The 57671-nt window shown below is 36.6% G+C and carries 48 protein-coding genes and 1 pseudogene (1 of these 49 only partly in view); 11 read left to right on the forward strand and 38 right to left on the reverse strand.

What is annotated here, in order from left to right; translation table 11 throughout:
* The 3 genes from egtD to ACK2WI_RS04090 form a co-directional block, all read left to right on the forward strand.
* Window positions 1-614, forward strand: partial view of an L-histidine N(alpha)-methyltransferase gene (gene egtD, locus ACK2WI_RS04080; protein WP_409149878.1) — the 3' portion only. It extends 382 nt beyond the left edge of the window; only the last 614 of its 996 coding nucleotides appear in the window; the start codon falls outside the window, past its left edge; it ends in the stop codon at window positions 612-614.
* A 17-nt stretch (window positions 615-631) separates the two neighbouring features.
* Complete coding sequence (egtB, locus tag ACK2WI_RS04085) at window positions 632-1810, forward strand: ergothioneine biosynthesis protein EgtB (RefSeq protein ID WP_409149879.1); 1179 nt, start codon at window positions 632-634, stop codon at window positions 1808-1810.
* A gap of 290 nt (window positions 1811-2100) precedes the next feature.
* Window positions 2101-2322, forward strand: coding sequence for a hypothetical protein (locus ACK2WI_RS04090; protein WP_409149880.1), 222 nt, complete (start codon window positions 2101-2103; stop codon window positions 2320-2322).
* Window positions 2323-2404: 82 nt separating this feature from the next.
* On the opposite strand, the gene ACK2WI_RS04095 is transcribed toward ACK2WI_RS04090, so the two are convergent.
* The gene (locus tag ACK2WI_RS04095) at window positions 2405-2659 is read right to left on the reverse strand and encodes a hypothetical protein (RefSeq protein WP_409149881.1); all 255 of its coding nucleotides are present in this window, start codon (window positions 2657-2659) and stop codon (window positions 2405-2407) included.
* A 394-nt stretch (window positions 2660-3053) separates the two neighbouring features.
* Between ACK2WI_RS04095 and ACK2WI_RS04100 the strand changes: the two genes are divergently transcribed.
* Together ACK2WI_RS04100 and ACK2WI_RS04105 are read left to right on the forward strand one after the other, a co-directional pair.
* Window positions 3054-3572, forward strand: a complete 519-nt coding sequence (locus ACK2WI_RS04100) for an RNA polymerase sigma factor (protein WP_236736445.1) — start codon at window positions 3054-3056, stop codon at window positions 3570-3572.
* Window positions 3573-3577: 5 nt separating this feature from the next.
* Window positions 3578-4408 (forward strand): anti-sigma factor domain-containing protein, encoded by an 831-nt coding sequence (locus ACK2WI_RS04105; RefSeq protein WP_409149882.1) that lies wholly within the window; start codon window positions 3578-3580, stop codon window positions 4406-4408.
* A 548-nt stretch (window positions 4409-4956) separates the two neighbouring features.
* Here ACK2WI_RS04105 and ACK2WI_RS04110 read toward each other — a convergent pair.
* The 8 genes from ACK2WI_RS04110 to ACK2WI_RS04145 form a co-directional block, all read right to left on the reverse strand.
* A complete protein-coding gene (locus ACK2WI_RS04110) occupies window positions 4957-5658 on the reverse strand; it encodes a ferritin-like domain-containing protein (RefSeq protein ID WP_409149883.1) in 702 nt (233 codons plus the stop codon).
* A gap of 147 nt (window positions 5659-5805) precedes the next feature.
* Window positions 5806-6525: a ferritin-like domain-containing protein gene (locus ACK2WI_RS04115; protein WP_409149884.1), complete on the reverse strand. Its 720-nt coding sequence runs from the start codon at window positions 6523-6525 to the stop codon at window positions 5806-5808.
* A gap of 536 nt (window positions 6526-7061) precedes the next feature.
* On the reverse strand, window positions 7062-7337 hold the full coding sequence (locus ACK2WI_RS04120) for a hypothetical protein (protein WP_409149932.1): 276 nt from the start codon (window positions 7335-7337) through the stop codon (window positions 7062-7064).
* Complete coding sequence (locus ACK2WI_RS04125; protein WP_185217277.1) at window positions 7300-7746, reverse strand: GNAT family N-acetyltransferase; 447 nt, start codon at window positions 7744-7746, stop codon at window positions 7300-7302. Before ACK2WI_RS04125 ends, ACK2WI_RS04120 begins: the two co-directional genes overlap by 38 nt.
* Before the next feature lie 122 nt (window positions 7747-7868).
* On the reverse strand, window positions 7869-8195 hold the full coding sequence (locus tag ACK2WI_RS04130) for a 2Fe-2S iron-sulfur cluster-binding protein (protein WP_409149885.1): 327 nt from the start codon (window positions 8193-8195) through the stop codon (window positions 7869-7871).
* Between the two features lie 73 nt (window positions 8196-8268).
* Entirely contained in the window at window positions 8269-8391 is a 123-nt protein-coding gene (locus tag ACK2WI_RS04135) for a hypothetical protein (protein ID WP_261771996.1), read from the reverse strand.
* A gap of 129 nt (window positions 8392-8520) precedes the next feature.
* Window positions 8521-9420, reverse strand: a complete 900-nt coding sequence (locus ACK2WI_RS04140) for a dihydrodipicolinate synthase family protein (protein ID WP_313368260.1) — start codon at window positions 9418-9420, stop codon at window positions 8521-8523.
* Window positions 9421-9439: 19 nt separating this feature from the next.
* Complete coding sequence (locus tag ACK2WI_RS04145) at window positions 9440-9940, reverse strand: cupin domain-containing protein (RefSeq protein WP_185211800.1); 501 nt, start codon at window positions 9938-9940, stop codon at window positions 9440-9442.
* Between the two features lie 99 nt (window positions 9941-10039).
* Between ACK2WI_RS04145 and ACK2WI_RS04150 the strand changes: the two genes are divergently transcribed.
* Entirely contained in the window at window positions 10040-11461 is a 1422-nt protein-coding gene (locus tag ACK2WI_RS04150; protein ID WP_185211799.1) for a PLP-dependent aminotransferase family protein, read from the forward strand.
* 215 nt (window positions 11462-11676) lie between these two features.
* On the opposite strand, the pseudogene ACK2WI_RS04155 reads toward ACK2WI_RS04150, so the two are convergent.
* Window positions 11677-11778, reverse strand: a pseudogene (locus ACK2WI_RS04155) (DUF4130 domain-containing protein); the annotation flags it as partial.
* A 194-nt stretch (window positions 11779-11972) separates the two neighbouring features.
* Between ACK2WI_RS04155 and ACK2WI_RS04160 the strand changes: the two are divergent.
* On the forward strand, window positions 11973-12335 hold the full coding sequence (locus tag ACK2WI_RS04160) for a hypothetical protein (RefSeq protein WP_409149886.1): 363 nt from the start codon (window positions 11973-11975) through the stop codon (window positions 12333-12335).
* Window positions 12336-12765: 430 nt separating this feature from the next.
* On the opposite strand, the gene ACK2WI_RS04165 is transcribed toward ACK2WI_RS04160, so the two are convergent.
* Genes ACK2WI_RS04165 through ACK2WI_RS04200 form a run of 8 tightly spaced genes read right to left on the reverse strand, consistent with a single transcriptional unit; the run spans window position 12766 to window position 18327 of the window.
* Window positions 12766-13290 (reverse strand): lipocalin family protein, encoded by a 525-nt coding sequence (locus tag ACK2WI_RS04165; protein WP_409149887.1) that lies wholly within the window; start codon window positions 13288-13290, stop codon window positions 12766-12768.
* On the reverse strand, window positions 13271-13972 hold the full coding sequence (locus tag ACK2WI_RS04170) for a lycopene cyclase domain-containing protein (RefSeq protein ID WP_093095708.1): 702 nt from the start codon (window positions 13970-13972) through the stop codon (window positions 13271-13273). The genes ACK2WI_RS04165 and ACK2WI_RS04170 overlap by 20 nt, the downstream gene beginning before the upstream one ends.
* Window positions 13969-14427 carry a sterol desaturase family protein gene (locus ACK2WI_RS04175; protein WP_185211797.1) on the reverse strand — a complete coding sequence of 153 codons (459 nt, stop codon included), beginning with the start codon at window positions 14425-14427 and terminating at the stop codon, window positions 13969-13971. Before ACK2WI_RS04175 ends, ACK2WI_RS04170 begins: the two co-directional genes overlap by 4 nt.
* 1 nt (window position 14428) lies before the next feature.
* Window positions 14429-14896 (reverse strand): SRPBCC family protein, encoded by a 468-nt coding sequence (locus ACK2WI_RS04180; protein ID WP_409149888.1) that lies wholly within the window; start codon window positions 14894-14896, stop codon window positions 14429-14431.
* Between the two features lie 3 nt (window positions 14897-14899).
* The gene (locus ACK2WI_RS04185; RefSeq protein WP_409149889.1) at window positions 14900-15358 is read right to left on the reverse strand and encodes a hypothetical protein; all 459 of its coding nucleotides are present in this window, start codon (window positions 15356-15358) and stop codon (window positions 14900-14902) included.
* Window positions 15355-16191 carry a phytoene/squalene synthase family protein gene (locus ACK2WI_RS04190; protein ID WP_409149890.1) on the reverse strand — a complete coding sequence of 279 codons (837 nt, stop codon included), beginning with the start codon at window positions 16189-16191 and terminating at the stop codon, window positions 15355-15357. Before ACK2WI_RS04190 ends, ACK2WI_RS04185 begins: the two co-directional genes overlap by 4 nt.
* A 4-nt stretch (window positions 16192-16195) precedes the next feature.
* Window positions 16196-17668: a phytoene desaturase family protein gene (locus ACK2WI_RS04195; RefSeq protein ID WP_409149891.1), complete on the reverse strand. Its 1473-nt coding sequence runs from the start codon at window positions 17666-17668 to the stop codon at window positions 16196-16198.
* Window positions 17665-18327: a MarR family winged helix-turn-helix transcriptional regulator gene (locus tag ACK2WI_RS04200; protein WP_409149892.1), complete on the reverse strand. Its 663-nt coding sequence runs from the start codon at window positions 18325-18327 to the stop codon at window positions 17665-17667. Before ACK2WI_RS04200 ends, ACK2WI_RS04195 begins: the two co-directional genes overlap by 4 nt.
* 426 nt (window positions 18328-18753) lie before the next feature.
* Here ACK2WI_RS04200 and ACK2WI_RS04205 point away from each other — a divergent pair, with 426 nt between their 5' ends.
* Together ACK2WI_RS04205 and ACK2WI_RS04210 are read left to right on the forward strand one after the other, a co-directional pair.
* Entirely contained in the window at window positions 18754-18951 is a 198-nt protein-coding gene (locus ACK2WI_RS04205; protein WP_093095696.1) for a CsbD family protein, read from the forward strand.
* 432 nt (window positions 18952-19383) lie between these two features.
* Window positions 19384-19701, forward strand: coding sequence for a hypothetical protein (locus ACK2WI_RS04210; RefSeq protein WP_093095694.1), 318 nt, complete (start codon window positions 19384-19386; stop codon window positions 19699-19701).
* Window positions 19702-19743: 42 nt separating this feature from the next.
* On the opposite strand, the gene ACK2WI_RS04215 is transcribed toward ACK2WI_RS04210, so the two are convergent.
* From ACK2WI_RS04215 to ACK2WI_RS04275, 13 genes are all read right to left on the reverse strand, one after another.
* Window positions 19744-21759 carry a BCCT family transporter gene (locus tag ACK2WI_RS04215; protein WP_409149893.1) on the reverse strand — a complete coding sequence of 672 codons (2016 nt, stop codon included), beginning with the start codon at window positions 21757-21759 and terminating at the stop codon, window positions 19744-19746.
* Between the two features lie 234 nt (window positions 21760-21993).
* Window positions 21994-24270: a glucosylglycerol-phosphate synthase gene (ggpS, locus tag ACK2WI_RS04220; protein WP_409149894.1), complete on the reverse strand. Its 2277-nt coding sequence runs from the start codon at window positions 24268-24270 to the stop codon at window positions 21994-21996.
* A complete protein-coding gene (locus ACK2WI_RS04225) occupies window positions 24267-25256 on the reverse strand; it encodes an NAD(P)H-dependent glycerol-3-phosphate dehydrogenase (RefSeq protein ID WP_093095691.1) in 990 nt (329 codons plus the stop codon). The genes ggpS and ACK2WI_RS04225 overlap by 4 nt, the downstream gene beginning before the upstream one ends.
* Before the next feature lie 299 nt (window positions 25257-25555).
* Complete coding sequence (locus ACK2WI_RS04230; protein WP_185216965.1) at window positions 25556-25711, reverse strand: hypothetical protein; 156 nt, start codon at window positions 25709-25711, stop codon at window positions 25556-25558.
* 1366 nt (window positions 25712-27077) lie between these two features.
* Window positions 27078-27617, reverse strand: coding sequence for a ferritin-like domain-containing protein (locus tag ACK2WI_RS04235; RefSeq protein WP_185211787.1), 540 nt, complete (start codon window positions 27615-27617; stop codon window positions 27078-27080).
* A gap of 1352 nt (window positions 27618-28969) precedes the next feature.
* On the reverse strand, window positions 28970-29161 hold the full coding sequence (locus ACK2WI_RS04240) for a cold-shock protein (protein ID WP_185211786.1): 192 nt from the start codon (window positions 29159-29161) through the stop codon (window positions 28970-28972).
* 274 nt (window positions 29162-29435) lie between these two features.
* Window positions 29436-30497 carry a fatty acid desaturase family protein gene (locus tag ACK2WI_RS04245; protein WP_409149895.1) on the reverse strand — a complete coding sequence of 354 codons (1062 nt, stop codon included), beginning with the start codon at window positions 30495-30497 and terminating at the stop codon, window positions 29436-29438.
* A 429-nt stretch (window positions 30498-30926) separates the two neighbouring features.
* Window positions 30927-31082, reverse strand: a complete 156-nt coding sequence (locus ACK2WI_RS04250) for a hypothetical protein (protein ID WP_409149896.1) — start codon at window positions 31080-31082, stop codon at window positions 30927-30929.
* 836 nt (window positions 31083-31918) lie between these two features.
* Entirely contained in the window at window positions 31919-33676 is a 1758-nt protein-coding gene (locus tag ACK2WI_RS04255; protein ID WP_185211784.1) for a RagB/SusD family nutrient uptake outer membrane protein, read from the reverse strand.
* 10 nt (window positions 33677-33686) lie between these two features.
* The gene (locus ACK2WI_RS04260) at window positions 33687-36857 is read right to left on the reverse strand and encodes a SusC/RagA family TonB-linked outer membrane protein (RefSeq protein WP_409149897.1); all 3171 of its coding nucleotides are present in this window, start codon (window positions 36855-36857) and stop codon (window positions 33687-33689) included.
* Window positions 36858-36965: 108 nt separating this feature from the next.
* Window positions 36966-38114 (reverse strand): Sb-PDE family phosphodiesterase, encoded by a 1149-nt coding sequence (locus ACK2WI_RS04265; protein ID WP_409149898.1) that lies wholly within the window; start codon window positions 38112-38114, stop codon window positions 36966-36968.
* Between the two features lie 1969 nt (window positions 38115-40083).
* Complete coding sequence (locus ACK2WI_RS04270) at window positions 40084-40278, reverse strand: hypothetical protein (protein ID WP_313258357.1); 195 nt, start codon at window positions 40276-40278, stop codon at window positions 40084-40086.
* Window positions 40279-40357: 79 nt separating this feature from the next.
* Window positions 40358-41257 carry an AraC family transcriptional regulator gene (locus ACK2WI_RS04275; protein ID WP_409149899.1) on the reverse strand — a complete coding sequence of 300 codons (900 nt, stop codon included), beginning with the start codon at window positions 41255-41257 and terminating at the stop codon, window positions 40358-40360.
* A gap of 184 nt (window positions 41258-41441) precedes the next feature.
* Between ACK2WI_RS04275 and ACK2WI_RS04280 the strand changes: the two genes are divergently transcribed.
* Window positions 41442-42506 (forward strand): flavin monoamine oxidase family protein, encoded by a 1065-nt coding sequence (locus tag ACK2WI_RS04280; protein WP_409149900.1) that lies wholly within the window; start codon window positions 41442-41444, stop codon window positions 42504-42506.
* A gap of 453 nt (window positions 42507-42959) precedes the next feature.
* Entirely contained in the window at window positions 42960-43556 is a 597-nt protein-coding gene (locus ACK2WI_RS04285) for a hypothetical protein (RefSeq protein ID WP_093095673.1), read from the forward strand.
* 5153 nt (window positions 43557-48709) lie between these two features.
* Here the strand turns inward: ACK2WI_RS04285 and ACK2WI_RS04290 are convergent.
* From ACK2WI_RS04290 to ACK2WI_RS04320, 7 genes are all read right to left on the reverse strand, one after another.
* Window positions 48710-50080 carry a glycoside hydrolase family 140 protein gene (locus ACK2WI_RS04290; RefSeq protein WP_409149901.1) on the reverse strand — a complete coding sequence of 457 codons (1371 nt, stop codon included), beginning with the start codon at window positions 50078-50080 and terminating at the stop codon, window positions 48710-48712.
* A gap of 277 nt (window positions 50081-50357) precedes the next feature.
* Complete coding sequence (locus ACK2WI_RS04295; protein WP_409149902.1) at window positions 50358-51608, reverse strand: hypothetical protein; 1251 nt, start codon at window positions 51606-51608, stop codon at window positions 50358-50360.
* Between the two features lie 827 nt (window positions 51609-52435).
* Window positions 52436-52930 carry a hypothetical protein gene (locus ACK2WI_RS04300; protein ID WP_409149903.1) on the reverse strand — a complete coding sequence of 165 codons (495 nt, stop codon included), beginning with the start codon at window positions 52928-52930 and terminating at the stop codon, window positions 52436-52438.
* A gap of 760 nt (window positions 52931-53690) precedes the next feature.
* Window positions 53691-54071 carry a response regulator gene (locus tag ACK2WI_RS04305; protein WP_409149904.1) on the reverse strand — a complete coding sequence of 127 codons (381 nt, stop codon included), beginning with the start codon at window positions 54069-54071 and terminating at the stop codon, window positions 53691-53693.
* A complete protein-coding gene (locus ACK2WI_RS04310) occupies window positions 54064-55002 on the reverse strand; it encodes a histidine kinase dimerization/phospho-acceptor domain-containing protein (RefSeq protein WP_409149905.1) in 939 nt (312 codons plus the stop codon). Before ACK2WI_RS04310 ends, ACK2WI_RS04305 begins: the two co-directional genes overlap by 8 nt.
* 233 nt (window positions 55003-55235) lie before the next feature.
* A complete protein-coding gene (locus ACK2WI_RS04315; RefSeq protein WP_409149906.1) occupies window positions 55236-55586 on the reverse strand; it encodes a response regulator in 351 nt (116 codons plus the stop codon).
* A 662-nt stretch (window positions 55587-56248) separates the two neighbouring features.
* The gene (locus ACK2WI_RS04320) at window positions 56249-57070 is read right to left on the reverse strand and encodes a helix-turn-helix domain-containing protein (RefSeq protein ID WP_409149907.1); all 822 of its coding nucleotides are present in this window, start codon (window positions 57068-57070) and stop codon (window positions 56249-56251) included.
* Between the last annotated feature and the right edge of the window lie 601 nt (window positions 57071-57671).

The raw sequence follows: 57671 nt of genomic DNA on the forward strand, positions 1-57671 counted from the left end.
TTTCAGTACTCGATAAAAATCTAAGAACCGAAATACCCAGCATAGATATCTTACCAATGGAAGGTGAATATTTTGAGATGCTGGACAGAGCAAGCTCACTCTCAGCAAGGAAAAAGATAGTGCTGTTTCTGGGAAGTAATATTGGAAATATGGAGCTCGCCGAAGCCCATGTGTTTTGTAAGCGGCTCAATACGACACTGAACAAGGGCGATGTAGTGGTCATCGGATTCGATCTAAGGAAAAACCCTGCAACCATACTAGGTGCATATAACGACAAATCCGGCATCACAGCTGCCTTCAACCTCAACCTACTGGCCCGCATCAACAACGAATTGGGGGCGGATTTCGACATGAGTCAGTTCCAGCATTATCAGCACTATGATCCAATAAGTGGAGCGTGCAGGAGTTACCTGGTCAGTCTGGTCGATCAAGAGGTCACTCTTGCGGACCAAACTATACATTTCTCTGAAAATGAACTTACCTATATGGAGGTATCACAGAAATTCTCTCAAACGGAAATTGAGCAACTAGCCAAGTCCGCCGGGTTTAATTCTTTAGGGATTTTAAAAGACGGGAAAAACTGGTTCGTTGATGCAGTTTGGCAAGTAAAGTGATTATTAAGAAAGAAACTATGACTACATTAAAAAAAAACAGCCCCCAGGAGCAACAGGCTAAATTTATGGATATCCGGATGTATACTGTACAATTATGCGCTCCTCTGGAAATCGAGGATTATGTCGTTCAGCCTATAGATGATGTGAGCCCCCCAAAATGGCACTTGGGACATACCACGTGGTTTTTCGAGACTTTTATTCTTGCAGCAAGTTCCCCCTCCTACCAACTCTTTGACCCGCAGTATAATTTTGTGTTCAATAGCTATTACGAAACCTTGGGAGCAAGGGTCATCCGCACCGATAGAGGAAACCTGAGCCGACCATCTGTTGCAGATATATATCGTTACCGTGAATATGTGGATGGAAAGATGCTCGCTTTAATGGGAATTGGCGATTTGAGCCAAGACATATTGGATATGATTGAACTCGGACTCAACCACGAACAGCAGCATCAGGAGTTATTGCTGACAGACATTAAGTATATTTTGGGTCACAATCCCCTGTTCCCTTCCTATTCCGATGAAGCAATCTCAGTAAAGGGCAACAATGGACCCCCATCCATGATCAGTATAAAAGAAGGGATCTATGAGTTAGGGTTTAATGAAACAGGGTTCTGTTTTGATAATGAGCTGGGACGAAATCGGATCTATCTAAATCAATATGAAATTTCAAACAGACTTGTTACCAATGGGGAATATTTACAATTTATGACGAGTGGTGGGTATACCGATTTCCAGTACTGGCACTCAGAGGGTTGGGATTGGGTAAAAAAAACAGGGGCCAGAGCACCATTATATTGGCACCTAATAGATGGTAGATGGATGAATTACGGATGGTCAGGAATCCGTGAGGTTGACCTGGATGGCCCAGTATGCCATATCAATTTTTTTGAAGCATCCGCCTATTCCTCATGGAAAGGGATGAGGCTTCCGACCGAGGCGGAATGGGAAATAGCTTCTGAAAACCTTCAATGGGGGGAATGTTGGGAATGGACCGCAAGTGCGTATCTACCGTATCCCGGATTTAAGAAACAGACAGGTGCCGTGGGTGAATACAATGGCAAATTCATGGTCAATCAGATGGTACTGCGTGGGGCCTCGGTAGCCACCCCAAAAGGCCATAGCCGAAATACGTACCGCAATTTTTTTCATTCAGACAAGCGCTGGCAGTTTACAGGGATCAGGCTAGCTAGATAAAGTTTACCATGTATGCTGATGATTGAAGCGACCTGCAAAAATTTTGATGGTCCATAAGTTCAAAATTCCCATAAAAGGTCCTTGAGAAAAATTGGTCATTTCTAAAAATATGAAAACCTATATATATAAACTTAATTTATATTTTAGTATTCTTTTTTTCACGCTAAATAGCTGCTATGAAAGCAACAGGTATTTAAAAAGAATAAAAGTAACATACCTTCCACCTATTTAAAAGGACATTATTTTTATACGGCTAACTAAATCAATTCTGGATTGTTCTATTATTCGAAATGAGACAGACCATTACAGCCAGCTTTAGGCTTTCCAAAGAATTAATGGATAAAGGCCAGAACTCAGGCTGCATCAGACGAATGATACGTAATATCCAGGAGGAACTAAGGGAGCAACAAGGATATATCTACATTGAGTATCATGACCACAGGATTGATGAAAACTCGACCCATCCGGATGCAGAGCATTATGAATATACTATTTATTTTCAGGTTGAATGATGCAAACGCTTTTTGACATGACAATAGCCACTTGGCGCTTTGCAGTTCCTGTGCCCAAAAAATGACGTTGGTTATTTCCTAACTATTTTGTGTGTATTTTTTCCTTACTATAATAACTGTCCGCTGTGCCCCTATCTCCGAAAATAGCCGTAGCTATCCTTATGATCATAGCTCCCTCTTCTATAGCAATTTCCCGGACTCCACTCATTCCCATAGCCAGCTCCTGGATGTCAACATTGGGAATGTTTGAAAAGATAATATGAAGCTGAAGATCTTTGAGCAACCAGATGCATTTTCTAAATTTCCACTTTTCCGCACTTAACAGGCTTTTCTTCATTAACTCTATAATTTTCAGCTATTCCAATGGTGAAACCTGCTTTACCAATTCTACGGCTTAATCGGGACTTACCCACCTAGTTATCTCAAGTTACCAATCCTCTCCATTGGTGGATAATGAGCTATCCCATATTCAACATTCCTGAGGTAAAGCTTGTTGTATGCAATAATTTTATTGAGGTTCATTCTAAATTAAACACAATCTATTCACTGCTGCCGGGGTAGTGTTTTTTTTTCTCCGGGGCTCAAATCCTGTGCCCATTGAACAATCCATTATTAACCTCTATTGGAAAAAGGATCACATTCAATTATATTTTTGTATATTCGATTTCGCGTATAGAATATACCACTTGAGTCCAATACAGCACTTATCTGAAGATACACTAATCGATTTATTGAAGAAAAGAGATCGGCGTGCGTTTAATTATCTATACGATAATTATGCAGGCGCATTATACGGTATCATAATCCGCATTGTAATACATAAAGAATATGCAGAGGAGGTAATACAGGATGTGTTTGTCAAAATATGGAAGCACGTCGACTTATTTAATCAGGACAAAGGCAGGCTGTATACCTGGATGATAAACATTGCACGCAATGCTTCCCTGGACTACCTTAGATCAAAGGGTGTTCAGAACGAACAAAAAAACCAATCATTTCCAGATATCGTAAATAATAAAGAAAGTCATATTTTTGCGAGTACTGACCAAGCTGATAAGTCTGATTATATTGGTTTTGGTACCGTGCTGGATAAATTAAAACCTGAGTGGAGAAAGCTCATTGAAATGGCATATTATCACGGTTATTCGCAGCAAGAAATCGCCGACCAACTTCATATCCCGCTAGGTACGGTGAAAACAAGGGTAAGGTCGGCTTTAATTCAGTTACGTGAGATTTTGAAAGAACAATAATAGATTTGAACATTAAGGAATACATATCGTCTGGGATTATTGAATCATACGTTTTGGGGCTCGCCACCGAGGAGGAAGTGGGCATCCTGGAATGCATACGTAAAAATTCACCAGAAGTCCAACAGGCGATTCTTGATGTGCAATTACTCCTGGAAGATCTGGCTAGCAATGAAGCCATTGCTCCCCATGAAGATATTAAACCATCGATATGGGATCGATTGTCCACATTAACAGTGGAGGAGCAAGCCACTCTCTCTGATACCGTCAACGGCAATACTCAGATTGAAGGCAAAGAAATGGAAAAGAGAAATACTCTTCCGAATTTGGGAACAAAAAGATGGATGCCATTGACCATAGCAGCTTCAGTCCTATTAATCCTAAGTTTAGCCTCGAACATTCTACTCTTGAACTATAGGGAAAGAGATCTAGAAAAAATGCAACAAGCAATTTCTTCAAATCAAGAATCCCTAGACAAGTTGAAAGATGTAAACGAACGTTGGCAAATAATACAACGCCCTTCGGTTGAGACCATCACCTTGCATGGTATTGAAAAGTATCCTGAGGCCAAAGCGGTTCTCTTTTGGGACACTAAAACTTCCGATGTTTTTTTATCTGTATCAAACCTCCCCCTGGTACCTTCAGGAAAACAGTACCAACTTTGGGCTATTGTTGATGGTCAGCCAGTTGATGCAGGACTACTCCCTCTTTCCAATGATCATTCCATGGTGAAAATGCACCATATTGACAAGGCAGAGGCTTTTGCAATAACATTGGAAAATGAAGGAGGCAGTTTAGTACCGACCCTTACAGAAATGTATGTGATGGGAAATATTTAGTCAGCAAAAATTACCGGGTAAATGATAACCAGTTCACAGAAAAAATTAATTTAAACATTATGGTCAATTTAGAAAATTGTAAAACGTTTAGGTCTATAGAAAAATCCATAAGCTTTTTTAATTTATGAGGATTTATTTGGTCCTAGAAGATATTGATGTTTATGGAATATTCTCGAAAAACTCAACAGAACTGAAGGACATCTACTTACTAATGGTAGATAAAAAGAAAACCAATTCTATTTGAGAGGAAATTATAAAGTTTAAGTTTACCACAAACTATTGATAATCCAAAAAGTTTATTATCATAGGAATAAGCGGTGAGTTATATTTTCTTTATGCTATTGCAACTAACAAATTAAAGTGCAAAAATATTATGCAGATCCCCAACAACTTTTCCATGGTAGCTAAAATGATAGAAAATTAGCATATTGAATGTTTTAGTACATGTTATTACGTATTTAATCCCAAAGAATAACACAATCTATTATGTTACCAATTAAAGCCCGCACCTTCCGATACGGGCTTACCGTTACATCAAATCAACCCTACTATTTTATGAAAAGTTTCGCGATATCTAGAACAGCTGAAGCAGACAACGGTTCGTCAAACGATTGTGTCGCAGTGGCAGTGGAAATTTTACCACCTATTCCTGGCAACATTGTTATATCCACATCAGCCTGAACTTTGTTATCTTCCCCCGCATAAACTGGATCTACGGCAGCGCCTATGCCTGAATCGTTTGCTCCTGTTATCCACGGTTTCTGATCGGCTGCAGCTCCTCCTCTGGCCTTGCGCATCTGTCGGATATGGGAGGCATGCCTAGCCTCTGCCGAATGGATCTGCAATGCTGCCGTTAACACAACTTGATTACCCTTTAATAGGCCGGCCTGTCCTTTGTATGCACGTACACCGGTGTCCTCAAAGGCTTGGGCAAGCGCCAGAAAGGTGTCATAATTACTGAAAACATTGGGAAAAGCACCTCCAGCTGTAAAATCGAATATTGGTTTGGAAACCGCTTTCTCTCCAAGTACCTGTTTTAAAAATGCCACATGGGCAACTTCATGGTTGCGAATGGTTGCAATAGCCCCCGCGGGTTTGCCTGAGGGCACTAAATTTGATGCTGCTGCACCTTTAGTATAATACTCCGCTTCAAGGTATTCAAGCGTTAGCGCATAGTTCAGAACACCGTTCACATCGGTAGGTGCCTGGCCATAGGCACGTTTAAAAAGATCGCTAAGTACAAAGGGCATCGCGGCAATGCTCACCTTTTTGCCAAAGGACATCATATTTCGGATCGCCCGGCGACGAGGGCTCACTCGCTCGTCGAACTCTGGATCGACTTGCATAATCTGGTCAAAGATGTTAAATAAATTCATTTTAATAAATTTTAAAGTGGATTAATAGGTTGGTAAATCTCTTACATCTATCTTAGATTTAATAAATGGGGCTGCGATTTCCAATACTTTCGTCGGACTATAGGCAAGGTCCAAACCCTGATTATCAATTACCTCGCTGTTGGCAAAAGTACCGTTGTCAATTAAATCGCGAACTAAAGCTGCATGTCTAGCTTCCACCGAGACAATTTTGCCTGCCAAAACCAGATAGGCTTCATTCTTGATTAACCATCCTGCTCCGTTATATGCCGACACGCCCAAATCTTCAAAAGCCTTGGCCGTAGCCAACACGTTTGCACGATTGGAGAAATTGATGCCCGAAAAATTGAATTCCAAATTCGCAATAGCGCTCTTTCCTAATGCGGTTTTGAAAAACTCCCGATGGGCAATTTCATGGTCACGGATGTCACTAAATAACATCGTCTCCCAATCGCTGATTCCGATATAGGGTTTATTCATGACCTCTATATAAAATGCTGCCTCTAATTGCTCCAGGGCATATGCATAGTTCAATATAGCAATATCGCCGCTACCGAAATACAATCCATTACCGCTCATATCCGGTCCGTGGTCGTCTTTCTGGCACCCGACCAATCCAAATGCTGCTATCCCAACAGCACCGGCTCCGGCAATCTTCAGAAAATTCCTTCTGCCTAATCGCTCGCTTATTTGTCGATCATTCTCTTCAATAAAGCCTTCTTGTTTAGTGGTTGTTTCTTTCATAACCTATTTGTTTTTTGTTTATAATGTATCGTTAGGTTATATACGAGAACTCCTAGGTTTCGGATTTATTTTTTCTATTTTTAATCACCCCCCTTGTATCATGACTAAATCTTCTGTTTGTAACTCAGTAATTGCTTGGTTTATGTTACTACATTGAATGTGGATAATATCATCATAAATAAAAGGTATAATGTAAAAAAGGCAAGCATTCTCTTTCCCTCTAAATCATTTTACAGAATGGGGCATACTGTTGAACGTAAACCTTCGGGTACGTATTTCAATCCTGTTTAAAAAATTGATCTGATTGATCGCGATGATGAGGTGTACTACCTGATTTCTGTATCAAACCCATTCAAATTATGAAAGGTTTCATCTCTCCAACCATGGACAGCGATATGGTTAACTTCTTCCACCATCACCAATACGGCTTTCTCTGCTACGGTAAAAAGTTAACTCACTTGCCATGCTGACAGTGCATAGATTGGCTGTTCCGTTTCCCTTGTTATTCGTGCCTCTTGGGTATGGACTTTAATGCACTAGGGACATTTATTTATTTGGGATGCACGAATTTTTTCAACCCCTTTGTTTGTTATATTCAGATCGAAATTTGAAAGGTATTTTTCCATTTCAAATAAGATCTGGTTGCTTGAGGTTCTAGTTCTCTGATGTTGATCCGTTGTTTCCATTTCAATTTTTGTATTTTTTGGAATTTTGCTGCTCGAACCGCAATAGCATTTTTTGTATAGGGCAAACCGCTCAAGTTTGCCCCTTTTCTTATTTCCACCAATAGTAATAGTTGTGGTTGGCATCATATTCAAATCCGCAACGTGGATATAATCTGTTGCCTATTTCATTTGTCTTTTCGGTTTCAAGCATCAATCCGCAAGCACCGGTTTCATCGCACCATTGCTTAGCTTTATCTATCAGCGCTACCGAAAAGCCCTTGCCTCTGTAGTCGGGATGAACAAACAAATCGCTCAATAGCCATTGCTTGGCCAATTTGATGTAATGGTAAAGTTTGTACAACTGGACAAACCCAACTGCAGTGCCATCGGCATAAACCACAAAAATGTGGGATTGATCGTTTTCCATCCGGTCTTGAATGAACTTTTTGCACTTTTCATAATCGTCTTGCTGTCGGTAGAAGACCCGATAGCGATTGAATAACTCTGCTGTAGCGTCCAAATCTTCCAGACCTACTTTCCTGATGTTGATCTCCATTTTATTAAGATTAAATATTTGCTCAAAAGTATCCGATCTCCGTTTTATCATGGCGGTACAGTTTATGGATAATTAGGTAGTCCAGGCCAAAAAGTGGTAACCGTACAGTTGTTTTAGTACGATTAGAACTCGTCATAATTTATCTTTATCCTCGTACTTATGGGCATTGCTACACAGGCCAAGATCAGGCCTTGCTGTATGTGGGTTTCAGACAGAACAGAATTGCTCATTAAACGTACCTCCCCTTTCTCCAATTTACAAGTACAGCTGCCACATCTTCCGCTGCCACAAGAATACGGTGCGTCAATCCCAGCATGCAGCATGGCAGACAGCAAAGGCATCTGCTTATTCCATGGGATTTGGTATGTGGTGCCATTGATGGTCACGGTTACTTTAACCTTGTCCGATGTCTTAGCATCTGGATGGTTGTTTTTTGAATGTGGATTCATATGGTATATCATTTAGCTGTGGACAATGAACTATAGGCCCGAAAAATTCACATCTTCGGGCTATAGATAGTTATTACCTTAGCTCTTCTATGGAAGCCCCAAAGTTAATATGTAATACATTCCCATTGGGGAGAACTAAGGCTGGAACAGATTTTACACCTGATGCCGCCGCTTCGTCTACTTTAGATCTTTCCATACCCAAATGGATTACCATAATCTGACCTTCGGGTATGAGGGTCAAAATGTCCTGTTCCGCGCTTATGCATACAGGGCAACCTGCGTGATAAAAAATTGCTTTTTCCATTTTACTTTGATTATATGACATTTAATATTGGTATACTTCATTGTCTATTGTTGAAAGTATCCTGTCCAGTTCTGCTACTTCATCTGTATCAAGGGGTTGCAATGGGCTTTTGAATCCCCCTCCGCCAACTCCCAATAGATCTAGGCCTGCCTGGATGGAACGGGGCAAACCTTTGGCAACAATGAATTTCAACAGGTCAACCTGTTTGTAGAATACCTGCTGTGCTTTTTCAAGATCATTTTCCTGTATGGCATCATAAAGAGCTAGATTGAGTTCTGGTATCAGATTCGGCGCAGCCGTACACCATCCTCTTGCACCTGCTGCAAAAGCGGATAATGCCAAGGGATTGGAACCGTTGAAAAAAGCCACTCCATCGCCTAATTCTTTTCTTAAAGAATGCATACGTAGAATATCGCCTGAACTTTCCTTAATCATCGTAACATTTGGGATTTCTAACAAACGCTTCAAAAGTGCTGGGGACATATCCACGCCACTGGTGGCAGGGTTATTATAGGCCATAATCGGAATGGAAATCTTAGACGCAACAGTGTCATAGTGTTTTGCAATTTCATCATCGCTCAATTTCCAATAACTCATAGGGATAACCATTACGGCCGTGGCACCGGCTTTTTCGGCAAATTGCGCATGGTAAACAGTTTTCTCCGTGGTAAGGTTTGAAACACCGACCAATGTTGGTACTCTGCCGGCTACCTGTCGTAAGCAGGTTTCGGTCAAAGACTCTTTTTCATCATCGCTGAGGTAAGGCATGACACCCGTACTTCCCAATGGCGCAATGCCGTGAGAACCTACCCTAATCAAGCGTTCCACTTGTTTTCTGAATAGTGGGATATCAATATTCTCGTTGTTGTCGAATGGTGTAACCGGATATGCAATTACACCTTTAAATGGTACTTCATTCATTTCTTATCTCAATTTAAGGTTAAAAATCTCTTCCCTCTTCTTCACGTAATGCCACACCTAGGTTTTGAAGTTGCGGGGCATTCTCACAAGCGATGTATTTTGCAGCCTCGACTTCGCTTAGGTTGTGGTGCTGGTGCCAAGCCCAAGATGGAATGTAAACTGCATCCCCTGCTTGCCATTCTACGATTTCATCTTCTACAAGCGTTGATCCTTTTCCCTCAAGCACATACAAAATGGTTTCGTATGTATGGCGGTGTTTGTGAGTTTTTTGTCCTGGCAACAGGCCACCTATGGTCATGCTTACGTTTTTGCTTGGCAGGTCCACAAAGAAAACTGGGTGCTTTCTTTCTTCCGAAAACTGATTGTGGATACCTGCATTTTCAACATTTTTGTGGATGACGTGTGAGGTTCTAACAAAGGATGGTCTTGCAAAGGTCTGATGGAAATCCTTTGAGCTGAACTGTTTCTGTTCTGCGTGGATCGATTTTTTTACTTCTGTGGCAGTTTCTAATTTTGACATAATTAAATTATTTATTGTTTATTGCAATATTGCTATACAAAAGTATCGTACATTTGGACCATTAAAATGATACAGTTTTTATATAATTAGATAGTCCAGATGCTGAGAGGTTGGAAATTTGAAATACTATTAGATGGGAAATCAGATAAAGCCATCTATCTGCAGATAGCCGATGCCATTATAAATGATATCCAATCCGGCAGGTTAATGCCAAGCGAGGCGCTGCCCGGAAGCAGAAAACTTGCACAGCTCTTGAAGGTCAATAGGAATACCGTTGTAGAAGCATTGGACGTACTGATCATGGAAGGCTGGTTAACTCCCAAAGAGAGACAGGGTACCTTTGTGGCCGATACCTTGCCCGATTTTATGGGAGGCAAAAAAAGCAAACGTGGTACTCTTAATGCAAAAAATGCCATAAACAAACATTATCATTTGCAGTTTGATGATGGAAGCCCAGACAGTAAAATTGCTCCCATCACAGAATTGGCAAGGGCTTACCGCCAGATCTTCAACCAAAAAGCACGTTGGCAAATGATGGGATATGGCAATGAATTAGGTGATCTGGAATTTCGAAAATCCATAGTGCAAATGCTCAATCACCAGAGAGGCATGCAGGTCGATCATCATAATATCTGTATCACCCGAGGCAGTCAAATGGCGATGTATCTGACAGCTCAATATCTGTTTACAGAAAATGATTATGTAATCGTTGAAAACCCAGGATATAAGCCTGCTTGGTCCGCCTTTGAGAATGCAGGTGCAACATTGTTGCCGGTAGGCGTAGACAAGGACGGCTTGCTGATCGAAGAGGTTATTGCCTATCTGAAATCGGGTAAAAAGGTAAGGGCAATTTACGTTACCCCGCACCATCAATATCCGACCACTGTGACATTGAGTCTGAAGAGAAGGTTGGAATTGATACAGCTTTCCAACGCATACGGTTTTACGATTATCGAGGATGATTATGATAACGAGTTCCATTTTGGTTACCGCCCTGTATTGCCTTTGTCAAGTTTCGGCGAACTGAAAAATTATGTATATATAGGCAGCATGAGCAAGGTGGTTGCGCCTGCCCTTCGCATAGGTTATTTAGTAACCCATGACGAAGCCCTGATGGAGAGGGTAAGTAGTTTGCGAAAGATTATTGATGTTCAAGGAGACAGTATTATGGAACAGGCAATTCTGCAACTTATCAAGGATGGCACCATAAAACGCCATATCAAAAAAGCGTCTCACCACTACAAAGCCAAAAGGGATTTTATGGCCGGTTTGCTCACAAAATACATGCAGGACAGAGCAACTTATTCAGTTCCCGAAGGTGGTTTGGCTTTCTGGATTGTACCCAATAAGCCCGTGGATTGGTCCCAAATTCCCAAAAAACTTAATAGCAAGGGAATCAAGATCATCAGTCCCGATACCTATAGCTTCAATGAGACCATATATGGTATCAGGTTGGGCTATGGTTCACTTTCTGAAAAAGAGCTGGAAGAGGGCATAATTGCCCTACAAGAAATCCTATAACAAGTGGAAGCTGTCGACATACAAAACTCCAATTCACGGTACTTCTTGATATGCGCCCGGGCTTGATTTCAAAAAATGTTTTAACCTTTACATATTTGAAAAATGAACCAATACAAGCCACAAATCTAGGTTTTGTTCATTACAAGCTTTTGGTGGCAAATTATCGATAAGTAACCTGAAAAGAAGTTGAAATACCTAGGCATGGAAATGCGCAATTATTGCTTTTCCACTAAATATTTCCAATATCTTTTGGGTACATGTCTCAGGTGTAATTTGATGTTTTTCCTTTCTTCAATATTCGTACTCTTAAAGTAGGTTTTCCATAAACGTTAAAATTCCGTTCTATTGGGTCAAGATCCAATTCAATAGGTGATAAATTAGGAATTGATATTACCATTAAAAGTAGAATTGGAACCGGAAATTGTGTAAAACTGATGCTCCCTCCCAAATAACTATTGAATTCCAACCTTATTTTGATTAAAGACAAGTCATATATTATTAAATTTATTAAATGAAAATTTCCGATTATTTAAAGCAAGAAACTAAAAAATTCAATCAAATTTCCGAAGCATTGGTTATTAATTATATCCGAAATATGAATTCTGAAAAAGATTACACGGAACTATTAAAAAACTTCTATGTGTTTAACAAAGAGATACATCGCTTTACGAATTCACATGTACAACAATTTACGGAGCACTATCCTTTCTTCTTAGGTTTAAAACAAATTGAGAATGATTTTGTCGCCTTAAAATTGGATTTACCTGAGTTGAAGGAAATGAAAATCCTCCCGAATCTACATTCTGAACAACAGGCATTATGTGTAACATTATGTTCTCCAAGGATCATCATTGGGAAGACCATATATTGCTAAAATCCTTAACAAACTTGATTTCGTTTCAACCGATCATTATTTTAACGAGACATCAGATATTGCCCCTAAGGATTGGGACCGATTTAAATCAATATTAGATTCCAATATCCCAATAACAAATAGCTTTGAAGCTATTTACTGGACAAATTTGACGTTTAAATTTTTGATAGACTTATTTAGGAACAACTAAATATCATGGTCACTATTAATTACATGAAAATGATTAAACTTTAGATCTTTGTACAAGAACTATTATTTTTATATAATTTTTGCAATTGAAACATTTTTTTTTAAAAAATGTAAATTTTTATATTTTGAATTGAATTTTAAATAAGTGCTTAAGGTTCAAAAGATTTAGACCTACAGAAATATAGCCATCCCTATAAAATTTATTTCTCATTTAGGAATGAGTTATCGGTCCTATCGTGCTTTACCAAATCAGTTTAGAGGTTTCATAACCAATCCTTTGCGCACTGTCTAGAAAGCTTTTTTTAATCCCATCGGGTATATCTTTTGTCCTTGATAAAATCCATAAATATTTCAAACTTTTTCCAGCAACCAGCGCATATCGATAATTTTCGTCCAATGCAATGACGTTGTATCCCGAATAAAAAGGGCCGAAGAAACTTACTTTTAATTCAGCAATATGCATATTATCGCTAAATTTTGCTAAACCAATGGCTTTTTTCCATTTCCCCTTCTTGTAGTTGTAACCGCTGTTCAATACCTTAACAGAGCCATCATCGTTCAAGCTGTATTGAGCGGAAACATTGTCCAGATCCTTTTCAAAACTGAAATCAAACCGGGCAATTTCATACCAAGTTCCCAGGTATCGACCCATTTCAAAGTTTTTTACCGCTTCAGCGCCTTTGGGAATGGATGAACACGAATTTAGAAACGTAAACAGAACCACAGAAAATGCGATTACCAAAATCCTATTTTTTATGACCATCATTTCTTTTTTTAAATAATTTAAAAAAATAGAGAACCAAAAGGAATTGCGTATATCCATAGACGGCATCCTCAATTGGTATCGTTAATATGCGTACCCCAAGAAAGTCCCGGGGGTTGTAGTTCACTATGGGCGATTCCAATCCGGTTCCTGTCAGTACGCCGTTTACTGGAAGGAAACCCAACATCAAAACCGTAAATACAAGCGATGCTTTTCCAATCCATTCTGCCCGAACAATAAAATGCAGGTAGATTAAGGTTGTTAGGGTAGCGATTGCCGTGATAAGTGTGTATATTTTATCATAATGCAACAATGCCATAACCGAACAGATTACCACACTGATAAAAACAATCAGGTTATTAAACCCAGATAGCCATCCCAACCTAAAGAACTTCTCGAAACAGAAATAGGTAAATATACATGAAAACGGAATACAGATAAAAAAAAGCCATTCCTCGATCGGTAACCCAGCCAGTACTATTCCGAGCGTATAATCGGTATTGAACCACCAAACACCTTTTGCAGTAAACCATATATCCCAAGCGATGAAAGGAATGGCAACTATAATTGCAGATTTTAAAAACTCCCCAAAATGACGATTAAAATAAATTCGTTTATCGTATGAGGCAATGAAACAGATGATGACCGTAAAGAACAATATTGCGGAATAGGTATAAGCCATCATTTTTTTCCAGAGTTAAAGTACATTTTAAAATATTTGAATGGAACGAAAAGAAATCCAAAACATTCACCGTCTTCTTTCCCGATATGCCTGTGATGTTGCTTGTGTGCCCTGCGGAGTGCCAAAAAATAGGGATTTTGGGTCTGGGACAGAAATTTTACCCTTTGATGGATAAAAATATCGTGCACAAAAAAATAAGCCATTCCGTACAGCAAAATGCCTAAACCGATATGGAACAGGTAATTGAAATTTTCTACCGACCCGAAATACATCAAAGCAATCGTTGGTATGGAAAATATTACGAAAAAGTAGTCGTTCTTTTCAAAAGCGCCCTCACTGCTGTGGTCGTGATGGTCTCTGTGCAGGAACCAAAGGAAACCGTGCATGACATATTTGTGGATAATCCAGGTTGCCCCTTCCATCAATGTAAATGTGATCATTACGATTAAAAAAGCCATATCAGTTGTTAATTGGGTTAAAGAGTTTTTCTATGGTGTCGCGCCGGAAATCGAAAATATCCGTCAATTTCCTTTTCACTAACAGCAAATGTGCAATCTGTCCTACCAGGCCGAAAGGCAGTTCGTAATCTACCGTATCCTTCATCAAGACCCCATCTTTATTGGGGAAGAATTCATGAAGATGCCTCCAGTACTTATAAGGTCCTTTCTCCTGTAAATCAATAAAACATTTATTGTGTTCAACATGGGTGATTTTTGTCCTCCACTTCAAAGGGATTGTAAGTAACGGAGAAACGATATAATCGATGATCGTACCCTCAGCAATCTCCTCAGCGACATATTCCGACAGCACTGTAAAACCAATACCTTTAGGCGTAATCTTGGAAAGGTTCTTGGGAGAAGAGAAAAAACGCCAGGCTTCTTCGACGTCACAATTCAATTGTTGCTCTCTGTATAGCCGATTTCTCATAAATTAATCTTTTAAAAGTGTCCCTATCATCTTAAGAAGAATCTCCGACCTAATTTGGATACTATTTTCCTTAATAAAAGCGGAATCCTCATTTATGTTTGATTTGTACCCTAAAAAGGATGGAGCATTTTTTTGGACAGAAAGCCTGATAAACCTCAATTCAACATTCTCAGGTTCTTTTTTGATCGCTTTCTCGATGTTTTTCTTTCCTTCTCTGAATGTTTTGAGTTTGCTAATCGGACTAAAAACATGATTGGCCCAAATAGTTTGCAATCCACCTAAATATCCCAGATGAGTAGCCGAATTGTTTTTAGATTCCATCAATTCTCCAATCATTCTTTCGCACAATGCCCGGTTTGATACCAACTTGCTGTAATTAGACCTCACTTCTTCTACAGCAATTGGACTAAAAATCCTTAAAAAGAATACTGAACTAATGAGCAAACCAGTTATATTCATCATAAAAAAGCCGTTTTATATCGTACATAACTTTTGAACGCCACGTATGCCTTTTCGGCATTGGGAACCCGAATCCTATTATTCAATATCTCTTTGGAGGATCTTCTTTTTATTTTTTGGAACAATGACAAATAGTACCTATAAGCTAAATATACACCGAACCTAGCGGAGCTGGGCAGTTTCTTAATTCCAACAAAAGCAATTCTAAACTCTTCTTCTATTTCCTTTTCAATCCGACATTTCACGCAATTATCAAATATGCGCATATCGATATCTGGAAAATAGGTCCTTCCCAAAACCTGATAATCATTCCTCAAATCCCTTAAAAAATTAACTTTTTGAAAAGCGGAGCCTAATTTCATTGCATAAGGTTCCAGTTCTTTATACCTTTCGGCGTCGCCATCCGTAAAAACTTGCAGGCACATCAACCCGACTACTTCCGCGGAACCAAAAATATATTCTTCATATAGCGCTGAATTGTAGTCTATTTTCCGCAGATCCATTTCCATACTATGCAAAAACTTTTCAATTAGTATTATGTCTATTTTAAAAAGATTTACCGTTTCTTGAAAGGATTGAAGGATCGGATTAAGGGATATCCCCTCGTGAAGTGCAACATAGGTTTCTGTTTTTAACCGGCTCAAGAGCTTCTCTTTATCATATCCATGAAAACTATCCACGATTTCATCGGCTAATCTCACGTACCCATATATGGCATATATTGCAGATCGAATTGAGGGTTTCAGCGACAGGATTCCCAAGGAAAAACTAGTGCTATATTTCTGGGTTGTTATCTTGCTAACCGAGTATGAAAGTTCGTCAAACAGCTGTTTCATGGTTTTATTTTTTTAGTTTGATTATTTCGTTTGCAACAATTCTACCTGAAATTATGGACGGAGGGATCCCAGGTCCGGGAACCGTCAATTGACCTGTGTAGAATAAATTTTTCAATCTTTTGTTTCTTATTTTGGGCTTTAGGACTGCAGTCTGACCTAGCGTATTAGCCAATCCATAGGCATTCCCACCATAGGCATTATAATCCGAAATAAAATCGCTGACACAGTAGCTTCTTTTGTATTCGATCTTTGACCGTAGATCTTGTATCCCTGTATGCCTTTCTATCCTTGAAAGCATGTTGTTCAAATATAGTTCACGTGTAGTTTCTCCATCGTCAATCCCGATTGCCAACGGCATTAGAAGGAATAAGTTCTCTTTGCCCGGGGGAGCTAAAGTACTGTCTGTTTTGGAAGGGCAACAGGAATAAAAGAGAGGCCTCTGTGGCCATTTTTTTTCTTCATATATAGAATCGATATGTTCATCAAGATCATTCTCAAAAAAAAGCGTATGATGTTCGAGGTTGGGAATGCTTTGATCGATCCCTAAATAATAAATCAGACTGGAGGGTGCAAAGGTTCTGTTTTGCCAGAATTCTTCTGAATAATTTCTGTTCTCTTTACTTAATAGGGTTTCTGTATGATGATAATCCGAAGAAGCAATGACAGCATCAAATTCATGGATCTTGCCATTTATGGTTAACGAGCTAACCTTTCCGCTACATGTGTTTATACTTTCAACGGTTTTGTTGAAATGGAAATTAGCACCTTGACTTTCGGCTACTTTTTTCATCGCCAAAACCAATTGATAAAAGCCGCCCATCGGATAATAGGTCCCCAAAGCATAACCACCGTAATTCATCAAACTATACAATGCAGGGATATCCTTTGGAGAAGCACCCAGGAAAATTACGGGAAATTCCATCAAGGTCCTTAGCTTTTCACTTCTAAAATATTTAGCAACGTAAGGCCTGAAACCCGTCAACAAATCCAATTTAATCGCACTTTTGACTATCTTGAGAGAGAGGAATTCACTCCAATTGTGACAGGGTTTATTAATAAAATCCTGCATTCCTACTTCATACTTAAACTTTGCCGCTTGCATGAATTTATCCACTTGCATTCCAGCTCCTTTTTCGATTCCTTCAAACAGGACTTTAAGCTCCTCCAGACATTCGGGAATACTAATTTTTCCTTCTGAAAAAACCACTTCAAACTGTGGGTTTAACGATATCAACTCAAAGAAATCAGAAGTTTGACAACCGAAATCAGCAAAAAAACTATCCATAATATCAGGCATCCAGTACCAGCTGGGACCCATATCGAAAACATATCCATCATCGGTTGAAAACTGCCGCGCTCTACCTCCCGGCCGATCATGTTTTTCAAACACGTGAACATCATTACCTGCCTTTGCCAGGTAGGCACTTGCAGATAGTCCCGAGAATCCTGACCCTATAATGGCTATTTTCTTCTTCATCGCCTTTTATCCTTTAAAGCTTCATTCAATAAATATTCTGTTTCAATATTCTTGTAATATATCCGTTGATGGAACTTATTGAGTTTATTGAGCAATTTGATCAGCTCCATTTTTTCGGGATGGTTTAAGTCTCCTGTAACTATTTCGGTCGCTTTCCTGATTCTGTCCATTTGGTTTTCTAAAACATTCAATCCTTTGAAGCTGATTTTTAAAACTTTACTTCTTTTGTCAATTTCAGAATCAGTTTGATTGACCCAACCTTGAGAAATCAGACGATTGATAATTTGCATTCCGGCAGGTTTCTCGTGAACGTTCTTTTTTATCAAATCCATTTTGGTCATTTCACCAAATGCCTTTAGGTTAATCAGGTAAATAAAGTCTTCCTGCGAAGAGAAATCAGAACCGTATATGGCTGATTTGGAATAACTTTTAGCATATCTGTTCATATGGATAATTAAGGTACTAATTACACTTTCTGCACTGCGCCCACTTTCTTTTCCTTCCCAATAAGGCTCGGTCTCCATCTCCTGGCTGTTATATTTGACGTTTATCCATCTTTTAAAACCTTCGATATCATCAGGATATATGTTTTCTAACGAATTTTCTATCTCAAATTCTTCAACTAGATCGATAACACTTTTTAAAATATCGTACTTCATTTTTGTTTTGTTATACAATTATACTAATTTTTATTTACAATAGTATTTTCTTATACTTTTTTTAAATTTTGATTTTAAATTTGAAAATAACAATATTGCATATCCTTGTTCACCAAACTTACTTAATCCCATCCCAATCAAACCTCTTCGCCTTTCACATCCAAATACGGCTTTGCACCTTAACATTGGGCACTGTTACCGAATCATGCGTCGTTTTTTGTCCTTAAATAATATTCTTGATTTTGCAGTGCTTATAAAAATTATGATAAGGGCCCTCATCTTTCAAAATGGAATAAACGTAAACTGAAAAAATTATTATTATTCGTAATCCAAAGTGGAATAAACATTATTTTTTATCTAATTTAATATTTTCGAAAACCTTATTTAATTGGCTGTGTTATTTAGTTTATACTAAATTAAATATATATGGATTCTTTAGATTTAAAAGGAAAATGGAACATCCTCAAAGGTAAGGTTAAACAGAAGTATGCAGATTTAACGGATGACGATCTTCTTTATGTTGAAGGAAAAGAAGATGAACTCTATGGAAGGCTGCAGGAAAAAACGGGCAAGACCCGTGAAGAGGTAAGATCATGGTTAAACGATTTGGATAAGGAAGCATAGATAACAGTTTAGAATCTGGGAGCCTAACCTTATCAGTTAGGCTCTCTTCATTAACACTACTTGATTTGGTTCAAGATTTAATAATATTCCTAGATTTCTTAAATCGATATCCTGCCACTAATGACAGATGCTCGATGGATACATTTTTTCTATAGAATTGGATTTCTTGAAAATTTCAAGAGTAAAATAGATTCTATACTCAAACCCAAAGGGTAACTACATCAAGGAAAATTATTTGAGAGCATTCCTAACGTATTTTTTCGATTAAAATATTTTGTGGTATTAGAGACAGGATATAATGGTACATCTAATAGACTAATTACTGGCACCCTTGTTAATTATAGAAATTTGATGTAAAATTTCATCAATTATCCTGATCAAGATCATTTTTCAATCAGGCCCAGTGCTTTAGCTTTGGGTTTGTTTTTTAAAATGCCCAGTGAACCAATTCAGTTTATGATGAGAAATCAATTTATCTTAGTTTGCCTAAAGTCAATGCTGGATGGTATTTTTGACTATTATGACATCAGCCTAACTAAAGTAGATACTAGACTCCATGCTGAAGAGAGCTGGCCAATAGGAACTGATGTTTATGTACTTTGCGGAATTTATGCCTCGCAGATCTATGTTCAAAGACTCTACATTGTCAGAGAAGCAACCGAAAACATGATCAAATTGCAGATTGAAAAACTAGCTGTTCGATTGAAAACAGAAATATCTAAGTCAAATAATCAACTCTCCCAAGGATAATTGGGAAAAGTTTGCCTTTTGCGGTCAAAGAAAAGGAAATTCCTACCTGATCCTTCTATTGGCATTGCTGCTGATGAACATTTCATTTTTTCCCTCAGAGATTATGGCCACAAATCTTTCATAATGCTTAAGGATATCAGCGATCAGTTCTTCCCTTGTGAAAAATCTCACATCATATCCCTGCCGGGCGTCCCCAAAATATGCCAAAGGAAAGTAGGCCTCCCCTTCCCCACTATCCGTAAGGTTTTCTTCACTCTGGAAATATTCAGGGACTTCCCTGGATTCACGCCTGATGCCGTAGAGGAAATTGTTGACAAGGTCATACTGAATCTCGATCTCTACGAACTTTGGTTCTGAACCCTGGGTAACCTTAGCTTCGACACCATTCTTCATGAATTCTTGCTGTAGCTCATGGATAGCTTCAGCAGCTATTTGGTTGATAAATTCATCTACATCGCTCCGGGCGTCAGCATTTACGATTTGCTTTAGCCGTTCTTTCCAGAATTTCCCCGACCACGGAACAGTCGATACCGAGAACTCTTGTTCGTAATACTTCTTATCGATCGACAGGGCCTTAACAAGGCAAACTATCATCATCAGTATGATTAACGAAAAGGGAAGTGCTGTGATCAGGGTCATGCTCTGCAGTGCCTCCAACCCTCCGGCATTCAATAAGAATAGTGCCAAAACGGCCAACAGCCCGCCCCATCCTGCAATCTGCCATTTAGGGGAAATCTTTGCATTCTTGGTTGCGATGCTGTTCATCACGAACATTCCTGAATCTGCCGAGGTTACAAAAAAAATCATGATGATCCCTATCACCATAAAGATGATCAATTTGGTTAATGGCAGGTATTCCAAAAACCTGAACATAAGGGAATCTGGATCAGTTGCCAGTGCGCTCAATGCACCTTCCGCAACATGGCTGTCCAGCCATATGGCACTATTGCCGAACACTGACATCCACATAAAATTGAAGATAGAAGGAAGGATAAGCACCGCAGCGATAAATTCGCGAATGGTTCTTCCTTTTGATATCTTGGCGATGAATAGGCCGACAAAAGGGGACCATGAGATCCACCAAGCCCAGTACAGGATTGTCCAATTGTAGAACCATGGCAAGGATTCTTCTTCATAAACATGGGTATTGAACGTTAGGCTGAAGAAATTATTGATGTAATTTCCAATCCCTTCCGTGAAGCTCCCTATCAGATAGACGGTCGGACCAAGAAAGAGCACGAAAACCATCAGCAAAATAACCACCCCTATATTGATGTTACTCAAGATCCTTACCCCTTTATCAACTCCTGTAGTAGCTGAAAAAACTGAAATCGATACCAGGATAACGACAATGAAAACCTGGTAGATGAAATCGGTACTAGGAACGATACCAAGGATCTCCAATCCTGAATTTACCTGGACCACCCCAAAGCCTAGGGTTGTCGTTATGCCAAAGAAAGTACTGCATAGGGCAAAAACATCGATTGCATTGCCCCAATTACCCTGGATCCTATCCTTCAATAATGGATACAGACAACTTCTTAGCGATAGGGGGAGTTTATACCTATAGGCAAAATAGGACAGTGCTAGACCGACAAGCCCATATATTGCCCAGGCGTGGATACCCCAATGGAAAAATGTATACAGTTGGGCATTTTTAGCCGCATTGACATAACTCTTCTTGGCAAAAATCTCATTGGTATAATGTTGCATGGGTTCTGAAACACTAAAATACATCAAGCCTATTCCCATGCCTGCAGCAAAGAGCATAGATATCCATGAAAAAAATGAATAATCCGGAGAGCTGTCGTTCCTGCCCAGTTTGATGTCGCCAAATTTACTGACCATCAAAAATAAAAGGAAAAGTACAAAAATGGTTACCGACCAGACGTATACCCAATTCAGGTTTACAAAAATAAAGGCCTTAATATCATTTAGGATCTTGTTCACTGCCTCAGGGAAAATAGCTGATGCCAAACATACCCCTACAATAAATATCAAGCTTGGAATGGTGACTCCCATGCTGAGCGATGATCTGAAATTTTTCGTTTTTGACATAGACTGGTTCTATTTTTTAATCAAATTAAATTTATGCCTTTTCAGGCAATATTATCTGTTTTTTTACTAGATCACACCATTGGTATTTTGACAAGGTTTTGAAACATGCAAATCAACCATTTTTCAAAAAACAGTACCTATTCTTCTTACACCAATGAAAAGTTAACAATAGGAGCATTCGCAATTGCACCATCATTAATTGCTCGATTTCCCTTATTACATTTTCAAATTGATCTACATTCTTTTGTTTTGATCCTTTACTTGGTTAGTGTAATTGCTCGTTTCAAGTTCCCTGACAAAATCCTCTCCCCAGTAATGAACATCATAATGTTTAATTTGTTGTAAGGACCTCTTGATCCGCAAAAGGGCTTCCTCTTCCGGCATGGTAAGGGCTTGGTGTAAGGACTCGATCATGCTTCGGCGATCATAGGGATTTGTTGGGACACAATATGGGAGTTCGACAGACGCACCAGCAAATTCAGAAAGTACCAGAACTCCCGATTGGTTCAAGATCCCCTGCGTTGCGACAAATTCCTTGGAAACAAGGTTTAGACCATCTCGCAAAGGTGTTATCCAAGCCACATCTGCCAGAGCATATTGGACAAGGACTTCTTCGAATGGAAGCGCTTGGAAGAAATATTGAATTGGAGTCCAGTCCAGAGTAGCGTACCTACCATTGATTTCTCCCACAGCCTGATTGACCTGATCCCTGATCTTGTCATAGATGCGCATGCCTTTCGATGGTGGGGTACAGACGTTTATCAGTTCGACCTTTCCCCGAAATTCGGGATATTCCTTCAGAAACTCCCCGAATGCCAATATCTTTTCCAAAGGTCCCTTCACATAATCCATCCGCTCAATTGACACAATTCGTTTCATATCTTTATTTTCTGCCTCCGCTCTGTATTTTTCGATCCGCTGCGCAATCCCTTCCTTAGTTATCAAGCGCTCAATCAACTCATAATTAACTCCAACCGGTTGTGCACCTAATCGAATAGTTCGTCCATCAACAGAGATTATTTTGGTCATCTCTTCAACACCCAACGCCATACTATAGGTAAGAAACTGCTTGGAAACATTCACCGATCTCATCCGCTTAAAAGGAGTGTGACTGCGCAGGACATCAATAAAATTCTCCACATACCTGGGGATATGGAAACTGATAAAATCACACATTAACAAGCTCCCTATGATCTCCCTTCGCCATGGAATTGTATTGAAAATATCTGCTGCGGGGAAAGCAGTGTGGTGAAAAAAACCAATTTTAAGATCTGGACGCATCATTTTTAGGAATGAAGGGACCATCCAAAGATTATACTCGTGAATCCATACCAATGCTTCAGGTTCGGCTTCTTTCGCTATCCGCTGGGCGAAAAGCTTATTTATTTTTAAATAATGAGCCCAGTCCAGGTGATTAAATTTAGCCTTATCGACAAAAGAAAAAATTGTTGGCCAAAATGCTTCCTTGGAAAACACCCTATAGAATTTATCAATGTCTTTCTGGGAAAGTGAGATAGCTGAGACATCAAGGTTAGGGTATTTATCGATATCAACCTTTTGCCTTACATCCTGATTTCCTTCCCCAAGATCCACTTCCTCACCAATCCAAATGCCGGGTCTCCCCTTTTCAAAGAGTCCTAATAAAGAAGGAATTATTCCATTGGGGCTTTGCGGGGGAACATTTTTCATGCTCCCTTCAACCATGATCCTTTCGAAAGGCAGTCGATGGTAAACCATTACCAACTGGCGATCTTTGGAAGATTGCCGAAGCAGGGGTTCTTCAATGAAATTATCAACGAAGGGGGCAAAAGATTCGATTTTTTCCATACATTCAAGAATCCCCCCAGCTCCCGGAAGACGTGCCTGATATACATTCAACAGATCTTCAGTAGCATCAAGAAGTGCGGTTTCAGACTCCCCAACAGCAACACCTAAAAATCCAGTATGGAACATGGAGAGGTCGTTCAATGTATCACCCGCAACCAAAACCTTGTTTTCTGGCACACCCAAATGAGCCACCAATTTTTTCAGTGAACTCCCTTTATTGACGCCTTTAGGAAGAATATCCAAATATTTTCCCAAGGATGTGACCACATCACAATTTCTCCCTTCAGCAATAGCGCGAACCTTAACTAAATCCGTACTTGCATCGTAATAATATGAGCAGCGTCGCTGCTGGGGGACTCTTTGATATACCAAACCGGGAATCTCTGAAAAATCCCCCTGAAGTTCATATACCGAAGGCCAATTACTTTCGATTTCATGTTGAATGGAGTCTATCGTAGTGAGTGTAGCACCCTCGCAAATAGTAGCCCCCACATCGGCAATTATAAAATGTGGTGTTGGGATCGTTGGATCGTTCAACAAAGGGATAACAGATTCCAATCCTCGCCCCGTAACGAAGACCAATTGAATATCCCTATTTCCCTTGATAATCTGATAGAGTTTTAGGCGATCTTCCATTGACCCCCCTAAAAATGTTCCATCCAAGTCAGTCGCTAATAGCATCATTTTAATTTCCCTTCCAATTCCTTAAATTTTGATCTTACGGAATGGTTTCCGTATAATATTTCATAAATAGATTCAAGGATGGGTAAACCCAATCCCTGTTCTTTCGCATAGCAAAAAAGCCCTTTAGTTGCCCAGTAGCCCTCAGCTACCATCCCTAATTTATCCATTGCTCCTTCTGCCGAATGCCCTTGGGCAACAAATTCTCCAAAACGACGATTTCGGCTGTTGTTCGAGTATGCCGTCACCAGCAAATCTCCAGCATATGAAGAATTCAAGATCTCTCTTTGCGCATCCCTTTCAGTCCCTAGGATACATTGCATTTCGAAAAGAGCATTGCTAACGAGAACAGCCAGGAAATTATCGCCATAACCTAAACCTTTGGCCATACCGCTAGCTATACCTAATACGTTTTTATAGATAGAACCATAACCAACTCCAATTGGATCAATGTTGCTGCGCACTTTAACATAAGGTCTTTTAAACAAAACAGCTAACTTATCAGCCGTATCTGGGTTTGAGCAGGATAAGGTCAGGTAAGTTTGTTTGTTTTCTGCAATTTCTTCTGAATGGCAAGGTCCCGCAATGGTCACGATATGGGACTCTGGTAATTTCAAAGTTTGGCTCAGAAAACTGCTGGGGACTTCACAATTAGCTCCAACAGTACCTTTCATTGCGGCTAGTACAATCTTGTTTTCAAAAAGTGAACAATCTAGGTCATAACAGACCTGCTTAAGGGTGGCACTTGGAACGGCAAAAATGATAATCCTTGATTGAGCAACCACATGCCGCAGGTTTCCACTGGGAAAAACAAATATAGGATTGAGTTGAACTTGCGGAAGGTAACTAGGATTGTTTCCATTTTCCTTGACATGGTTTACCTGTTCTTTCCTTCGCAGGTACCAATATGTTGGGATCTTGTTTTCGGTTAATATTTTTACTAAAGCAGTAGCCCAACTTCCACCACCAACAACACTTATTTCAATCAAACTTTGGGGATTAATTTGCAGAATATTGGCTTAGAATTCTGCAGTTAAATAATTAATGAGCAACAAATGTATGAAATAATAAACTAATAAGCAATTTTTTTGGCAAAATACTGGGATTACATAGTTATTTATACCCAATTTAAGTTAATTGGAGGAGTTAAAAATGATACTTACTGCCCTAATTAGTTGAGGCTTCAAAATAAGCGTTTAAAATTCAATCCCAACTGAATTGCTTAAACTTCCTCATAACTTCAACTGGATACCTTTCTAGTTTGGACAAGCTTTTTCCTTGACCGTTCTTACCTGGATAAGATCACCCCCAATTGGAACATCCTTCTGGCATTATGCTTCGCCTTCATGGAATTGATGGACTTTTCAATGAAACTCAAGCTATTCGGTCTGATGCCCTGACCTTTGAGTTCAGCTGAGATTTCCCCCTGATTCATACTTTGCATAAGGAATTCTATTATTTTATATTGGATTTCCATTATTCCATATAGATAGAACAAGTGCTGCTATTATAGATATGATAAAAAAAATCCGGAGTAGACTTACTCCGGATACGCTTAACAAATTTATTGGCCGTGAGGTTGCCACTATAGTATTTTGGAGTTCCTAAATATATAAAAAAACAAACTCTTCCAGCCACTCGAGGCGTTTTTTTTGCCAATTGACCTCACAATGTAGATACGTCTTAATTCAATCAATCGATCATTTTTTACATCCAGGGTTTTCAAATGACTTCATCTTCTCCATCCACGAGAATAACCCACTGAACAAAATTCAGGGAACTAAAGATTCCGTTTGCAATATAGATATCTGTTCATATTGACCAGTTCTGCTCAGAATTAAATTATTTATATAAATATCAGTTTATTGGGATTTTATCAACACTCCCAACTCCTTACTGATGGTACCATCAGCATGGACCTCCCCTTTTAATCTTTACCCGAACAAGGGAGTGAACCGCCTTCGGATATCTTCACAATTCTTAGCGTTGAATTTCTCGATCAGAGAAAGAATATTAAAAACCAAATCGAAACTGGGTAAGAAGGAAAGATTACCAAAAAAAGCCCACGGTTTGAATCTTTTCGATCATAACCATATATAGCATAGTTTAGAGAACCAAATCCGATAGTTCATTTTCTCGCCAACTTACTCCATTGCCCGTAGAGTAGATTATTCGGTTATGTTATTTCTGGGATTTCCGGATCAGTGCAAAAAACATTTGTGAAATTTCAATTTTTTCTCACTTGTTCCTATATTTGACCCTAAAGCGTTTGAACTCTAACTAACGGGCCCAATGGATAGTAGCTATTGGGCTTTTTTGTGAAGAATATTTTCATTAACTTTACTAGTCAATCATAGAGAGTTTATTCAATAATTCCCAATGGATAGGGTGAATCCATTGGGTTTTTATTTAAATCCTTAGATTTAATTCTATAGTAATTGCTCCAATTTGCTTTTCTAGCAAGAAGTCTTTGTCTTAGTCACAGTTGTCCTTATCATTCTCCATAATAACTATGGAAAAATATGAAATGCAATTTTAAAGAATTTTAAAGGATGTAGGGGTAATGATGGTTTTAGCCAAATATTCCTGTGATAATTCATATTTGGATAATTTTAGGTTCCGGAGATGTTTTTACCATTAGATAATTTCAAAGAAGGTTTATCAGTTATTGAAATTAACTAAAGTTTATATAAAGAATAGGAAAAAGCAATCACTTCTTAGTGAATCTAATTTTTTAAGCAGGGATGATAAATAAAAAATGCCAATCTTTCTTGATTGGCATTTTGTTAAGCACTCTAATACTATATTCTTTATTCGGCTTTGGAATTTAAGTTGGTATCGGCAATAGAGGTTAATTTTTCATCACAGGATTTTTCCTCCTTTAGGGTTGCCAAAAGCAGTTTTAACGCATCCTTATGCTGAAGGACCTTTGCGAAAGCTGCCAATGTTCCGTAAGTAGCGATTTCGTAATGCTCAACCTTCTGCGAAGCGGCAATTATTCCTGCATCACGGACAGCACCAGGCTCAGTTTCTTCCATTATGCCTTTTCCCTCTTCTAACAATCCTGCCATCGCATCACATTTCTCTGCTTTAGCTTTAACCCCGATTGACTTAAATACTTCTTCAAGCCTACTAACATGTTCCTTGGTTTCTTCCAAATGTGAAGAAATGGCAGTTTTTAGTTTTTGCGAGGTTGCATTTTTCTCCATTTTAGGTAACGCCTTTACCAATTGCTTTTCGGCCCAGTAAATATCTTTTAGACCGTCTTCAAATAGATCCTTTAAATCTTTAGCAGCATTACTTTTTGCTTTAATTTTAGTTTCTGTACTTGCTGATTTTGTTGTTGCCATAATGAAAATTTTTAGATTGTTTTAAATAAGAACAACCCTTATTTATAATAGTTCAATTTTTTATCAAATCAGATGAAGGTTGATATAATTCTATGCCATCGAGAGCAAAACCAAACCCATTACCCATCAAAAAATTTCATGTTTTATAGAAAGTGCTCTGACGTTGTGAATTATCGCCGGAAATCTTAAGCTAAGAGAAATTTATATTCTAAAATAAGAACTTACCCAGAAAACATTTCGGGGAGTATATTTTTTGGATTAGCCATACCTATTACCTTTTATTTTTCATTGAGCCGCTCATCTGTCCATTTAAGAAAATCCTCTAAAACTATTACTGGGACCTCATCGGCAATAGCTTCACGATATTCATCCAAATTTCACCCTACAAGAATGGGGAACACGTTCAAAAGGATTTGATAACTCTTTAATACCAATAATCATAATAATTTCCTGGTCATAATTTGAATGTTCTTAGTTTTTTACCTAAATCGGTAATAGGGATCAAATAACACTATGTTACCCTAACGTTAAAACCATTAAATTAGACCATGCATGGCTGGTTTTGTTGATCATGGCACGCGTACTTTGTATTAAAAGATCAAATCTGTTATTCTCTTTTGATTGCTTTTTGGATATATTGAAGATCAAGTCCTAAAATTATTGGATCATCTTCAAGTATAACATGCACATATTCTTTAGCTTCTTCTTTGAATCTAGTTTTTACAATCCAAAATGCAGACACTCGCAAACACCCTGACATCTAATTTTGAAAGAATGTACATTATCTATATAAATTGACCTATTTACAAAGGCAGTGTTTAGATTTATTTTGGTTTATTAAATTTTTCTTTTAATGTGTCACAAATAACTTAATTGTTTGTTTATCATACATGAAGAAGGTTTCTATAGAGCCCCTAATTGCAACCGCAAATAGGTTTTTGGAATAGGGCCTTGAATTGAATAAAATACCATAGTTTGGAATAAATTGTCTGATCTAATTGGAGAGATATATATTTTGGGTGCATTTCCAAGTTTGTTAAGGACCCGTTCCTAAAATACCTGCATTTCTAAAGCGGGATTCATTTATTACAAGAATGCAGAAGAGTTGCTGTCAGTCCACCTAAACTCTCACCACTTTATGTATTTAAGAGCGCATACCACCTAATAAAAGTATTTTTTTCACTTTATGAGTGAATCATTTTTGTCACATGATCCTGTCACTACTTAGCCATAATGGAACGCTGGGATATATTTTTTGATAGGGTGACAAATTGGGATCTCTACATAATGAACAAAAAAAAATGGCCTTAACCTAAGTCAAAGCCAAACAATTATTAACAAATGGAGTACTTTTAAATTACGCGAACATTTGTGGCGTTCATTCCTTTCTGTCCGCGTTCAACATCAAAAATAACATCGTCATTTTCTCTAATGTTTTCCCTTAAGCCCGTACTGTGTACGAAAAGGTCCTGTCCGCCATCATTTGGTGAAATAAATCCAAAACCCTTGGTGTTGTTGAAAAACTTTACTTTTCCTTCCTGCATTGTAATAAAAATTAATTAAAAAATCTGTTGGGCCAGTGGCCGTTCCTTTTGAAACCTAACGTTTCAATAATCATTCTGTTGACAAGAAAAGGATGTTTGTTAAAGGAGGTTGAAGGAGTCCAATCTCAAATAGTTTCTGCATCGTTTTAGATGGTAACAAATTAGCAGCTGAAAATGCGAAACTAAAAAAGATAGATTAACTGATCGGTTTCAGAAAGCGTAGGCAGAGCCTGATTATAATCAAAGGTAACAAAAATTAATTATAATCCTAATTTTATTTTCTCATTGATTTAATAACCTTAAAATGCGAGTTAAATGCCGCCCAAAATGTTGGGTATTCATTGTATATCATCCCATACTCCATACATGTTGCTTTGACGATCCTGTTCAGTTCAGGATAATGGATATGGCTTACTTTCGGGAAAAGGTGATGCTCTACCTGGAAATTGAGCCCGCCCAACAACCATGTCAGGAATGTACTGTCTGTTGCAAAGTTCGAAGTCGACTGGAGCTGGTGCACCATCCACTCGTCCTCCACCCTGTGGTTTTCAATGGTCTTGAAATCGGTAATTGACACGACATGGGCAAGTTGGAAGACCGTAGCCAAACATATCCCACATACCATACTTGCAACCAATAATCCTACGAGGGTAGGTATAAAACCCACAAAGATGATAGGTACGATAATAAAAACAACTAGGTGGAGTAACTTGCTGACCCAGAAAATTACCTTTTCCTTCTTGGGGATCAGAATTTTTGAAGAATGGAGACTTAACCTTTGTCTAAGGAACTTTTCATAATCCTGAAAAAAGATCCAAGCAAGATAAGAAATCGAATAGAGCAGAATAAAATAGAGATGCTGAAACCGATGGTGCTTCCTTATGGGCTGGTCATGATGGATGCGCATGAATTTGATCTCGATATCATGGTCCTCGCCATCTATATTGGTATAGGTGTGATGGGCAATGTTGTGCTTCAGCTTCCAAAGGTAAATATTGCCTCCCAAAAGGTTCAGGGTGTAAGACAGTATGGAATTAATATGCTTGTTTTCCGAAAAGGTATTATGTCCTGCATCATGCATGATGTTAAATCCGATTGCGGCCAGATTTACACCCAATAACATGCAAAGAATGATTCCTATCAACCAATGTGGCTGGATAAATATTAATGTTATATATATCACTACTAAAGTGGAAAGGAGCACAATCGCTTTAATCGTCAATTTTCGATTGCCGGTTTTTTTCAATTTATTTTGGATGAAGTAATCGTTGATTTTATACTTAAGTATATTGGAGAAGGAAGTTTTTCCTTTTGAGAATTTTATTTTGGTATTCATACTGTTGCGCTATACTATCTAGCTCCTGATTTTTTAACTAAAATATAAAAGTACCAATAATATAATTTAATTCTATCAAAAATAATTAAAATTTATTTACCAAAATATAAGAAATCAGGAACAAGTTTCAGGCTTGAGATAATTTCATGAACTCATTAAAAAGGATGAATTAGTAAATAGTTTTCCGTGGCAATTGTTTGTCCTAAAAACTTTACTTAAAAAGGATGGAAAAGTTTAAGACGCAGTTACTGAAAAATAATTATGTTTCTTGCGAAAATATGCACACTCGATTGAAATGCATATTCAAGAGAAGTCATTTAGACACACCCATGTTTCCATATTCCCCAGGAACTAATAAATAACAGAAAGAAACTTGGCTGAAACCAAAATTGAGTTATAAGAGTATATTTTGAACGTCACGGAAGTTATCTATAGTTTCTTTATTACATTCTTTAATTGGCTATGGTTATCCTTTAGGACTTCTTCAACATATTTAATGGCCAATTCCAATGACTTATGATCTCTTATCCATTCAGCGTGTGTCAGCACGAATTTTTCAATGTCCAATTTCAAGAGCTTTTCCATAAAATTTGCTTTTTTTTACTGGACAACTGGTAGGATGAATAGGTTCTGTTTAATTTCAAAAAACCTTATCAAGCTGCAGTCCTCCCAATTGGAATTCTAGGGAATTTTTAATCTGTTCTAAGGAGCCCTTTTATTAAAATTAATGGAAAACCAAATAATTGACGGATAAAGGTCTTAAGGTATATTTGATTTTTTAATTCATAATCTATATAATTATAATTCCTGGTCTTTTTTAAAACCATTATTAAAGACATTTGTTACTGACAGAGAGATATAAACATATGAAAATTATGTTTTTGTTTAATTAGGCTCCCCAGATCGTCAAGGTTTTGGGGATTTTTTTGTATATTGGATAATCATCTTTTAGCATGATGATTATCGTTTAGAGCCTCAATTGTATTTCAGCATTCGATTGGGGCTTTTTTTTCCGAAAAAACACCTGATTGGAAGGGTTTAAGGGCTAAATTAATTTATCTTCACCACATGATTCTTGAATTTTTGATTTTGTTAAGGAAACTTTCCCATAGTGCCATGGAATCCCTTTGACAATTAGGGAAACACTGATCCTTTCCCTTATCTCATAATAGTTTTTTTAGGGCTTTGTCCAAAGCAAGTTTCATCCCAATTATTACCAATGCTACCATTAAATCACATAAAAGGTATTATGTTTGACAAAGATTTCAAGTTGTAATGCGTGAAAGTTAAAACTCACTTTATCCTAATGTATATTAACGATATCAAAAATGCACTTCTATGGATTACCATGGCCTTAATTAAATTAAATCGTCCTTAGAAAATCTAAGGACGATTTAATTTCAATTGTACAGTTAGGTGGATTACCATCCGGGATTTTGGCCAAGATCCGGATTTACAACTAAATCCGCATTTGATATTGGCTTCAAATATTTTTTATCATCAAACCTCCGATTCTCGTCTGCTCGCCAGATAATATGCCCTTTGGTTCCTTCAGTCAATTTCGCCGCTTTTCCATCAACAACAAAATAGGACACTCCTTGTTTTGGACTTGATGGTGTTTTGGTCACAAAGGATACATCAGGCGTTCCATTGCCATCTAGATCCATTTCTTGATCCATTCCCGGTACATAAATACCTTTCCATGGCATCTCCAATAAGGTTCCTTTTTTCCAACGCATCAGGTCATCATAACGTAAACCCTCATAAACCAATTCAATCCCTCTTTCTCTACGGACCTCCAACAAGTATTTATCAGAAATTTCCGGAAAATAAACCTGTTGCAAATAACGATCAACATCAGCAGGTGGTTTTGAACTGATTCCCGCACGCGCCCGCAACGCTCCAATGGTCTCATTCCACAGGGCAGCATCACCCGATAATTTACCCAATTCTGCTGATGCTTCCGCATAATTCAGTAAGATCTCCGCATATCGCATCATCGTAATGGAATTGTACCCCTCCGTTACACCATCTAATCGCTTGTCATCCAAACTGAATTTCATAATATGGTAACCCGTAAAGGTATACCCAAAATTCGCCGGTGCTGCAGATCCATCTGAACGTTTATAACCCAATCCGCGAACCGTCTGTGATAATCGTGGATCGCGATTCTTCATCTCATCTACGAATAATAGCTCGTCATATCCTACTTGATCTGTAAAACGGCTTCCATCCACATTCAAATAGGTGTTGACAAATTGTTTGTTCAATCCCCATCTCGCACCAAATGTCGCTGAATTAAATTTCCAGGTAATTTCATGCCATCTCTTTAAAGCATTGTTATAAACATTGGACCACATGACCTCTCCTGAAACGGGATTCTCACTCGTAAATAGGGTTCGGTAATCCTTGCTTGGATTGCCGGTACTGTATAAGGTATATTGCTTTGAATCCACAAGCTCCTTGGAAGCATTCAAGGACTCTGTCAACCATTTTTCTGCCGTATTGGTCAACTTGATCTCTGGATGATATTTGCGATAGGTCCCTTCGAATAAACAAATCCTGGATTTCATCCCCAAGGCTACCCATTTTGTCATCATGGAAGAGGTATTGTCTTTCTTATCACGAATATTGGTTACCGCATAATTCAAATCCGCAAGAACAGAATCCATTACCGCATGTCTGGGATCGCGACCCTTATATAATAACTCTTTATCTTCTGTTGCCAATGGCTTTGAATACCAAGGCACATCCCCATAGTCTTTGACCATATCAAAATAAAACATGGCTCTGAACAACCGGGCAACCCCTGAATAATGCTTCCTTGCTTCTTCTGGAATGGATGGGTTATCGTATTTACTTAAGAAATAATTGATATTCCGAAGTTTCGTCCAACTCCATGCCCCTTGATCAACAGCTGAGAAATTTCCCGAGATAAATTTCGGAGAATTATTCTTGGAGGTATATTCACCCATTTCATCCGCTTGCACAATGGATAAACCAGATGGGATAAATTGTTGATAGAAGGAATTTGCATAAAGCTGTAAATCAGCCTCTGTTGTGAAATAAGTGTTTGGAACTAATTTATCAAATGGCTCACGGTCCAAGAAATCCTTGCTACATGAAGTAAATGCCAGCGCAGCCAATCCTAATATACTATATTTAATTTTTGAGTTCATGATGGTAGAATTAGAATGTTACGTTAAGACCAAAAGTTGTTGTTTTTAATTGTGGATAGGCGTATCCCTCCCCTGAACCATTGGTTAATTCACCAATTGGCTTCTCTATAACTTCTGGGTCAAAATTCTCGGTATGTTTAAACAATCCTGAGAAAGTGAATAAGTTTTGCGCACTTGCAAAGACTTGTACATTGGCTAACTTAGTTTTCTGCAGCCATTTTTGTGGCACATTATAGTCAATGGTCAATGATTTTAATCGTAAATAAGAAGCATCTTGTAAATAACGGGTTTGCGGTGCTCCCAATGAACGGTCAGTACCCAAGGCGGTATAACCTCTATATCTAGGGAAATAAGCATCTGGATTTTCTTCTGACCACATATCCTCCATCATTTTGGTTGGCTGATATCCATAGGGTCTATTGTAAGGACCCCAGAACAATCCAGCTTCTGGTGAGAAATAATAATCACGCTTTGCAATCCCTTGGAAAAATGCCGATAATCCTATCCCATTCCATTTTCCGGATAAGGTAAACCCAAATTGGTAGCGTGCTGAATTATTACCAATAATGCGACGGTCTCCAGGATTATCTACTGTATTATCGCCTGAGTTTATGACACCATCAACTTCTCCGTTTTGATTTGGTAAGTCTGCAAATTTCAAATCTCCAGGTAACCAAACATTGTTGTTCGAGTTACGGATAAAACTTTGATCCGCATGGTTGGCAACATCTTCTTCTGAAGTAAAGAAACCTAAGGTTTCATAACCCCAAATCTCACCAATCTCCTGACCTACATAATAGTTGTTCAATAATTTTTTTGGATTGTTGAAGCGAGTAATATGGGATCTGCTATCCCATAAAGATCCATTGATTCCCCAGTTAAAAGGCTTTCCGGCCAATTCAAATTGATTATTGTAATTCACCGTCAATTCCCATCCTTTTGTCGATAAGTCCGCAAAGTTTCCATAAGGAACAGCGGCACCAAAAACATTTGGCAATGGCTCACCCACGGTAAACATATCGTAGGTCATCCGGTTATACCAATCGAAGGTAAAGTTCAAGGCATTATCGAAGAACCCTAAATCTGCACCCACGTTAAACGTTGTGGATCTCTCCCAGGTTAAACCGGATGGAATAACTCCTGGAATGGAGGTATAACTTGGTTGAACACCTCCTAGGATTACTCCGGTTTTGGCCACCGACATCTGTTCTAGATAACGGTATGGTGCTACGTTTCCATTTCCTAATGAACCATAGGAAGCTCTGAACTTCAAATTACTAACCAATGGTTTTGCATCTTGGAAAAACGATTCATTGGAAACAACCCATCCCGCTGAAACCGAAGGAAAGAATCCAAATCGTTGGTCCTCAGGAAATTTCGAGGATCCATCATAACGACCGTTCAACTCAATCAGGTATTTACTATCGTAAGCGTAATTGAAACGGTAGAATAAACCTAAATATGCCCATTCATTACCACCTCCTGTAATATTAAAATTCAAGCCATCCATTAAGTTGAAATCCGGTTTGTTAGGTAAAATAATACCATCACGTTGTGAATTCAACTTTTTCAAGGTTTGAGTTTCTACGTTGTAACCTAATAAGGCATTGATATCATGCTTATCTGCAAATTTCTTGGTATAGTTTGCCGTTAAGTTCCCCGCAAGGTATTTTTTACGCTCGCCCAATTGTCTCAATAAGCTTCGACCAAAACGATCTATTACTCCCGGTGAATTACTATAGTTGATATAATTATTGGTTCTTTGCTCATCTTCCCAAGTTCTGGAATAGGTGAAATCTCCTTTTAGCGTCAGTCCGCTTACCGGTTTGATAATCACTCCTGCGGTATTTCTCAATACAGTATTATTCAGGTCTGAAGCATTGTTCCCTTCAATAAAGGATGCTATTCCGGTATATGCCGCTGAATGGGTATAGGTTCCATCAGGATTATAAATTACCGCCATGGGATATCCTTGGTGCTCAAACTGCCTCCAGATATTGCCATCACCATCTGCAAACATCGGATAGTGATAATCATAACTGCTGATTTCTGTATTGTTCTGGAAGGTCAACCAATCTGTAACTTTGACATCTCCTTTTCCACGGATATTGTACTTGTTAAACTTGTCTGGATTAAAATTGAACAAACCTCCTTGGTGAAAATATCGGCCAGATAGGAAATATGATGCTTTTTCTCCTCCTCCGGATACGCTCATCGCCTGTTCGGTACTTGGCATATTTTCTCTATACACCATATTGTACCAATCGGTATTTCCAAAATACTCATAACGATTCGTCGCCTTATTGAAAACAACTTCCTCGCCTCCTGGATTCTCGGAATGCTGTTTCAAAGCTTCCAAATACTCCAATGAGAATGGATAAATGTTATTTACGGAAATTGGAGTTGATTTATAATCATACCAGGCATTAAAAGCTTCATTAAAATTCTTGGCCCATTCATAACCATTGGTCACCAATTTTGGTTCTACCACTCGGTTATTCATCGAGAAGTTAGAGTTTAAGGTTACTGTTGCTTTTCCGGCTTTCGGGTTTTTCGTGGTAATCAAGACCACCCCAAAAGCTGCTCTGGATCCATAAATTGCTGCCGATGAAGCATCTTTTAAAACCGTTACACTTTCGATATCATTCGGGTTGATCATATTGGGGTCTCCTTCAACCCCATCAATCAACACCAAAGCACTACCCCCAGCACCAATCGAGGTTGATCCACGCACATTGAAAGTTGCTCCGCGCGTCGGACTTCCATCCACCATCTTTAGGTTTAAGTTGGGAAGTGCTCCTTGCAACATCCTACTTAAACTTGCCGCAGGACGGTTTTCAAGGACCTCTGAGGTTACCTGTGAAACGGCCCCGGTCAAATTGATCTTCTTTTGGGTTCCGTACCCGACAACTACGATCTCTTCAAGATCGTTCTTGTTGTCCAGCTGTATAACCACATTGTTCAAATCACCAGAAACCTGTTGGGTTTTGGTGGTAAACCCGACAAATGAGACAACCAAAGTCACATTGGATTTACTACTTTCCAAGGTAAATTGACCATTCTTATCCGTCGCTGTAGCACGATTGCTGCCTTGAATTGCAACCGTCGCGCTTTCAATTGGATTTCCACTCCCATCAACTACCCTCCCCGAAATAGTTTGCTGAAAATCAACTGAATTCATTAACTCAGTCCTCAATTTTGAAGCCGAGCTTTGGATTGGTAAGGACAAAACAGTCCCCGCCAATAGAAATATTGGTATGTAAGATTTCATAAAATTAGAATTCGCTTTTTACTTTAAATTGATGTCAAATTGTAAATGCTTATCGCTCCGAATAAATGTTGATATTATTTCATAGGTTAAATTCGATTGCCCTGCTTCGGCAGTCAAGATTTGAGTGGATTCTGGATATAAAACCAATCTCTTGGTGCCAGTCCCTCCTTTTAATTCCAACTCAAAATATAGATCACTGTTGTTCTTAACTTCGTAATATTTGGTTCTTACCTTGGTTTTTGCATTGGTTTTCTCATGGTAGGCTGGAGAAACTGAAATCGATGCTTTTACTAGATCTCTAACATTTTCTTCCTTTCCAAACAGGTAATTACTTGACCAGACTACCGTCCTACCAGCTTCCAATGCTTCGCGGATTCCGGCAGCTGTACGATCTTTCGCCATGACCAGTGTCATCGTTCTATGCACCCCCTGTTTCTCGATGTTATAATCATGAGCAATCAGGTTATGGATATCCGTATTTCCAATAATGGTTAAATTACGGTCCAAAGCCCAATCCAATGATTTCTTATGAAAACCTAAGCCATTCACCACCTCAATTCCATGCAGCTTTTTCTCCTGATACATCTTTTCTACAAAATCAATCCATTCATAGGATCCAGGAATTGCTGTAGCTTTCCATCCAGGGTGATTCCAGAAAATAAATGCTTTTTGGGCGTAAGCCTTGTCGATTGCTTCCTGATCTAAATTGGAATTGTTATCTGATACCAAGTCGTCTGCATCTTGAATAAACAAAGCGTTAAAATGTCCTGGAGGCGTTTGTCTTGTCACTTCCGTTCCTTTGACCAAAACAATATTATTCTCCTTAGCCAGTTCAACAGCTAAGTCATGCGAACGATTGTGGTCTACCTTTACATCCGCACTGTGGGGGTTATATTCCATATGCTCGGTATATGAAATAGCATCCAACCCTTCACGCCAGGCTTCTTGAATTCTCACATTTGGCCATACATGACCATCGGTAAATACCGTATGCATGTGAAAATCACATTTCAATACTTGATAGCCATTGACATCGGGAATAGTTAGATTTTGCCGTTTTACTGGATATGCGAATTCTGTTAAACGCATAATGCCATCATCAGTCTGTGCTTGTAATAAGCTAACCGAAAAAAAGAAGATTCCAATTAAGGATAATTTCATTTTCATAGTACACACTATTAGGTTGATTTATAACGGCAAAAGTAATTAAGGTTTATTAATACAATATTAAGAACATGTTTACGATTGATTAATAAAAAAAGATTTTTTAAACAAAAAAGTGAATTTTTAAAGCATTTAATCAATAAATAAAAATAAAACTTAATTGTTTTTTATTTACAATCATAAATTGAATTTAACTATTACCGATAAATCGAAATAATCAGCATTAAGGAAGAAAAAGAATTAGGACATTTTTCCGTACAGATAAATTATATCGGTTAGAATTTTAGGAGGAGTTAAATATGGTTTTTAATAAATACCAATCCATAGGGATTTATTAACCCAAATAAAAGAAAGATACTCTTTCCAATATTTTATATCAATATAGCTTGGTAAAAGCAAGCCAACTCCTTGAAAATATCTATTTAATTATGCTATTTTTTTTTGTAGTATTGAGATAGTTCAAAATAGGTTGAATCCACAACTACCGTTGTGTCATATTCAAGAAAATACTAAACATATTTCCGAGAGTTATGTTCAAGAGTTCATTGGTATCTTCAATATAGTCTGGAGTGGTGATTTTCCTAACGGATTTATGCAGTACATTCAAATTTTCAAATTTATAAGCTTTAAAAAATACTTTAAATAATTATTTAACTGAGCTAAAGCAAATATTATTTCACAACGAGGGGATATTTTTAAAAATTTATTCTAAAAAAAGAGTATTTTATCCGATATTGTTCAGGATTTGTTAAACCGAATAACTTTAAGATATACAGTAATTTAACCAACATCGATTAATTGATACTGTAATAGCTATAATACTTATATAATGGGATGTATTAATGACGTTAAAGTAACTTGGTTTGAAAAATAATTAAATTTTGCGTTAAATATAGATTGTGGAACCATCTTACTGGAAAAAGATAATTGAGGAATTAAAAACTTCCTACAAGAAATTTGAAAGGGTTTATATTGATGAAATTGAAGAGGAGGATTATAAAGATCCGCTCACATCAATCATATTTGATTTTTTCAAAATATCCTTTACGGTTATGTTGATGATTCTAGCATTTTTATTGTCATAGGAAGGAATAAAGCATGAGTACCAAACCAACTATTGATTTCTTAACCAGGGTTAAGGAAATGTTAAAAAAGATTAAGGAAACACTGTTAAAAGAGGGTGCTAATTTAGAGCCAGAAAGTAGGTTTATTAGAAGATTATTTTACCTTTTTGAAATAGTTACCATTTTTGCGATGTTTTCTTGCTTTTTTCTTCTATTTAAATGTAGTATTTAGAGCTGAATATGATTGATTATCATAAATATGATATTTTATCAATGAGTAATTGGAAATCCTAAAATTGCTAACAATTTAAAGCACATTTGATTGCAAATAAAATCCCCCATTATTGAAATGCTAAAAATCACTGTTTGATTCCACCAGTTAACGCCAAATACTTGGTACCTTTCTCTAAAACTTACTGCATACAATGATAGTTCCTTTTACGTTTTAAAAAAGATATTCAAAATTAACTTCAAGATAAAAACACAAAGTCTTCAGGCTTATTGGAAAAAGTGAATTGGTTAACATAAAAAAGTGACAACCTTTATTCAAGATTAAAAATCCGATAGTAAAAAATAACGGTTGGTCCCTGGCCATCCGCCCAGAAACATTTTTATCTACTCCTCGCCTACTTGGATTAATGCCTAGCTCCGTGAAGATAACACATATAGTTTTTTGAAATGGAAAATTTCCCAGCAATTCAGCCTTGTTTGCCGAACTCAAAAATCAACATTTCATTTTAATTGTCTTCATCATTATATACTTTATGAATAATCAACAATCGAAAGGGCCTGAAGGACCATTCCTTCCAGTACTAAATATTAAGATACACTATAAATCTTAATGTTCGGCTTGCCCTTTATGTATGGTTTCAGGGAGGTAACCACATTTTTTTTAAAAAGGTTGCTCATCAGGTATTCCTGTCTTCTACACACTCAAAACCGTGCAACAGCAGCACATCGTCGATATGGTATAATAGTTCTTTCGACAGAGCACCTTTTATTGTCTCTAGAAAGGGATGTTTATACAGGCAATAAACTGCCGCTGCACCCGCTAAATCCATACCGACAATCGTAAGTGTAATCTCTAAATATGCCGTTGCCATAGGTGTAAAATTTTGGTTAACAAAAGTCTTTGATTTACAACTTTTAAACAATGAGCAAATAGAAAAACAAATGGTAATTTTAAGAAATGGACTTTCTAAAATCTTTCGGTGAAACACCTGTATATTTTTTAAAATATTTTACAAAATAAGAGGCATCTTCAAAGCCTAAACGGTAAGCCACCTGATTGACATTGGAGTTGGAATACAATAATAGACGCTGAGCTTCCAAAATAATTCGCTCCTGAACCATTTGGGAAGGAGTTTTATGGAGCTGTTGGTGGGTGAGGTCGGACAGACTCCTCGAAGAGATATGCAATGAACTGGCATACTCGGCAATGGTATATCCTTTTTTATAGTTTTCGTCTATCAGATTGATGAACCTCATAAGCACCAATCTTTTGTCGTTGAAAGTTGGAGACCAGACCTCAGAGCCCTGTTCAAAAATGTTCTTCTTGCGCTGTACCTGAATAAGGAATGATTTGAGGTAGCTGCCCAAAATCAATTCCTTGCCAAATGTTTCTTCATTGTTCAATTCATCCTTTATCTGTGAAACATACCTATCCAAGGTATCGACCATCCCCGTACTGACGTTTAAAGAGGATTGATGGAGGGAATTATTAAATAAATTGAAATGCAGGAAAAAATCTAATGGGCTTTGTTCCTGTAACAGGAATAACCGGTTAAAATGAAATAGCACACCTTCATAATCGTAATTTTCATCAAAGTAATGCACCTGATTGGGTCCAACGAAAAAAATCGAATTATCAAAAACATCGTAGGTCTTGAAATCGACATAATGTTTCCCTTTTCCTTTTTTAAACCATATGACCTGATAAAAGCTGTGAATGTGCGGTCTTACTACTTGGCATTGATTTTCCATTAAATGTGCCTTCAGATCATATAAAGCAAACTGTGGACATTCAGGCTTGTGCCTATTTAGATGATATTCATTGATTATGTTCGACTTTTCTTTTGCCATAGACACTCAACTGAGAACACTGTACCTTTTTGCTAATTTAAAAATTTGGTGTATACTCCAAATCCACCAGTATATAGATTCGCTTTTTTTTCCTATATGTTCCATTATTTTTCCGATTTGTCCACTGATATCAAAGGGATAAAAATGGAAATTTGAAGGTTAAAATCAAAAACGGTTCCATAAGATGAATGAAAAGCAACGTATTGTTATCATAGGAGGTGGATTGAGTGGGTTAACTTTGGCTTACCTGCTAACAAAAAGGAATATAGATTTCATTATTTTGGAAGCATCTTCCAGACTTGGCGGAAGGATACAGACCGTCACAGGAACCTTACGGACTCCTTTGGAATTGGGCGCAACCTGGTTCTCCGACATGCATTCGAATCTTCTGTTTTTAATAAATGAATTGGGACTCCGAAAATACCCACAGTTCTCAAAAGGTTTAACATTGTTTCAGACCAAATCGTTTGAACCACCACAGAAATTCTATATCCCCGAGGCTGAAAAACCATCTTACCGTTTAACCGGGGGCACGCAAATGTTGATCGATACTTTGGAAGCTAAGCTACCCCAAGACCGTATTTTTTTGAATTGTAAGATCAGATCGATAAAACAAACAGAGGAAGGTATGATGCTTGAAAATGATATGGGCAAAGAAATAGAGGCTGACAAAGTCATCCTGTGCATTCCTCCACAGTTAGTATCTAATATAATGTTTTCACCATTGTTACCTGAAGAACTCACGGCCCTTCTTCCCAACGTACAAACCTGGATGGCAGGATCAATAAAGTTCACATTGGAATATGACCAACCTTTTTGGCGGAGCCAGGGTTATTCAGGAATGATGTACAGCCATGCAGGTATCATTACTGAAATGTACGACCATACCAATTTTGAAGAGGATAGATTTGGCTTTACGGGTTTTCTAAACACAGGGGCTTCAGCTTACATGCCCAAAGTGAGAAAAGGGCTTGTTTTACAACAATTAGGCGAATTGATTGGGAAAAAGGCACTCACCCCAACTGCTTATTTTGATAAGGTCTGGTCAGATGAATTTATATTGACTGGTAATCTGACAATCCAACGTCCGCATCAAGATAACGGGCATCCGCTGTTACATCACAGTTATATGAAGGGTAATTTGTACCTCGCAGCAAGTGAAACGGCAACCCAATATCCCGGTTATATGGAGGGGGCGGTTATTGCGGCTCGATCAGTATCCGAAAAACTGATTGAATTTATAACCTAGCGATTTTTGATCATTAATTAAAATATCTATTCAAAGTTTCAGTGGAACGTTTGATAGGGAACTCTTTTCAGTAACCAACCAAATTACACCATTAAATTTAATGTGAATCCGCACAGCAAAGTTTTATAGAAAATAATATCCTTATCAAAAAATGTCTTGGTTCATTAATTGGTGGTTATTTCAAGTATCGTCGTCCGAAAATCATATCGTTTTATTTTTATTTGAAGAAATCTGGTCATGAAAGAAAAAAAATCCTAAATGTTTTATGTATTGAAAGAATTTATCCTAGGGATGAATAATGTTACAGCAGAAATGTTGTTCGCCAGCCAACAAACATTCTGCTATTTTTTGCTTTAAGTAGCAATTAAACAAAAATATAACCAAAGAATTATACAGTCATACTTGCCTTTAACCAAATTACTATATATTTGCGAACCATACTTAAATCATCATATGAAACTTCTATTAGTTCATTTATTTATTCTATATCCCTTTGTGGTTTTGGGCCAATCCGAAACCTCAAACATTATTATGAAAACGGAGTACGGATCAAAGAATAAAGAATTGAGAGAACTCTTGCGTTTTGAAAATATTGACCATTATAATGTGGTATTCTCTGGGAAAGAGCTAAAGGGAAGAAATTTTTCCTTGATTTCAAAAACATATTTGGATGGTGTTAACACAAATATAGATACGATCGTGAACTCTAAGCAGACCGGAGATCCGAGGATCGCCTCTGATAGTCTCAGTTTTTCAGTTACCGGAAAGAAGATGGAGGGAAGGCTTAAGGTATTTTTTAAATTCCAAGGCCAAGGAAATGAAAGGTATTTTGAGGCTATTCAGTCTGATGATTATTCTATGCGTGACATTGGCGTGGATTGGAAAATAAAAGTAGGTGATCCATTCCCTGCTTTTGCATATATTTTACCCTATGAAAGAAATGGCCAAAAGATGTACTGTGAAGTGGATAAACACGGAAAAGATATAAACTCATGGGGAGCAAAATTTGGTATTAAGCATTATATAATCTTTGAGATTAAATTTGATTAAAATTTCTAAAAAGTATAACCTCATTAGCAAGATCTAGCAAGCTACAGAATTCAATAATGTTTATTTCGCAATTCATCAGTATTACCACTGAACTGAATTCTTACTTACATAAGGAATAACATGTGAAATTTAACGATATAAAACATCTCCTCAACCCAAGGTCTTGTTTTCCTGTTCATATGCTTAGATTTTATGAGTAAACCTTTTCAGTTCGATTTTGAACTCTATTTAGACCGTGGTGGCAGTGGTAATTTTACAAATCGCTTCAATCAATACTTTTCTCTTTTAAACCTGATGGACACGCAAAGAATGGTCCTAATCCCTATTCATTTCCAATCTCCTTCAAATGATTGATCTATTAGACCTTAACCAATGATAAGCGATTGTAGAAAGATCAATCAAAGGAAAATAGTATGCCAAACATAATAAAATTTGAACTTTTTTCATACATAGTACAGAAACTTTAGTCTTTAAATTTCTTTAATACAATTTATACATTCGAATATGAATAAAGTTATTGATGGATCATGGCCGTGGATGATTCCAGATTTCAAAAACTTAATAATATTCACATATTATAATAGTTTCACTTTGATAAAAAAATAAGTAAAAACTTATTTATATTTAAATGTTCATAAAGTAACATTGTTCAAATATTAAAAGCCCTGATTTGAATTTTCAGGGCTTTTACTTATATTTAAGTTCTCTTTGTACAACCATTAAAGGAAAATCAAAAAAAACCTGACGGATTAGCCTCATGTTAGGTTTTTTTATTTTCCGATCTAAATTACCAAAAATGATTCCACTGTTTCATTTTAAAACTTATATTAAACGGATGTGGGAATAAATGGTTTTGTATTTTTCAAGGATTTGCTTATCCGACCGCGATCAATACACTGTATTATTAAATATTGGTTTTGAATTGTAATCCTAATAAAATTCCTAAAATATCATCATTTACCTCTTGAATTGATTTGCTGAAAGCGAATTTTTGATATGCACAAATAATTCTATTCCTTACTCTTCAGATTGTTTTAATTTTCTTTCCTTTTTAGGGTAATTTGAAAATGATTTTTTTCGTATCCAATATAAAATATTCCCGATTTTCCTGTTTTTTTAATCTCAAAATTGAAATTTTGAATATTCCCAATACCTTTTTGGGAATAGGTTATCCAATAGATGTTCGCTCGTAATTTTCTTGAATTGAATTGCAGGATTTTATACAATCATTAATTATGAATAAACCATAATATCCCAAAAGACAAGTCATATACAATAAGAATCCTGTGATTATTCCTATTAGTTTTCAAAAATCACAGAATTGTATTTGAGATATATTTACCTGAGAGAAATTATCCTTTATAAACAACTTATCCTAGTATTCAGCTTGTTCAATATATTGGATTGGTATTATTAAGGTTTTCTAATATTATTTTTGATTTTTCAAATGCTTGATCCATCAGAGAGTCTCTCATATCAATTTCCTTTCTCAATTGATCTGTTTTTTTTATCAGAAATACATTTAGTCCAATGGAAATCAGTAGAAAGAGTAAAAGTGCAAAGGCAGCAAAAATGAGGTTTTGTTTCATCCTAATATGCCACCAAATTAATATTTTTTCACTACTTGTCCAAAATAGTTATCGACATAGGCTCTCTTGATCAAAGACAAAAGTTAAAACTTTCCTTTCCATGTCCTCATAAGAATTAAATTTTTTCAACAGAAGCTAGAAAAAACAATAATTATTTTCAAGGCTAATGGTGGTGACTCCACTTTACCACAATTTATTAAGTTTAAATGGATATGGAAACAAACGTCATTCTCATTCATTCACTAATTTGGAAAAATTGTTCAGGAAGGATTTTCCCACATTTGCTAACTTTATAATTTACAGATAACAAAATAAATGCCTTCCTTATCACGAAATTTCATTGCTCGGAATTCTGTATGCCGTGAAATTTCAATGATCATATTTTCAAGAACATTAGGATCCAAAATGCTATTTAGTTCATTTGACCTGAACCTGAAATTTCTTTCTGCATATCTCTTCTCGTAGAATTCTGTAAGGAATTCTATTTTATCTTTTTTTTGTTCCATTGACAAACATTTGGATGAAATTTAATTCAATTTTAAATAATAAAAACGATAATTACGCGCTTAATATTTGCTTAATTGTAAGATTAAATCCATTAGAAGTATCCCCTATATTTTAAAGAAAAATTTTCACTCGAAGATGAAATACGTAAGAAAAGAAATATTGTATTTAACAATAATCATAACGACTAAAAGCCAAAAAATGAACTTCAAGGAATTTCCCAATGGACATTAAAATCAAATCCTATGTTAATCTTCATAATTTGTGACCAATTTTCTTGTAATTTATAAAACCTGTCGCCAAATGGACAGAACTTGGTAAAAATTGATAAAAATTTAGAAATTAACCTCGTCACATTGCATAGAAGGTGTGTATACCGTCTGTTAGTTTCGGGTCTTTCCAAAGCGTCCATAAATAACTGCTCCGTTTGGATTCTATCAGTTTATTTCAATTTTACCTTCGAAATTCTTTTCCTAAAATTTCATTGATATCTATTATTTTTTCTTTTCAAGGTCAATTTCTGAATAATTCACCCAATGGACCTCAATTGTTGAGATTTTTCTATTTGCAACATTCACATTACCGTGATTTATTTCCCATATTATTTGATACATTTAAAAAAAAAACTTTAAAAAGCGAATATTAAAATAAATTAGGTCCGGATCTTCTGCCGGAATGTTCTGGTTTTAAATTTATTCCATAATTTATGCTCTTTTAATGTATCATAAAATGTAGTATGTTTTTTAGTTTGGCCCATTGGGAAAATTTCAATGGGCTTTTTTAGTTTCATTGCCTAATTTGATCTCTATTAAGGTTTTGTCCAGAAGCCTCCACAATGTACAATATATATTATTGGACTCTTTGATCTCTATTGTTTTTGCTTCTCTTAAATTGTCTTCCAAAAAATAGCTTGTTGATAATCATTCCCAATGAATTGGATGCATCCATTGGGATTTTTATGTGTACATCTGATCAGGGATCCCTTTTATTTTTAATCTTACAACAGACCCCTCTACTATATTCTAAAAGCTCAATGCCGTGGATACGGTTGTTTTTTTTCATTGGATGATTATTTCCGGTAACTTTTTATTTTTAATTCTATTTACTCCAAATCTCTTCTATCATTTTGTTCTTAATATTTCCGTCGAAAATTTCAAGAAGGAATGAAAGAGAAAAATTCGTATTCTATATACTATTCGATAATGACAACAAAGTATTCGTCCAAATATTAATTCACATTTCTATATGCCATTCATCAAATTTTAATTTAGATAAAGGTTAATTAGATTTAAACAGACTGTCTTTTTTATTTTCCAGATTGGACAATCGGTATTTACTTTCTTTTAGTCTATTATTATATTTCAACCAGCTGAATAATTACCTATACGGACCATTCTTACGTAATATTCAACTTCTGCAAAGCCGAATTATTAAAATCTCTTTATCAAGCCTAATTATTATATTACATATCGGTTTATTTACAATCCTGACTAGAACAAACGTTATTGCATGGGATATATATAATTGGTACCTTTAAGCTCCTTAATTCTACAATAATTGGTTTGTGCCCAATGGCGTCCCCCGCTATTGGGCATTGTTTTATTTATAAGTTAATTAGTAATTTTAAGTAACTCATAAAAGTCAGCACCTAATCTTCACAGTGGAGAGGGATCACCGCTGGTTTTTTGTTTCACCAAGATTTTTTTCAAGAAAAAAAAACAGGTTACAGATTATCTCATAATATCACAGATAGTAAAATTAGATTTTTACCCAATAGCATTTCCCGCTATTGAATTTTATTTTTATTTGTTATCTTTAAGTATTAATTCTACAATAGATCGGTTTGTGCCCAACTGCTTTTGCTTTTGGGCTTTTTTATTCAAATTATTTCTCCTAGCTTTATTGTATAATCATAAATACATTTTATTATCAATCTTACCCAATGGAAAGGGACGTTCATTGGGTAATTTTGTTATATTTGACAAGTTCAATTTTTTACATTTGATCAAATAAGGCTACCCAATAACTTTTTCGTTATTGGGTTTTTTTAATTATTATCCTTAACTTAACCTTTGCAATATGCAAACCTCTCATAGGTTTTTAATCTCAGGTGGCTCAGTGATTTTATTGCTGAGCTTTTTATTGCACTTAGGTCATGTAGGCTTTCTTCTCCCCTAACTTTATCCATATTCAAATGGTCATGAAAAAATTCTTGATTTCTAGTTCCAAACTATATGTGTTTATTGGCCTTTAATAAAGAAAATTAATAAAATGCATCTTTCTCCCTGCATTACACTTTCACAAATGTCCAGCTTATTCACAAAGAAAAAACACATATATTCTTAGTTAGGTAGAATCATGCGATAGTACATGCCGAGCACACCTAGCTATGGACTCCTCAAAAATGCTCTACTCCAAGTCTAACTTAAATTGCCCCATACTGAACTTGGCTGAAAAAAGAATTTTGCTTGGGCTGCTTGGCCGAAGGACGCCAACATTCATATTATAATTGATGATTTGAGATTCTATCTTTAACAACCACTAAGACCACAACCTATTGACGCTCCTTTTAATTGACTAAAATGATAATTTTAATTCGCGACAATGAAGATATAATTTTTATCTAAATCAAATCTTTAATTGCAATTTTCAACGTTTTTTAGTAAATTATGATAAATCCTCTATACAACCATTTAAAGGAAAATCAAGAAACCTGATGGGATATTTCCTATCAGGTTTTTTTGAGGTTAAGAAATCAAATGTCAATAGATTATTGGATAAATTTTACATTAGTTTCGCAAATTACCCTAATTAATAGGATGTGTTAATTATCAATTTGCTATAACCTCCTGAATAAGAAATTCGTTTGGGTATATTTCTGCTTGCAAAACATAATAAATTGTTCAACACGTATCCAATGTTAGACTAAAGTGAAAATAACTGCTTATCAATGATTGATATATATAAGATTATCAAAATACTTAATAATCCCTATTTCCTCTAAGAAATAAACCTCTGGAACGACCTAAAGATTAAATCTACTATAAGCCGATCTATAGGTTAAAAGTCGAGCACCAGAATCCAATCATTTCCACGTCCTCTTGAAGGAGCAGAGAATTTGGCAATGTCATTTCCTTTCAACTTCTTTTTAGTCAACCAATTACCATTGCGTGGGTTGTACCAGACAGTCTCAATCTCAATTCGATCAAGTACGGGTAAATTCAAGATCACATCCGTACCATTGGGTAGATAAACCATAGCGAAATCATTGCCCGTTGAAGCAACTGTCCAATCAGTATCTGCTCCATCAGTATTCAGAATCAATTCTGGAAACGGTTTCATTTGGTTAGCTTTTCTCGAACCTAGGAGATTACGTGCATGGATGATATCCCAAGCCCCTGCTAGATCTAAATCGTCAGTCCAAAAACTTCTTGCAAAACCAACGGGTTCATTGGACTCATCACGCATTTGCCAGATCGAATGGCATCCGTATGTATAACCAAACCCACCAGAAAATATTGACCAGTATAGCGACTGCCTCACATCCACATCATCGAACCAACCTAATTCATTAGGGTTCCAGTTAACAGGATGATTTTCATACCGAGGTTCTGCATCCATGATAGGTTTTACAGGTACGCGATGATAATCAGGCACTAAAATACGCCTATAAATTTCTGATGTACGTTTGGCATGGCCAGTCTGAACCATATTAAAATCCAACCAATCCTCATTATGAAACCATTCAGCAGAACTTCGTTCACCTATTGGGTGATAGGTCATTAAATGTTCGTTATCCATCGATTTAATACCTTCCGCCATGGAGCACCAAATATCAAAGTTTTTCCCGCCTCCAGACCTATCACCTCCCATTATCCATATAATGTTAGGGTGACTTTTGTATCTCTGGCCCAAAAATTCCCCATATTCAAAGGCATTTTTTTCAGTGAATATTTCTGGACCTATCCCCCATTTTTTATCAACCTTATCACCCCAAGTTGGTAGCAGACCAATAAAAAGCCCCTTTTCACATGCACGTTCCACAACCCAATCAATATGTTTAAAATAATTCTCGTTGGGGTGACTAGGATCTCTTCCTAAAAGAGGTACATTCCCCTCACTATTTGGAACAACCAATCCATCTAATTCCGCAAGAATTACCGCTTGAATTACCGTAAATCCTTTCTGTCGCCGATTTTCTAAATACGTTTCCGTACTTTTCTTATCAAGTCGATGAAATAATTCCCATGCAGTATCACCAAAATAGGGAAAATGGTCACCATCTTCAAAGGCCAAAAATCTCCGGCTAGAATCTACTACTAATTTACCATGTGAGAAATCAACGGAAGGTCCATTCCATTTAATTTCTTGAGCGAAGATGGAAGGTAGTATCGATAAAGTTGATATAATGAAGACAAAATAGGTTTTCATGGTTTTCAAAATATATGTTTAATTCTAGCGGAAAAACTTTCTAATTCAAATAACGGTAAGATTCGTTTAAACACAACGTTGTTAATATTTATTATCTAAAGATTTTCTGAAGACTGTTAATGAAAATCCTTTGTGATTCGCACGAGGGTCATAAGTAAGCTAAATGCTGAAATCCTAAAAAAGTAGTTGGTTCAATTCCTACATTTGACCAATTTTAAGAAATGAGCGTGAATTAAGACCATACAAGGGGGCTTCTTTTTTAGATATGTTACTTATATTAAATACCAGGAAAGTATTTGGAATCTGTCCCAGTACATTCAATTATCCCTTGCAATAGGCTTTTCCAAACCACCTTGAAAAAGGGATGATTTGGATTTCGATCATAATCCACCTGAGCTACATGGAGTTTACCATTTGCATCAGGGTTACTGTCGTTGATAAAGAATTTATTGGCAATAAATGATAAGATCCCTTTTTTACCTCTACCCTTACCTGGATCCTTAAGTAATTCAACTTTCAGATGGTCATATTCAAAATTGAATCCCCCCCAATTCTTGGTGTCATTTCCTTCCATGTCAAAGGTAATTGCTTTTAAATTGCCTTCCGTCAAACGAATGTTGAGAAGTGGTTCTAAGATTCTGTTATACCCTGAAACCTTCATGGCAGATAATTTGCCTGCATAAGAATAATTACCGATATCGCTTAGCATGTCAAAGGAAAATTGGACTTTCAGCTGACCTTGACCATAAACACTTCCTTGCAAATCGGCATTCATATTCCTATTTTTACGTAGGACAGATCCTACATTACTAACATTCTGAAATGTCCCGCTGATATTCTTGAAATCAATTTTCCCCTCTCTGAAATATTTGTCACTAATTTGCGCATAACTCAGATCAATGTGGCTAACCTTGACGCCCTTAATGGAAATGGGAATGCCGACCTCAAGTAATTGCTGAGCAGGAGATTGACCAATTTTAGAGACATTTTCCTTTTGGTATCGTTTATCTTTTGCTAGTTCAAATAGGCCACCTTTAACATGCATACTGTCAGCCTCAAAAATCTTTCCCAACAAAAGCTTTTGGCTATTTACACCAGTAATATGGATAGAATCGATTTTCATATCGATCCTAGGCTTATTGAGTTTATCCTGCTTGGCAAAATTCTCCAAATTTAAAGTAGGCTGAAGCGCTAAATTACCAATATTCATCATTCCGTCCTGAGAACTAAACCTGAAATCTTCTATTCTAAATTTATAGGGAGCTCTCTTCAAATCGGTAGTGAATTCTGGAATATGAATTGCAATGTCCTTTGCATATAAAATACGCATGCTGTCTTTGAGAGATTGTTCATCAAGCAAAAATTTCGTCACGGTCAGATTTGCCCCATTGACAGTAATTGAATTTCTCTTTTCATTATTTAGATTCACAAACTCCAAATCAATGGAATTCACCCGGAATTCATCTAGAGCAATGGACTTAAAACGATTTTTTATCCTATCATAAAGATTTTTCTCTGATTTATCCATGTTGTACGAACGACTCCTTAAAATAGCTTTACACTTTAATGAATCCAGCTCAATAGAACTTATTTGGATTCTCTTCTTTACAAAAATATCCCAAAGATTCAAGCCGCTTACTCTCAAACTATTTGTTCTTCCTTGAAATCTGGTGTTTGGAGCTTTCTTGGAGATGTCCAGATTCTTGAATATAATACTGTCGTGGACAAGCCTTACATCCTTCAAAGACAAATAACCACAAGCAATGTTTATATCCAGATCGCTATATTTTATGCTGTAAAGACCTTTCGAATATTCGGCGATAGTATTCTCCAACCTTTTACCTAGCAAAGGTTTTAACTTATGGGAAACAAAATATGAACCGACCAACAACAATAAAACCAGAGTCGATAGAATAACGATACTGATTTTCCAAATTTGCACTTTTTTTTTGTTCCTCATCAGATAAATAACAAGCTAAATGAGGATTTTGTTTGTGTTGCAAGTTGAGAGGTGCCTGTTTTTACAGAATTGGTACAGTTCTATCAAAATAATAATCCATGATTAGACGGTTGAAAATTTTCATCGTTATATTCATCAGCAGCAACCTCCTTGGTAAAACTATGGAGCGCCTAGAAAATGCGGAAAATGTCGGAGGTTGAACAATTCCGGATCTATTGGATAGCGACCCTAATTCAAAAAACCCAGACTCAATTAAAGAGCCTGGGGAGGTACTAATTATGTTTCCAAGGATAGAATAAAATGTTAAGTGTCTTCAAAAAAGGCAAAGGGATTAGGAATTAAAACATTCTCCTAATGCAAAAGCTCCCTGTTACTAGAAATCAAACAGCAACTTATCAATTGGCGTAAATTCCGGTTTTGTCCAGATAAATTTCTTTTCTTCCATTTTGGAAAACCTCATTAACTGGAACGAAAACATCAATAAGATCCTCTCGATAACCTTCCAATAATAATTCTATACTTTCTGGACTAACCTTATACATCGTATAAATTGCATCATTGTCCAGAAAACTGATGTCAGATTTGAGCATGTTGACCTGAAAACTATTAAATAATTCATTTGCTGAATCCCTATCAACTTTGACAAGGTTTTGTGCTGCAAGATCATATCTCTCCATTTCTTTCTCTAATTTATCAGCATATTTTTCTGTTAGATATTTTAAATACAAATTTCTATCCCCACTTCGCAAAGCTTCATTTCTATAGGCAATTTTCTCCGGTGAGATTTCAAACTCGTATAGTTCAGGACGTTCTTTATAATGAAAATATTCGTTAAAAATTTTCAATCTTTCATCTAAGGTCATATGTTTTTCATTAATTTCTTGCTGCAAATTAAATAATATTAAATCAATATTATTGAAAATTATAGGATTGGAATAAGAAAACTTAATGAATTGTTCAAATTGGATCCCAAGAACCCATATAATCATTCATTTCGTTTTGATTAATGGTTGGTTTTCATTACAGAAGATTGGACGTTACTATATATAACGAAAGAATGGGGATGATTTTTTAGCGTTAATTTCCCGCTATCTGTGATCGATAATAATTTTGATTTCTACTAATTCCATGCATTAGCGTTTATTAAAAGTTATTAGTCTATATTTCATTTTAATAACTATTTATGATTTAACAAACTGTTGCCCAAATTGAAACTCTAAATAAAAATTTGACTTATCTTTTATTTCAATAAGCGTTCAATATTTTTATTCTAGGGTTAGGTTAAATATGAACCGCTTTAAAAAAAAGTCAGTTTGACCTTTTCCCATTTCAATGGTTTCTGGTAATTTATAAAATTTAGATAGAGTAAGATCAAGCACTTTAAAGTTACTACATAGTACCAGAAAAATGGAGTGATGATTTTTAGCATTTCAACAAAACTATAAGAATGCGTAAAATATCAATCAACTATCAGCTAGGTAGTCAACCGAAGGCCCCTCAATAAATATTATGTTATTTCTCAAACGACACTGGACTCTTAAAGATTCATGGAAATCAAAAATAAGGCAAAATCCCCCATAAAACCTCCATTTGAAATTTAAAAATAATTTGCCCCCATATGACTTATTTTATCAACAACATTTACTATTCCTAACCCAGAAAGGTTCTCAATCTTTCCAATTCATTGAGCCTTACAGGTTTTGTTAAATACTCCAGGACCATTCCATTTTCCATGGCCATTTTCCTATCCGATGGACTTAGGGACGAACTGACCATAATTACAGAAACCCTTTTGCATAATCTATGCCTTTTAAGCCCTTCCATCACTTCCCATCCATCCATGATCGGCATCATGATGTCCAAGAAAACAAGGTAGCTATGGTCATGGTCTTGTTGAAGGTCTAACCAGTTTAGGAACTCTGACCCATTGAGAAATTTTTCGAAAACATTTCCCATCTTTAGGTATTCCAACATCTTTTCCAAGAGAAAGGATGAGATTTTGTCGTTATCAACCAAAATGATCCTAAACATCTTTCTCTCCTTTTTGCTCTTCTCGATCAACTATCTGACGTATTATCCTATCCAGTTCATTTGCTGAATCTAATAAAGCATCAAGTAAAAATTCGGATCGCTGATCATGGCTACCTTCTCTCCTGAGGTGTTCAGCCAGGCCGATGATGCGGGCAAGGGGAGCCCTAAGTTCATGGTTATGGAGAAAGTACATTTCCTTTAGTATATTTTGGTCCTCATGCTGCTTGGTAACATCTATTGCAGTACCATGGATACCGATGCACGCGTCACCCAAATGATCTGGTTTTCCCACCACCTTAAGCTGCCTCAATTTTCCACTCCGGGTCCTTACGGAAACAAAAGTCTTAAGTATCCTCTTGTTTCTAATTGCTTCAAAGAGCTGTGCCATGAATAAAACTTCATCGTCAGCATGGAGATAAAATTGTTTCACGTTTTCAAAATTTGGCATAAACTCTTTTCCTGTCTCAAACAGCTCATTCATACCAACCGACCATTTGATTGTTCGTTTCTCGATATTGATCCACCAATTTCCAAACCTTACGTCAAACTGCGCCTCGCTCAGGAGTCTCCTGTCTATAATATAGTCAGTTACATCAATTAATGAACGAACAATAACCAATACTTCTCCATCCTGATCAAAAACAGGGAAATGGGTTATTTCGAAGTATTTCACATTTTCAATTGATGTCTTCTTTTCATGGGGATCTAACCAGGTCTTAATTCCCCTGGAAACAAACCGTTTCTCCTTGAGGACTTCATCAAAAAGTGTTTCCCATTCCAATTCGTCAATAAATTCTGAAATAGGGAATACAGAAAAAAAACCTTTTGAAATCACATGCTCACTATTAAGATCGACCAAGTCGAGGTACGCCTCATTGGCGTCAATGATGGTGAATTCAGGTACATTGGGAAGAATGATCACGCAGGGCACTCCCAGCCATTTGAACAAGTTCGAATACTCAAAATTCAATATATTGCTTAGTTATGTTAATGGATATATATCTTAAAAAATCATTAGAAAGCATATCTTCTAAAACTAAGGAAAACAATTCCTAAGGAAGTTCCTCCAAGCCTTATTTGTAAATTAATATTGATAAAACCGTTATTTGAACGCGACAAAAAAATATTTACAAATAATAATCAACAAAAATTAAACCTCTGTGGTTAAAAAGGCAAAGCAGCCATAAAATCGCAGATATCAAAGGGTTTTTCAATAAATGCATTGGCTCCCGCTAACATGGATGCTTCTTTTCCATTGTGCGATGCCGAAATACCGAGAACAAATACATTGTTTAAAATTTCAGATTTCCGGATTAATCTTATTAATTCAGAACCTGAGACAATTGGCATCTCAATGTCACAAATTAGAACATCAGGACGGATAGTAAGCATTTTCTCCAATGCCCTTGTACTATCCAATTCAGCGATTAACTCAGCTCCTGTCACCGAAAGAACATCCATAATAGCATTAAGGACATGAATATTGTCCTCACAGATAAATATTTTCTTGTTCATATCCGTATGAATAATAAAAAATAAAATGACGCATGGCGATTATTAGTTATCATATATGCACCTAATAATTAATTATAGTTTTTGAAGTATTTATCAATTTTACTTTTCTAAACCATCAATCGCGTAAATTAGTTAAATCTCAAATTAACCATTACCTAATAACTATTGATAATAACAAATTGCTTAAATCAAAATCTGCGTCAAAAATTACTTTTCAAGTAAACAAAATTAAATTGCTTATCAATGTATTTATATTCAATTTTCCAGAATAGTTAATTGATTTTCCGAAATCTGTACGCCCTAAGAGTCTTTTCATGAGCTCGGGAATTCAATTTGAGATTTTTTGTAAGATCCGCAATATAAACTTTTAACCACTATCAAATCATATAAGCCCCTTAATTACCTTAACTAGAAAATACTTTACTTCTCTAAATACCTAATTGATTTCAAGATAACATTGCAATTTCATTTGAGAATTGTCGACAATTAGACCTAAATTATTTCACCTATTAATAGAAGATGAAAAGTTAGGTGGCATTTTTCATACAAAATTTTGGCCAGAACGGGATGTTAAAGCCAATTAAAATAAGTATTTAGAAAAACAATAAACATATTTCACATAAAAATTATGATATCGTAAAATAAATCTATCAGGCTAGATTTTATAAATGGGGCTGGTCTCCTAGCATCCATTTTCTATATGTAGAAGGTGGATTTCCATATATTTTTTTAAAGTACATGCAGAATCCGTTGGGTGAGATGAAACCCAATTTCTGCGAAATTTCCTTAATAGATAATAATGGATCTTCGAGCATTTTTTTTCCTAGATCCATGATAAATCCATCTATTATTTCTTTAGGAGTACAATTAAGGACTTTTTTCGTAACGGATGACAATGTCCTTACGGTAATGTTAAGAGACTCTGCATAGAAATGAATTCCTTTATGCCTTGTTGAGTGGAGAGAAACGAGTTTTTTAAATTTATCGGCAATATTTACGTACGTCACTGAGACCATATTGACTTCAGTATCGTCCATCATCCAACTTTTTTGCTTTTCAAATGTATGCTTCAAATGAAGAACGTTGTTTTTTAATAGGTTAGATATAATCAAATACCTGGATTCCTCATCACTTCGCTGATAGGTTTTGATCATATCATTCATAGCCCTTAAGTGTTGGAACTCCTTTTTGGATATTCGGAAATAATGGACATCACTTTCCCTGCCTTTAAAAATCGCTTCTATATGACTGTCTTGGAATAATGCAATATCAAAAAAGAAATACTCGGAAATAGGACAGATACTTTCCCTTTCAAGAATGGGTGGACAAAAGATCCTAGAGTCGAGCACATATTGGGACGGAGCAGTTTCCAAAATTTTTGAAACCTCAAGAATATCATATGTAAGGAAAGTAGCTAGATTACTGTCCTCCATTTCAATCAGGTCTTTTCCATTTACCAGAAAACATAGGTTCTTTTTACTCATAAACAGGCTAAACTTAATTGCTAACAAAAATTTAACCAAAATTGATCTTTAATATAAAAGTCCAGTCAATCCTCCGTATAACATATCACCAAGACATGATAACCTTACCAATAGTTTGAATAGATTTCTAAGTTGAAAAATAGAATGCAGTTAAGATTTTTAATTGATTATGGGGTTTAAAATTTATCCAACATTAAAAATTGCACCAGGATATTATCATGGAATTAGAATTTTATTTAGATTTATTATAAGCATTTTTTAAGTAGGACAATATTAAGATATTTTAAAAGAATGAACCTGGACGTATGGCTCAAAAAATTAAATAATCAATAAACCCAAATTGATAATGGTTATTAGTTTTGGAAATCAACTATGACTTGAGCAATTAAATAACGTCAAACATTTGCTGAGATTTAAAGAATCCGACCTAAATTGAAATCATATTAAATGAAATCAGAAATTTATATGTTTAGGCTTGGCTATTTGACTATAGAAGTATAAACTATGGTTATGCTTAGATATAGCTAATTACACTACCAGAGTTCTTTTAAAGAAAATCCAAAACCATTTCATTAAAAATGCTGTTTTCTTTAGAAATAAT

Source organism: Sphingobacterium sp. BS-2 (assembly GCF_046161205.1).
Classification (GTDB): domain Bacteria; phylum Bacteroidota; class Bacteroidia; order Sphingobacteriales; family Sphingobacteriaceae; genus Sphingobacterium; species Sphingobacterium mizutaii.

What these genes read in the sequence shown, in the direction of transcription:
- egtB (WP_409149879.1), top strand. Translation starts at nt 632, where the DNA reads ATGACTACATTAAAAAAAAACAGCCCCCAGGAGCAACAGGCTAAATTT.
- ACK2WI_RS04090 (WP_409149880.1), top strand. Translation starts at nt 2,101, where the DNA reads ATGAGACAGACCATTACAGCCAGCTTTAGGCTTTCCAAAGAATTAATG.
- ACK2WI_RS04095 (WP_409149881.1), bottom strand. Translation starts at nt 2,659, where the DNA reads ATGAAGAAAAGCCTGTTAAGTGCGGAAAAGTGGAAATTTAGAAAATGC.
- ACK2WI_RS04110 (WP_409149883.1), bottom strand. Translation starts at nt 5,658, where the DNA reads ATGCCCTTTGTACTTAGCGATCTTTTTAAACGTGCCTATGGCCAGGCA.
- ACK2WI_RS04115 (WP_409149884.1), bottom strand. Translation starts at nt 6,525, where the DNA reads ATGAAAGAAACAACCACTAAACAAGAAGGCTTTATTGAAGAGAATGAT.
- ACK2WI_RS04120 (WP_409149932.1), bottom strand. Translation starts at nt 7,337, where the DNA reads ATGATGCCAACCACAACTATTACTATTGGTGGAAATAAGAAAAGGGGC.
- ACK2WI_RS04125 (WP_185217277.1), bottom strand. Translation starts at nt 7,746, where the DNA reads ATGGAGATCAACATCAGGAAAGTAGGTCTGGAAGATTTGGACGCTACA.
- ACK2WI_RS04130 (WP_409149885.1), bottom strand. Translation starts at nt 8,195, where the DNA reads ATGAATCCACATTCAAAAAACAACCATCCAGATGCTAAGACATCGGAC.
- ACK2WI_RS04135 (WP_261771996.1), bottom strand. Translation starts at nt 8,391, where the DNA reads ATGGAAAGATCTAAAGTAGACGAAGCGGCGGCATCAGGTGTAAAATCT.
- ACK2WI_RS04140 (WP_313368260.1), bottom strand. Translation starts at nt 9,420, where the DNA reads ATGAATGAAGTACCATTTAAAGGTGTAATTGCATATCCGGTTACACCA.
- ACK2WI_RS04145 (WP_185211800.1), bottom strand. Translation starts at nt 9,940, where the DNA reads ATGTCAAAATTAGAAACTGCCACAGAAGTAAAAAAATCGATCCACGCA.
- ACK2WI_RS04150 (WP_185211799.1), top strand. Translation starts at nt 10,040, where the DNA reads ATGCTGAGAGGTTGGAAATTTGAAATACTATTAGATGGGAAATCAGAT.
- ACK2WI_RS04160 (WP_409149886.1), top strand. Translation starts at nt 11,973, where the DNA reads ATGAAAATTTCCGATTATTTAAAGCAAGAAACTAAAAAATTCAATCAA.
- ACK2WI_RS04165 (WP_409149887.1), bottom strand. Translation starts at nt 13,290, where the DNA reads ATGATGGTCATAAAAAATAGGATTTTGGTAATCGCATTTTCTGTGGTT.
- ACK2WI_RS04170 (WP_093095708.1), bottom strand. Translation starts at nt 13,972, where the DNA reads ATGATGGCTTATACCTATTCCGCAATATTGTTCTTTACGGTCATCATC.
- ACK2WI_RS04175 (WP_185211797.1), bottom strand. Translation starts at nt 14,427, where the DNA reads ATGGCTTTTTTAATCGTAATGATCACATTTACATTGATGGAAGGGGCA.
- ACK2WI_RS04180 (WP_409149888.1), bottom strand. Translation starts at nt 14,896, where the DNA reads ATGAGAAATCGGCTATACAGAGAGCAACAATTGAATTGTGACGTCGAA.
- ACK2WI_RS04185 (WP_409149889.1), bottom strand. Translation starts at nt 15,358, where the DNA reads ATGATGAATATAACTGGTTTGCTCATTAGTTCAGTATTCTTTTTAAGG.
- ACK2WI_RS04190 (WP_409149890.1), bottom strand. Translation starts at nt 16,191, where the DNA reads ATGAAACAGCTGTTTGACGAACTTTCATACTCGGTTAGCAAGATAACA.
- ACK2WI_RS04195 (WP_409149891.1), bottom strand. Translation starts at nt 17,668, where the DNA reads ATGAAGAAGAAAATAGCCATTATAGGGTCAGGATTCTCGGGACTATCT.
- ACK2WI_RS04200 (WP_409149892.1), bottom strand. Translation starts at nt 18,327, where the DNA reads ATGAAGTACGATATTTTAAAAAGTGTTATCGATCTAGTTGAAGAATTT.
- ACK2WI_RS04205 (WP_093095696.1), top strand. Translation starts at nt 18,754, where the DNA reads ATGGATTCTTTAGATTTAAAAGGAAAATGGAACATCCTCAAAGGTAAG.
- ACK2WI_RS04210 (WP_093095694.1), top strand. Translation starts at nt 19,384, where the DNA reads ATGCCCAGTGAACCAATTCAGTTTATGATGAGAAATCAATTTATCTTA.
- ACK2WI_RS04215 (WP_409149893.1), bottom strand. Translation starts at nt 21,759, where the DNA reads ATGTCAAAAACGAAAAATTTCAGATCATCGCTCAGCATGGGAGTCACC.
- ggpS (WP_409149894.1), bottom strand. Translation starts at nt 24,270, where the DNA reads ATGATGCTATTAGCGACTGACTTGGATGGAACATTTTTAGGGGGGTCA.
- ACK2WI_RS04230 (WP_185216965.1), bottom strand. Translation starts at nt 25,711, where the DNA reads ATGCAAAGTATGAATCAGGGGGAAATCTCAGCTGAACTCAAAGGTCAG.
- ACK2WI_RS04235 (WP_185211787.1), bottom strand. Translation starts at nt 27,617, where the DNA reads ATGGCAACAACAAAATCAGCAAGTACAGAAACTAAAATTAAAGCAAAA.
- ACK2WI_RS04240 (WP_185211786.1), bottom strand. Translation starts at nt 29,161, where the DNA reads ATGCAGGAAGGAAAAGTAAAGTTTTTCAACAACACCAAGGGTTTTGGA.
- ACK2WI_RS04245 (WP_409149895.1), bottom strand. Translation starts at nt 30,497, where the DNA reads ATGAATACCAAAATAAAATTCTCAAAAGGAAAAACTTCCTTCTCCAAT.
- ACK2WI_RS04250 (WP_409149896.1), bottom strand. Translation starts at nt 31,082, where the DNA reads ATGGAAAAGCTCTTGAAATTGGACATTGAAAAATTCGTGCTGACACAC.
- ACK2WI_RS04255 (WP_185211784.1), bottom strand. Translation starts at nt 33,676, where the DNA reads ATGAACTCAAAAATTAAATATAGTATATTAGGATTGGCTGCGCTGGCA.
- ACK2WI_RS04260 (WP_409149897.1), bottom strand. Translation starts at nt 36,857, where the DNA reads ATGAATTCAGTTGATTTTCAGCAAACTATTTCGGGGAGGGTAGTTGAT.
- ACK2WI_RS04265 (WP_409149898.1), bottom strand. Translation starts at nt 38,114, where the DNA reads ATGAAAATGAAATTATCCTTAATTGGAATCTTCTTTTTTTCGGTTAGC.
- ACK2WI_RS04270 (WP_313258357.1), bottom strand. Translation starts at nt 40,278, where the DNA reads ATGGCAACGGCATATTTAGAGATTACACTTACGATTGTCGGTATGGAT.
- ACK2WI_RS04275 (WP_409149899.1), bottom strand. Translation starts at nt 41,257, where the DNA reads ATGGCAAAAGAAAAGTCGAACATAATCAATGAATATCATCTAAATAGG.
- ACK2WI_RS04280 (WP_409149900.1), top strand. Translation starts at nt 41,442, where the DNA reads ATGAATGAAAAGCAACGTATTGTTATCATAGGAGGTGGATTGAGTGGG.
- ACK2WI_RS04285 (WP_093095673.1), top strand. Translation starts at nt 42,960, where the DNA reads ATGAAACTTCTATTAGTTCATTTATTTATTCTATATCCCTTTGTGGTT.
- ACK2WI_RS04290 (WP_409149901.1), bottom strand. Translation starts at nt 50,080, where the DNA reads ATGAAAACCTATTTTGTCTTCATTATATCAACTTTATCGATACTACCT.
- ACK2WI_RS04295 (WP_409149902.1), bottom strand. Translation starts at nt 51,608, where the DNA reads ATGGATAAATCAGAGAAAAATCTTTATGATAGGATAAAAAATCGTTTT.
- ACK2WI_RS04305 (WP_409149904.1), bottom strand. Translation starts at nt 54,071, where the DNA reads ATGTTTAGGATCATTTTGGTTGATAACGACAAAATCTCATCCTTTCTC.
- ACK2WI_RS04315 (WP_409149906.1), bottom strand. Translation starts at nt 55,586, where the DNA reads ATGAACAAGAAAATATTTATCTGTGAGGACAATATTCATGTCCTTAAT.
- ACK2WI_RS04320 (WP_409149907.1), bottom strand. Translation starts at nt 57,070, where the DNA reads ATGAGTAAAAAGAACCTATGTTTTCTGGTAAATGGAAAAGACCTGATT.